Origin of the sequence: Citrobacter sp. Cb080 (assembly GCF_030334745.1) — a bacterium.
Classification (GTDB): Bacteria; Pseudomonadota; Gammaproteobacteria; order Enterobacterales; family Enterobacteriaceae; genus Citrobacter; species Citrobacter braakii.
Genome location: NZ_JAOWDG010000077.1, coordinates 229,489 through 287,159 on the forward strand (window position 1 = coordinate 229,489; position 57,671 = coordinate 287,159).

General features: G+C 51.4%; 55 protein-coding genes and 1 pseudogene (2 of these 56 only partly in view). 21 read left to right on the forward strand and 35 right to left on the reverse strand.

Annotated elements, in window-relative coordinates:
- The 5 genes from yqaB to OGV38_RS16850 form a co-directional block, all read left to right on the forward strand.
- Positions 1-150: the 3' end of a fructose-1-phosphate/6-phosphogluconate phosphatase gene (gene yqaB, locus OGV38_RS16830; protein ID WP_047358813.1), read on the forward strand. Its footprint begins 417 nt before the window's first position; 150 of the gene's 567 nt are visible here — the last part of the coding sequence; its start codon lies beyond the left edge, outside the window; its stop codon occupies positions 148-150.
- A complete protein-coding gene (locus OGV38_RS16835) occupies positions 147-575 on the forward strand; it encodes a YqaA family protein (RefSeq protein WP_047358814.1) in 429 nt (142 codons plus the stop codon). Before yqaB ends, OGV38_RS16835 begins: the two co-directional genes overlap by 4 nt.
- Before the next feature lie 77 nt (positions 576-652).
- The gene (gene gshA / locus OGV38_RS16840; RefSeq protein ID WP_217124863.1) at positions 653-2,209 is read left to right on the forward strand and encodes a glutamate--cysteine ligase; all 1,557 of its coding nucleotides are present in this window, start codon (positions 653-655) and stop codon (positions 2,207-2,209) included.
- A 149-nt stretch (positions 2,210-2,358) separates the two neighbouring features.
- Positions 2,359-2,874 (forward strand): S-ribosylhomocysteine lyase, encoded by a 516-nt coding sequence (luxS, locus tag OGV38_RS16845; protein ID WP_016154160.1) that lies wholly within the window; start codon positions 2,359-2,361, stop codon positions 2,872-2,874.
- Between the two features lie 188 nt (positions 2,875-3,062).
- Positions 3,063-3,362 carry a hypothetical protein gene (locus OGV38_RS16850; RefSeq protein ID WP_191212343.1) on the forward strand — a complete coding sequence of 100 codons (300 nt, stop codon included), beginning with the start codon at positions 3,063-3,065 and terminating at the stop codon, positions 3,360-3,362.
- 359 nt (positions 3,363-3,721) lie between these two features.
- Here the strand turns inward: OGV38_RS16850 and emrB are convergent, their stop codons facing one another.
- From emrB to OGV38_RS16920, 14 genes are all read right to left on the reverse strand, one after another.
- A complete protein-coding gene (gene emrB, locus OGV38_RS16855; RefSeq protein ID WP_269517905.1) occupies positions 3,722-5,260 on the reverse strand; it encodes a multidrug efflux MFS transporter permease subunit EmrB in 1,539 nt (512 codons plus the stop codon).
- A gap of 16 nt (positions 5,261-5,276) precedes the next feature.
- Positions 5,277-6,449, reverse strand: coding sequence for a multidrug efflux MFS transporter periplasmic adaptor subunit EmrA (emrA, locus tag OGV38_RS16860; RefSeq protein WP_016154158.1), 1,173 nt, complete (start codon positions 6,447-6,449; stop codon positions 5,277-5,279).
- A 131-nt stretch (positions 6,450-6,580) separates the two neighbouring features.
- The gene (gene emrR, locus OGV38_RS16865) at positions 6,581-7,111 is read right to left on the reverse strand and encodes a multidrug efflux transporter EmrAB transcriptional repressor EmrR (protein WP_003037300.1); all 531 of its coding nucleotides are present in this window, start codon (positions 7,109-7,111) and stop codon (positions 6,581-6,583) included.
- 90 nt (positions 7,112-7,201) lie between these two features.
- Positions 7,202-7,537 carry an L-valine transporter subunit YgaH gene (gene ygaH, locus OGV38_RS16870; protein ID WP_016154157.1) on the reverse strand — a complete coding sequence of 112 codons (336 nt, stop codon included), beginning with the start codon at positions 7,535-7,537 and terminating at the stop codon, positions 7,202-7,204.
- Positions 7,527-8,264 (reverse strand): AzlC family ABC transporter permease, encoded by a 738-nt coding sequence (locus tag OGV38_RS16875; protein ID WP_019077531.1) that lies wholly within the window; start codon positions 8,262-8,264, stop codon positions 7,527-7,529. The genes ygaH and OGV38_RS16875 overlap by 11 nt, the downstream gene beginning before the upstream one ends.
- Before the next feature lie 122 nt (positions 8,265-8,386).
- Positions 8,387-9,571 carry an MFS transporter gene (locus OGV38_RS16880; protein WP_016157303.1) on the reverse strand — a complete coding sequence of 395 codons (1,185 nt, stop codon included), beginning with the start codon at positions 9,569-9,571 and terminating at the stop codon, positions 8,387-8,389.
- A 179-nt stretch (positions 9,572-9,750) separates the two neighbouring features.
- Positions 9,751-10,746: a glycine betaine/L-proline ABC transporter substrate-binding protein ProX gene (proX, locus tag OGV38_RS16885; protein ID WP_016154154.1), complete on the reverse strand. Its 996-nt coding sequence runs from the start codon at positions 10,744-10,746 to the stop codon at positions 9,751-9,753.
- A gap of 68 nt (positions 10,747-10,814) precedes the next feature.
- The gene (gene proW / locus OGV38_RS16890; protein ID WP_016157302.1) at positions 10,815-11,879 is read right to left on the reverse strand and encodes a glycine betaine/L-proline ABC transporter permease ProW; all 1,065 of its coding nucleotides are present in this window, start codon (positions 11,877-11,879) and stop codon (positions 10,815-10,817) included.
- Entirely contained in the window at positions 11,872-13,074 is a 1,203-nt protein-coding gene (gene proV / locus OGV38_RS16895; RefSeq protein ID WP_016157301.1) for a glycine betaine/L-proline ABC transporter ATP-binding protein ProV, read from the reverse strand. Before proV ends, proW begins: the two co-directional genes overlap by 8 nt.
- A 354-nt stretch (positions 13,075-13,428) precedes the next feature.
- Complete coding sequence (gene nrdF / locus OGV38_RS16900; protein WP_016157300.1) at positions 13,429-14,388, reverse strand: class 1b ribonucleoside-diphosphate reductase subunit beta; 960 nt, start codon at positions 14,386-14,388, stop codon at positions 13,429-13,431.
- Between the two features lie 10 nt (positions 14,389-14,398).
- Complete coding sequence (nrdE, locus tag OGV38_RS16905) at positions 14,399-16,543, reverse strand: class 1b ribonucleoside-diphosphate reductase subunit alpha (protein ID WP_213239256.1); 2,145 nt, start codon at positions 16,541-16,543, stop codon at positions 14,399-14,401.
- Positions 16,516-16,926 (reverse strand): class Ib ribonucleoside-diphosphate reductase assembly flavoprotein NrdI, encoded by a 411-nt coding sequence (gene nrdI, locus OGV38_RS16910; protein ID WP_016157298.1) that lies wholly within the window; start codon positions 16,924-16,926, stop codon positions 16,516-16,518. Before nrdI ends, nrdE begins: the two co-directional genes overlap by 28 nt.
- Positions 16,923-17,168 carry a glutaredoxin-like protein NrdH gene (nrdH, locus tag OGV38_RS16915; RefSeq protein ID WP_016157297.1) on the reverse strand — a complete coding sequence of 82 codons (246 nt, stop codon included), beginning with the start codon at positions 17,166-17,168 and terminating at the stop codon, positions 16,923-16,925. Before nrdH ends, nrdI begins: the two co-directional genes overlap by 4 nt.
- 225 nt (positions 17,169-17,393) lie before the next feature.
- Positions 17,394-17,825 (reverse strand): carboxymuconolactone decarboxylase family protein, encoded by a 432-nt coding sequence (locus OGV38_RS16920; protein ID WP_016154147.1) that lies wholly within the window; start codon positions 17,823-17,825, stop codon positions 17,394-17,396.
- A 90-nt stretch (positions 17,826-17,915) separates the two neighbouring features.
- Between OGV38_RS16920 and pdxR the strand changes: the two genes are divergently transcribed.
- Together pdxR and OGV38_RS16930 are read left to right on the forward strand one after the other, a co-directional pair.
- Positions 17,916-19,250, forward strand: coding sequence for a MocR-like pyridoxine biosynthesis transcription factor PdxR (gene pdxR / locus OGV38_RS16925; RefSeq protein WP_019077524.1), 1,335 nt, complete (start codon positions 17,916-17,918; stop codon positions 19,248-19,250).
- 125 nt (positions 19,251-19,375) lie between these two features.
- Positions 19,376-19,726, forward strand: a complete 351-nt coding sequence (locus OGV38_RS16930) for a DUF2002 family protein (RefSeq protein WP_016154145.1) — start codon at positions 19,376-19,378, stop codon at positions 19,724-19,726.
- 36 nt (positions 19,727-19,762) lie between these two features.
- Here the strand turns inward: OGV38_RS16930 and alaE are convergent, their stop codons facing one another.
- Complete coding sequence (gene alaE / locus OGV38_RS16935; protein WP_016157294.1) at positions 19,763-20,212, reverse strand: L-alanine exporter AlaE; 450 nt, start codon at positions 20,210-20,212, stop codon at positions 19,763-19,765.
- Positions 20,213-20,769: 557 nt separating this feature from the next.
- On the opposite strand from alaE, the gene stpA reads away from it, so the two are divergent.
- Entirely contained in the window at positions 20,770-21,171 is a 402-nt protein-coding gene (stpA, locus tag OGV38_RS16940; protein ID WP_016154142.1) for a DNA-binding protein StpA, read from the forward strand.
- Positions 21,172-21,207: 36 nt separating this feature from the next.
- Here stpA and OGV38_RS16945 read toward each other — a convergent pair whose 3' ends face one another.
- From OGV38_RS16945 to OGV38_RS16955, 3 genes are all read right to left on the reverse strand, one after another.
- Positions 21,208-21,387, reverse strand: a complete 180-nt coding sequence (locus OGV38_RS16945) for a GDFGVC terminal motif YodC-like protein (protein WP_016154141.1) — start codon at positions 21,385-21,387, stop codon at positions 21,208-21,210.
- Positions 21,388-21,467: 80 nt separating this feature from the next.
- Positions 21,468-21,995 (reverse strand): rhodanese family protein, encoded by a 528-nt coding sequence (locus tag OGV38_RS16950; protein ID WP_016157293.1) that lies wholly within the window; start codon positions 21,993-21,995, stop codon positions 21,468-21,470.
- A gap of 9 nt (positions 21,996-22,004) precedes the next feature.
- Positions 22,005-22,304 (reverse strand): ArsR/SmtB family transcription factor, encoded by a 300-nt coding sequence (locus OGV38_RS16955; protein ID WP_016154139.1) that lies wholly within the window; start codon positions 22,302-22,304, stop codon positions 22,005-22,007.
- A 184-nt stretch (positions 22,305-22,488) separates the two neighbouring features.
- Here OGV38_RS16955 and OGV38_RS16960 point away from each other — a divergent pair, with 184 nt between their 5' ends.
- Positions 22,489-22,647: a YqaE/Pmp3 family membrane protein gene (locus OGV38_RS16960; RefSeq protein ID WP_003037242.1), complete on the forward strand. Its 159-nt coding sequence runs from the start codon at positions 22,489-22,491 to the stop codon at positions 22,645-22,647.
- Positions 22,648-22,743: 96 nt separating this feature from the next.
- Positions 22,744-23,193, forward strand: coding sequence for a peptidoglycan-binding protein LysM (gene lysM, locus OGV38_RS16965; protein WP_016154138.1), 450 nt, complete (start codon positions 22,744-22,746; stop codon positions 23,191-23,193).
- Between the two features lie 12 nt (positions 23,194-23,205).
- Here the strand turns inward: lysM and csiR are convergent, their stop codons facing one another.
- From csiR to OGV38_RS17010, 9 genes are all read right to left on the reverse strand, one after another.
- Positions 23,206-23,892: a DNA-binding transcriptional regulator CsiR gene (csiR, locus tag OGV38_RS16970; protein WP_016157292.1), complete on the reverse strand. Its 687-nt coding sequence runs from the start codon at positions 23,890-23,892 to the stop codon at positions 23,206-23,208.
- Between the two features lie 45 nt (positions 23,893-23,937).
- On the reverse strand, positions 23,938-25,338 hold the full coding sequence (gene gabP / locus OGV38_RS16975) for a GABA permease (protein ID WP_016154136.1): 1,401 nt from the start codon (positions 25,336-25,338) through the stop codon (positions 23,938-23,940).
- A 153-nt stretch (positions 25,339-25,491) separates the two neighbouring features.
- Positions 25,492-26,775, reverse strand: a complete 1,284-nt coding sequence (gabT, locus tag OGV38_RS16980) for a 4-aminobutyrate--2-oxoglutarate transaminase (protein WP_269517887.1) — start codon at positions 26,773-26,775, stop codon at positions 25,492-25,494.
- Between the two features lie 25 nt (positions 26,776-26,800).
- Positions 26,801-28,249, reverse strand: coding sequence for an NADP-dependent succinate-semialdehyde dehydrogenase (gabD, locus tag OGV38_RS16985; protein WP_016157290.1), 1,449 nt, complete (start codon positions 28,247-28,249; stop codon positions 26,801-26,803).
- Between the two features lie 23 nt (positions 28,250-28,272).
- Entirely contained in the window at positions 28,273-29,541 is a 1,269-nt protein-coding gene (lhgD, locus tag OGV38_RS16990; RefSeq protein WP_286474119.1) for an L-2-hydroxyglutarate dehydrogenase, read from the reverse strand.
- A 19-nt stretch (positions 29,542-29,560) separates the two neighbouring features.
- Positions 29,561-30,538, reverse strand: coding sequence for a glutarate dioxygenase GlaH (glaH, locus tag OGV38_RS16995; protein ID WP_016154132.1), 978 nt, complete (start codon positions 30,536-30,538; stop codon positions 29,561-29,563).
- A 240-nt stretch (positions 30,539-30,778) separates the two neighbouring features.
- Entirely contained in the window at positions 30,779-31,492 is a 714-nt protein-coding gene (locus tag OGV38_RS17000; RefSeq protein ID WP_016157288.1) for an MgtC/SapB family protein, read from the reverse strand.
- 31 nt (positions 31,493-31,523) lie between these two features.
- A complete protein-coding gene (locus OGV38_RS17005; RefSeq protein WP_016157287.1) occupies positions 31,524-32,759 on the reverse strand; it encodes an MFS transporter in 1,236 nt (411 codons plus the stop codon).
- Positions 32,760-32,770: 11 nt separating this feature from the next.
- Complete coding sequence (locus OGV38_RS17010) at positions 32,771-33,595, reverse strand: MBL fold metallo-hydrolase (RefSeq protein WP_016157286.1); 825 nt, start codon at positions 33,593-33,595, stop codon at positions 32,771-32,773.
- 336 nt (positions 33,596-33,931) lie between these two features.
- On the opposite strand from OGV38_RS17010, the gene OGV38_RS17015 reads away from it, so the two are divergent.
- On the forward strand, positions 33,932-36,106 hold the full coding sequence (locus tag OGV38_RS17015) for an extracellular solute-binding protein (protein ID WP_016157285.1): 2,175 nt from the start codon (positions 33,932-33,934) through the stop codon (positions 36,104-36,106).
- 56 nt (positions 36,107-36,162) lie between these two features.
- Here OGV38_RS17015 and OGV38_RS17020 read toward each other — a convergent pair whose 3' ends face one another.
- A complete protein-coding gene (locus tag OGV38_RS17020; RefSeq protein WP_269517879.1) occupies positions 36,163-36,765 on the reverse strand; it encodes a short chain dehydrogenase in 603 nt (200 codons plus the stop codon).
- A gap of 98 nt (positions 36,766-36,863) precedes the next feature.
- Here OGV38_RS17020 and OGV38_RS17025 point away from each other — a divergent pair, with 98 nt between their 5' ends.
- Positions 36,864-37,754: a LysR substrate-binding domain-containing protein gene (locus OGV38_RS17025; RefSeq protein WP_016157283.1), complete on the forward strand. Its 891-nt coding sequence runs from the start codon at positions 36,864-36,866 to the stop codon at positions 37,752-37,754.
- 43 nt (positions 37,755-37,797) lie between these two features.
- Here the strand turns inward: OGV38_RS17025 and OGV38_RS17030 are convergent, their stop codons facing one another.
- The 3 genes from OGV38_RS17030 to OGV38_RS17040 are packed head-to-tail and all read right to left on the reverse strand — an operon-like array spanning position 37,798 to position 40,749.
- Positions 37,798-39,312, reverse strand: a complete 1,515-nt coding sequence (locus tag OGV38_RS17030) for a tripartite tricarboxylate transporter permease (RefSeq protein WP_016154129.1) — start codon at positions 39,310-39,312, stop codon at positions 37,798-37,800.
- A gap of 10 nt (positions 39,313-39,322) precedes the next feature.
- Entirely contained in the window at positions 39,323-39,757 is a 435-nt protein-coding gene (locus OGV38_RS17035; RefSeq protein ID WP_016154128.1) for a tripartite tricarboxylate transporter TctB family protein, read from the reverse strand.
- A gap of 14 nt (positions 39,758-39,771) precedes the next feature.
- The gene (locus tag OGV38_RS17040; RefSeq protein WP_016154127.1) at positions 39,772-40,749 is read right to left on the reverse strand and encodes a Bug family tripartite tricarboxylate transporter substrate binding protein; all 978 of its coding nucleotides are present in this window, start codon (positions 40,747-40,749) and stop codon (positions 39,772-39,774) included.
- 153 nt (positions 40,750-40,902) lie between these two features.
- Here OGV38_RS17040 and tctD point away from each other — a divergent pair, with 153 nt between their 5' ends.
- Both tctD and OGV38_RS17050 read left to right on the forward strand, forming a co-directional pair.
- A complete protein-coding gene (tctD, locus tag OGV38_RS17045) occupies positions 40,903-41,577 on the forward strand; it encodes a transcriptional regulator TctD (RefSeq protein ID WP_049043323.1) in 675 nt (224 codons plus the stop codon).
- Positions 41,564-43,015 carry a sensor histidine kinase gene (locus tag OGV38_RS17050; RefSeq protein WP_286474126.1) on the forward strand — a complete coding sequence of 484 codons (1,452 nt, stop codon included), beginning with the start codon at positions 41,564-41,566 and terminating at the stop codon, positions 43,013-43,015. Before tctD ends, OGV38_RS17050 begins: the two co-directional genes overlap by 14 nt.
- On the opposite strand, the gene OGV38_RS17055 is transcribed toward OGV38_RS17050, so the two are convergent.
- From OGV38_RS17055 to OGV38_RS17070, 4 genes are read right to left on the reverse strand one after another with little or no spacing between them, the layout of a single operon-like run.
- On the reverse strand, positions 43,008-44,090 hold the full coding sequence (locus OGV38_RS17055) for a fimbrial protein (RefSeq protein WP_269517872.1): 1,083 nt from the start codon (positions 44,088-44,090) through the stop codon (positions 43,008-43,010). The two genes, OGV38_RS17050 and OGV38_RS17055, sit on opposite strands and share 8 nt — an antisense overlap.
- A gap of 10 nt (positions 44,091-44,100) precedes the next feature.
- Positions 44,101-46,653 (reverse strand): fimbria/pilus outer membrane usher protein, encoded by a 2,553-nt coding sequence (locus OGV38_RS17060; RefSeq protein ID WP_286474131.1) that lies wholly within the window; start codon positions 46,651-46,653, stop codon positions 44,101-44,103.
- Positions 46,654-46,666: 13 nt separating this feature from the next.
- Complete coding sequence (locus OGV38_RS17065; protein ID WP_047499484.1) at positions 46,667-47,338, reverse strand: fimbrial biogenesis chaperone; 672 nt, start codon at positions 47,336-47,338, stop codon at positions 46,667-46,669.
- 54 nt (positions 47,339-47,392) lie between these two features.
- Positions 47,393-47,965: a fimbrial protein gene (locus OGV38_RS17070; RefSeq protein WP_332113125.1), complete on the reverse strand. Its 573-nt coding sequence runs from the start codon at positions 47,963-47,965 to the stop codon at positions 47,393-47,395.
- Positions 47,966-49,015: 1,050 nt separating this feature from the next.
- Between OGV38_RS17070 and OGV38_RS17075 the strand changes: the two genes are divergently transcribed.
- From OGV38_RS17075 to OGV38_RS17105, 7 genes and pseudogenes are all read left to right on the forward strand, one after another.
- Positions 49,016-50,431: an undecaprenyl-phosphate glucose phosphotransferase gene (locus tag OGV38_RS17075; protein ID WP_047499487.1), complete on the forward strand. Its 1,416-nt coding sequence runs from the start codon at positions 49,016-49,018 to the stop codon at positions 50,429-50,431.
- Complete coding sequence (locus OGV38_RS17080) at positions 50,421-51,707, forward strand: outer membrane beta-barrel protein (protein WP_109017942.1); 1,287 nt, start codon at positions 50,421-50,423, stop codon at positions 51,705-51,707. The genes OGV38_RS17075 and OGV38_RS17080 overlap by 11 nt, the downstream gene beginning before the upstream one ends.
- Before the next feature lies 1 nt (position 51,708).
- A pseudogene (locus OGV38_RS17085) lies at positions 51,709-52,267 on the forward strand (polysaccharide biosynthesis/export family protein).
- 2 nt (positions 52,268-52,269) lie between these two features.
- On the forward strand, positions 52,270-54,399 hold the full coding sequence (locus OGV38_RS17090; protein ID WP_286474141.1) for a GumC family protein: 2,130 nt from the start codon (positions 52,270-52,272) through the stop codon (positions 54,397-54,399).
- Complete coding sequence (locus OGV38_RS17095) at positions 54,396-55,607, forward strand: lipopolysaccharide biosynthesis protein (protein WP_269517861.1); 1,212 nt, start codon at positions 54,396-54,398, stop codon at positions 55,605-55,607. Before OGV38_RS17090 ends, OGV38_RS17095 begins: the two co-directional genes overlap by 4 nt.
- A complete protein-coding gene (locus tag OGV38_RS17100) occupies positions 55,604-56,974 on the forward strand; it encodes a hypothetical protein (protein ID WP_016154115.1) in 1,371 nt (456 codons plus the stop codon). The genes OGV38_RS17095 and OGV38_RS17100 overlap by 4 nt, the downstream gene beginning before the upstream one ends.
- A gap of 4 nt (positions 56,975-56,978) precedes the next feature.
- Positions 56,979-57,671 carry the 5' portion of a glycosyltransferase family 2 protein gene (locus tag OGV38_RS17105; RefSeq protein ID WP_286474145.1) on the forward strand. 297 nt of this gene lie beyond the right edge of the window, so the window shows 693 of its 990 coding nt (coding positions 1-693); its start codon is at positions 56,979-56,981; its stop codon lies beyond the right edge, outside the window.

The window sequence follows — 57,671 nt, forward strand, 5'->3', positions numbered from 1 at the left end:
CACCATAAACCTGCTCCTGATACGTTTTTGCTCTGTGCCGAACGTATGGGTGTTTCTCCGGCGCGCTGTGTCGTATTTGAAGATGCCGATTTTGGGCTGCAGGCGGCGCGTGCCGCAGGAATGGATGCGGTGGATGTCCGGTTATTGTGAGTGATGGACTATCGCTCCTGTCACTGTTTGCCAGCAGTTTTCTCAGCGCTACGCTATTACCCGGCAATTCTGAAGTTGTTTTAGTTGCTTTGCTGGTCTCTGGGGTAAGTCATCCCTGGGTCTTAGTCTTAACAGCAACAATGGGTAATAGCCTTGGAGGGTTAACTAACGTTATCCTTGGGCGTTTCTTTCCATTGCGTAAAACATCGCGCTGGCAAGAAAAAGCCACTGGCTGGCTGCGGCGCTATGGCGCTGTCACACTATTATTAAGCTGGATGCCGGTTGTGGGTGATTTACTGTGCCTGTTAGCTGGATGGATGCGCATCTCGTGGGGTCCAGTACTTTTTTTCTTATGCCTTGGCAAGGCGCTGCGCTATATAGTTGTCGCAGCGGTTACGACGCAAGGCATTATGTGGTGGCACTAATTGTGTTGTGAGATAGCCTTCAGGGTAACCAATACCATTATGCTAATTAAAACGATTTTGACAGGCGGGAGGTCAATTTGATCCCGGACGTATCACAGGCGCTGGCCTGGCTGGAAAACCATCCTCAGGCGTTAAAGGGGATTCAACGTGGGCTGGAGCGCGAAACGCTGCGCGTTAATGCAGATGGGTCATTAGCAACGACAGGCCATCCTGAGGTGTTAGGCTCAGCGCTAACGCATAAATGGATAACCACTGACTTTGCCGAAGCGCTGCTGGAGTTTATTACGCCTCCAGGCGACGACATTGAGAAAATGCTCACGTTCATGCGCGACCTGCATCGGTATACCGCCAGGAACCTGGGCGACGAGCGTATGTGGCCGTTGAGCATGCCTTGCTATATTGCCGAAGGTCAGGATATCGAACTGGCGCAGTACGGTACGTCGAATACTGGTCGTCTGAAAACGCTGTACCGTGAAGGCCTCAAAAACCGTTACGGCGCGCTGATGCAGACTATCTCCGGCGTACACTACAATTTCTCATTGCCAATGGCTTTCTGGCAGGCGAAATGTGGCGTAACGGACGGCGAAGATGCTAAAGAGAAGATCTCCGCGGGTTACTTCCGTCTGATCCGCAACTACTACCGTTTTGGTTGGGTGATCCCGTATCTGTTTGGCGCCTCTCCGGCCATTTGTTCCTCTTTCCTGCAAGGAAAACCGACAACCCTGCCGTTTGAAAAAACCGACTGTGGGATGTATTACCTGCCGTATGCGACGTCGCTGCGCCTGAGTGATTTGGGCTATACCAATAAGTCGCAAAGCAATCTCGGAATTACGTTTAACGATTTGCATGAGTATGTGGCAGGATTAAAGCGCGCGATTAAAACCCCTTCCGAGGAGTACGCGGCGATCGGCCTGGAGAAGGACGGTAAGCGTCTGCAAATCAACAGCAACGTTCTGCAGATTGAAAATGAGCTGTATGCGCCTATTCGCCCGAAACGCGTCACTCATCGTGGCGAAACGCCTTCTGACGCGCTTCTGCGTGGCGGTATTGAGTACATCGAAGTTCGCTCACTGGATATCAACCCGTTCTCACCGATCGGCGTGGACGAGCAGCAGGTGCGCTTCCTCGATCTGTTTATGGTCTGGTGTGCGCTGGCCGATGCCCCGGAAATGAGCAGCGATGAATTGCTGTGTACGCGTAAAAACTGGAATCGGGTGATTCTCGAAGGTCGTAAGCCTGGACTGACGTTAGGTATTGGCTGTGAAACAGCCCAGTTCCCGTTGCCTAAGGTAGGGAAAGATCTGTTCCGTGATCTGAAACGCGTGGCACAAACGCTGGACAGCATCGATGGGGGAGAGGAGTATCAAAAGGTCTGTGATGAACTGGTTGCCTGTTTTGACAACCCAGAACTGACTTTCTCTGCCCGCATCCTACGGTCTATGATTGATGAAGGCATTGGCGGCACGGGTAAAGCGCTGGGTGAGGCTTACCGAAATCTGCTGCGTGAAGAGCCGTTAGAAATATTGCAGGAAGCGGAATTTATTGCTGAAACCGAGGCTTCAAAGCGTCGTCAGCAGGAGATCGAAGCGGCTGATACTGAGCCGTTTAGCGTGTGGCTGGAAAAGCACGCTTGATACAAAAGAAAAAGGCCACTCGGGAGTGGCCAAAATTTCATCTCTGAAAACAGGGATGATGATAACAAATGCGCGTCTTTCATATACTCAGACTCGCCCCGGAACAAAGAGTTCAGATTATTTTCAAAAAATTTATCGGAGGTGGCTAAATGCCGTTGTTAGATAGTTTTACTGTCGATCACACCCGGATGGAAGCTCCCGCGGTCCGGGTTGCAAAAACGATGAACACCCCGCATGGCGACGCAATCACCGTGTTTGATCTGCGTTTCTGCATTCCGAACAAAGAAGTGATGCCTGAGAAAGGTATCCACACGCTGGAACACCTGTTTGCAGGTTTTATGCGTAACCACCTCAACGGCAACGGCGTGGAGATTATCGATATCTCTCCGATGGGATGCCGCACTGGCTTTTACATGAGCCTGATTGGTACGCCAGACGAGCAGCGTGTTGCCGACGCGTGGAAAGCGGCGATGGCGGACGTGCTGAAAGTGCAGGATCAAAACCAGATCCCGGAGCTGAACGTTTACCAGTGTGGTACGTATCAGATGCACTCTCTTAGCGAAGCACAGGATATCGCACGTCATATTCTGGAGCATGATGTACGCGTTAACAGCAATGAAGAGCTGGCGCTGCCGAAAGAGAAACTGCAGGAACTGCATATTTAGTCATACTGATTAGTTGTTCCAGCATTTAAATTAACCCCGGCTTATAACCGGGGTTTTTTATTGCCCCTCCCCCTAAACCACCTCCCTGGTAGGTAATGCCAGTCAGTTAAGCATTATGGAGAACATGTGATTTCGGCTCAGGGTTCCGTTCACCTCAGTGGCATCACTTTTCTGAAGCGCAGATACCCGTGAACGTGCAAAGGAGGCTCACCGCCGCCTCCCTTGCAACCCAGGCTCCCGGCGGGAAAATCGTCGCTGCGCGATTCATTCGTCTTATGCCGTCTGCCTGTCGGGCCGGGGCCGGGCCTGCGTCCCTGCAGGCCGTCCCCTCTGCCCGCATCCCTGCGGGCAAACCCGGTCAGCCGTCAACGCCTCATCGATTTTCAGCCGGAACGGGGTCATCGCTGCAACGCACTGACTTCCAGTTAACTCTGTTTTGCTGTTCAGATAAAAAACGCAGGTGGTCAGGTGTGGGCTGGTCCGGCTGAAAATTGCCGACGTGTTTCCGTAAGGCCGGGAGAACCCGCAGGGATGCGGGTTCAGGGCGCGTTTTGCAGGGACGCTTCCTCGCGCCCGCCCCGGTAGCCTGAAGGAATAAGCGGAGGGTATTGCGTAGCAACAATTTTCCCGTCGGGAGCCGGGATTGTTAAGGGTACGGCGATAGTACCCTTAACACGTTCACAGGTTGTATTGCCTCAGAGAAGTGACAAACATAAGGTGAACGTAGCAATATACCGGAGGCAACAGATTCATTACCTCTGTATGTGCCACTCATCCTCGTTAACTAACAAGCATTACCCCTAGGGGACAATAAAAAAGGGATCCGCAGATCCCTTTTATCAGATATTTAGTGCGCGCCACCGCCGCTGCCGCCCGCACCGAAGGGTGGCTTGGCAAACCACACCAGGCCAAGCAAGACCAGAAAGATCCCAGCCGACATCCAGAAGATTTCGTTGGCGGAAATAATCAGCCCCTGATTGGTGATCTGCTGGGCTATCCAGCCTGACGCCTGCTGGTGCGTCATCCCTAAATCCTGCAGCTTATCGTACATTGCCTGCGCATTTGGATTGTAAGGATTAACGGATTCCGTTAACTGTGCATGGTGAAGTGACTCGCGGTTAGTCCACATCGTCGTCGTAATTGATGTGCCAATAGAGCCGGCCAGCGTTCGCGTAAAGTTCGACAAACTTGATGCCGCGGCCAGACGCTCAGGCGGTAAGCCGGACAGCGTGATAGTCGTCAGCGGCATAAAGAAGCAGGCTACCGCGAAACCCTGAATAAACTGTGGCCAGGCCGATGCGCCAAAGTCCATACCCGGTTCGAACGTCCACGCACGCCAGTAGAAACAGACAGCGTACATAATAAAACTGAACGTAACTAACCGACGCATATCAAGCTTGTGCGCGAAGCGGCCGATAATCGGCGATAAGATCACCGGAATCACCCCAACCGGCGCTGACGCCAGACCGGCCCAGGTTGCCGTATAGCCGTATACCTCCTGCAATAGCTGCGGCAGCAGGACGATTGCGCCGAAGTAGAGCATATAGGCCAGACTGATACACAGACAGCCGATGGTAAAGTTGCGCGACTTAAACAGTGAGAGGTCGACAATGGGGTGCTCGTCGGTAAGCTCCCAGACGATCAGGAAGCTGATGGCGACAACGGCGACCACCGTCAGGATGATAATCTCCTGAGAGGCGAACCAGTCCAGCTCTTTGCCGCGGTCGAGCATAATCTGCAAACTGCCGATACCAATGACCAGCAGGGCCAGACCAATGGCATCGATGCGCCGCTGCTCGGTTTTGGTTTCCCGACCGCGCAGGGTTTGCAGAGTCATCAATACCACCGCAGCACCGATTGGCACGTTGATGAAAAATATCCAGCCCCAGTGATAGTTGTCGCTGATATAGCCCCCAAGAATAGGGCCGCATATCGGGGCAACAATCACCGTCATCGACCATAGCGCCAGAGCGATGGAACGTTTGGCGGGAGGATAGTTATTCAGCAACAAGCTTTGTGACAGCGGAATTAATGGACCGGCGACAATCCCCTGGATTACGCGGAAGAAAATCAGCATGTTCAGGCTGGTGGACATCCCGCATGCCCATGACGCAATGACGAAGGCGATAGTTGACCACATGAATAGCCTTACTTCGCCAAAACGCTTTGCCAGCCAGCCGGTGATCGGAATCGAGATAGCGTTCGCCACCCCGAATGAGGTGATCACCCAGGTTCCCTGGCTCAGTGAAGAGCCGAGGTTCCCGGCGATAGTGGGGATCGCCACGTTAGCAATGGTGGAGTCCAGCACCTGCATGAATGTCGCCAGGGACAGCGCGATCGTCATAATGACGAGCTGCGCGCCTTCCAGCGGTTTTTGCTGTTGCATCACACGCACCTTTGAATTAGCCCGCGTTGGCCTGCACGATCTCTTCGATCATCTTATTGACCGGAGCAAGGTTGATTTCCCGTGCATTACTTTCTGATACCGGCGTGGTGCGAACCTGGCTTGCCAGAATTTGTCCGTCACGATTTGAGGTATCTACCGTAACCAGCGTAGATAAACCGATACGCAGCGGATGCTGCGCCAGCTGCTGTGCATCCAGTTCAATACGCACCGGCAGACGCTGGACGACTTTGATCCAGTTACCCGTCGCATTTTGTGCTGGCAGCAGGGAAAAGGCGCTGCCCGTACCCATATCCAGGCCGACAACCTTACCGGTATATTTCACGTCATCGCCGTAAATATCGCTGATCACGGTCGCTGGTTGACCGATACGCATGTGCGCGAGCTGTGTTTCTTTGAAGTTGGCATCCACCCACAGGTTAGTGGCTGGAACGACCGCCATCAGCGGCGTGGTCGGGCTAATTTGCGCTCCCGGCTGCACGGAACGACGGGAAACATAGCCAGTCATTGGGCTGACGATTCGGGTTCGTTCCAGCGCCAGCCAGGCATTGCGCACTTCAGTGGCAGCCTGTTGCACGGCGGGCTGGTCTTCCAGCTTACTGCCGAGAATCATCGCCTGGTTGGCATTATATTGTTGGATAGCCACATCAAGCTGAGCCTGAGCGCTGGCGACGGCATCACGCGCATGTTGCAGCTCTTCGCGGCCAATCAGGTTGGCGTTGCCCAGCGGGACTCGGCGATTAAAGTCGCTTTGTGCCTGCGCCAGCGCGGTTCTCTGCACTTCAATGCTTGCCTGTAACTGCTTGCTATTGATCATCAACTGGTGCGTCTGACGCACGCTGGAAGCCAGCGCAGTTTTGGCTTTTTCAAATGCCTGCTTTGCGTCCGTCTGGTCGAGGGTGACCAGCACATCGCCTTGTTTTACAAAGTCAGTGTTATCAGCCCAGACTTTCGTCACGCTGCCTGATACCTGCGCCATGATTTGAACCTGGTTCCCTGCCACGTACGCATCGTCTGTCTCTTCGACATGACGCAGTACTAAAAACCAATAAATCCCATATGCCACGGCAATAATAATAAAGAGCAAGGTCAGAAGGAGCAGCATACTTTTACGTTTGCCATTCTTCTTGACCGGTTGCTGCGGGGTTTGAGTCTCCGCATTTACGCTCATGTTGTTCTCCACGATCTTCTTTTTTTTTCACATCGGCTGAGCCGACCTGTTTATCAGACAGGCCAGCAGTATGCGTGCTGGCCTGTCGGTTTTTTCATTTATAAATCTGGATTTCTGAGCGAGTCGGCGCGTTAGCGCAACGCTTCTAATACCGCGCCATCCTGTTCCATCTGGTCAAGACGGGTCAGAAGTTTACGGGTAATTTGCTCAAGCTGATCTTTTTCGGTGGTGCTGAGAGATGACCAAAGCTGATGCAGGCAGTTATGCTGAGGCGGTAACACCTCTTGCAAAAATGCGTGGCCTTTCTCGGTCAATTGCAGATGCAGACAGCGGCGATCGTTATCGCTTTCGCGACGTTCGATCCAGCCACGTTTTTCTAACTCATCCGCAATACGGGTTGCGTTAGTGCGTGACGAGCCAAGCGCGCAACTCAGTTCAGAAGGCTGAATACTGTGGTTTTCCTGAGACTCCAGCGTAATCAACGCCATAAACAATGTCTCGTTAATCCCTTGAGCTTTCAGCATCTTATTGCGGTTTTCCAGCAGCTTGCCCTGCATGTGCATGCATAGACGAGTCAGAAGCACTTCCTGATAAGGGAACTCTTCGTAGCGGCTGGCGCGAAATTTTAGCATTTGTTCAATGGGCGTAAACGAACTATCCATTTGGGTATAACCTCATTAATTTCAGCCGATATAGTAACGACAGTGACAAATAAAGTAAATGTATTATTTATTTAAAATGATTGTTTTTATCTATAAGACAATCAGCATTTTCCAGGCTAATCCATAGCCCAGAGCACTCAGTAAGGTTGGAATGATGATGCTGCGGGTCTTATAGAAGCTTGCGCCCAGTATGACAAACCCCACCAGCGTAGGCACGAACCGACGAGAGTCGTGCATCACTTCTGGCGCGGTAGACACCACCAACAGGGCGCAAATTGATGCAATGCCAATGGTGTCGAGTAATATGCCCGTCGCGCCGCGCTTCGTCGGGCGAACATTCCCCACTCCAAGACGGAGCGGCAAATAACGAAAACAGTAGTTAACGCAGCCGACCAGCAGGCCAAGCAACAAGACCTCATAGCTCATCGGGACCTCCCTGCCAAAATGACTGGATAAGAGCCGTCAGACATCCGCAGACAATGCCTGCAAGGATGGCGGCAGGAATGGAAAACAGCATGACGCCAGCCAGCGCGCCGGCCAGTGCTGCAGTCACGCAGAGTGCTTGTTGACGCTGGAAAGAGGCGAGCAGGAAGCTCATGAACAGCGCCGGGAGCATGAAGCCCAACGCCGCTTCAACTGCCGGGTAATCCTTGAGTAAACCACTACCGGAAAACGCGCCGATCACCGTGCCAAACACCCAGGAGGCCCAGGAGCATAGCGCAATGCCGATCATCCAGTTTTCACTCCAGCGCCGGTTATCCCGTACCAGCTTCGCCGTGGCGGCGGCAAAGACTTCATCGGTGAGGCCAAAGGCCCACAGCGCGCTTTTGGGTTTACTCAGTCGCTGGGCGATTCGGCTACGCAGGGAAGGTCCGTACAAAACATGGCGTACATCCATGGCCATGACGGTCAGTGCGGCGACCCACAAAGAACTGCCTGCGGCGAGCATTGTGGTGATGACAAACTGGCTGGCTCCCGCATAGATAATGCAGGAGAAAAACACGCTTTCAACCGGAGTAAAGCCAAGGCGAGTGGCATTGAGACCAAATGCAAAAGCGACCGGAATATAGCTGATGACTATTGGCAGGCTGTCTTTGAATCCTTCAGTTAGCGTCGCAGAACTGGGTTCAGACTGGGATATCGGGCTTTCCATAGGGTTATAGGTTTCATTACCGAAATTAATATAACTTGGTTCAATGAGTTATAACCTTAGCAGACTGATGGGCTCCTTAACACCCTGCGGAGCCCAATCAGCGGTAAACATACGCTATATGCTTAATTTACGGCTTCCTGACGGTGATATCCTCGCCACCAGACCAACAGGTTGAGTAGGGCAACGGTCGTACCGGCCAGACAAACGCCAGCCCAACCGGCATGCTGCCAGGCGGAGGCCGAAATCAGCGAACCTGCCGCCCCGCCAATAAAATAGCTGGTCATGTATCCGGCGGTCAGGCGATTACGCGCGTTCGGATGAATGCGATAGATAACCGTCTGGTTGGTGATATGCACACCCTGAACGGTGAGGTCCAGGACCAGGATACCGATAATCAGCATTGGTACGGAACTATGCCCTAACCAGATAGCCCACCAGGAGAGCAGCAGTAATAACAGACCTGTGGTCGTGGTGAGATGTGATTTTCCCTTATCGGCAAAACCACCTGCCGGACGCGCGCCTAACGCCCCTGCGGCCCCTGCCAGGCCAAACAGCCCGATCGTTCCTTCGGAGTAGTTAAACGGCGGCGCGGCGAGCAAAAACGCCATAGAGGTCCAGAGAATACTGAAATTGGCAAAGGTCAGGCAGCCCAGCATCGCGCGGGTACGCAGCAATTTATCATGGATAAACAGGCTGAATACGGAGCCTAACAGTTGCGGATAGTTGAGATGAGTATCTGATTTCATCTTCGGCAGACCGCGCCACAGCGCAATCGCCATCAGCGCCATTAATATCGATGCGACCCAAAATACGGTGCGCCAGCCGCCAAGATTGGCCAGTAATCCCGCCACGGTGCGCGCCAGCAGGATACCCAGCAGCAGGCCGCTCATAATGGTGCCGACAACTTTACCGCGCTTATCCGGCGTGGCAAGCGTCGCCGCCAGCGGAACCAGAATCTGTGCCACTACCGAGAACAACCCGGTCAGGGCGGTGCCGAGGATCAGCATGCCCAGCGACTGGCTGCTGGCGGTAATAAGCATGCCGCCTGCTGCTAACAGCGTCATGGAGACGATCAGCATCCGACGTTCAAACATATCGCCAAGCGGTACTAAAAACAGCAGGCCGGCGGCATAGCCTAGCTGGGCCGCGGTGACGATAAAGCCAGCGGTGCTGGCCGATAGCGAAAAGTTACGTGCGATGGTGTCGAGCAGCGGCTGCGCGTAATAGTTACTGGCGACGGCGAGGCCGGTGGCGATAGACATTAACAGGATCAGCGAAGGGCTAAGTCCCTGAGTGGTTTTCGTCATGGTTTTCAACTGAAAAATGGGTTGCAGAAAACAATCATAACGTAAGTGATTAAATGTTGCTGATTTGTTGGGTGATGGATTGTGCGGTTGGGAGGAGGGCGTGTAGGCCGGATAAGGCGCATCGCGCCACCATCAGGCATTGGTGTGATGGCGCTACGCTTATCAGACCTACGAGGGGGTTATTTCTGCGCAGCCAGCGCTTCTTTCACCCAGCCATCAAACTGTTGCTGGTGGGCTTTGATCCAGCCGTCAACGTGACCCTGTACGTCGGCTTCAGATGCTTTCCCGTCGTGCATCATCGCGTTCTGCGCGTTGATGTCCGCCAGCGGCAGCTTCATGACGGCAAACAGTTTCGCCGCAGCCGGGTTTTTCTCCGCCCAGGCTTTGTTGGCGACGATATGCATAGTGTTCACCGGGAAGCCGTAGTTGGCGCCGTTTGGCAGCTTGGTATCAATGTCTTTCTGCTCGCCTGGCAGGGAAGAGAACGGTACCTGCAGCCAGACCACATCTTTACCCGGTTTCATTACGTCGCTCACCCAGTACGGTGTCCAGGTGTAGTAAAGAATGGGTTTGCCTTCTTTAAAGCGGGTAATAGTGTCAGCCATCATCGCCGCATAGTTACCGTGGCTGACCTCGACGGTTTTTTCCAGATCGAAGGCTTTGTTCTGGTGGTTGATCACCGCTTCGCAGCCCCAGCCCGGCGAGCAGCCCATCATGTCTGCTTTTCCGTCGCCGTTGGTGTCAAAGATTTTGGCGATCTTCGGATCTTTTAACTGGGCAATGTTGGTGATTTTATACTGCTCAGCGGTTTTTTTATCGATCAGATAACCTTGCGCGGCACCCGTAACGAATACTCCCTCGCGATAGAACTTTTTGTCTCCGCCCGCTGCGGCATACATATCATCATGCAGCGGCTGCCAGTTCACAGCGGTAAAAGTTGCATCGCCAGAGGCAATGGAGGTATAGCCGACGTTGTAGTCAACTTCGCTTGTTTTGTTAACGGTATAACCCAGTTTCTCCAGCGCACGGGCGACCAGTTGCGTCTGGAAGGATTCTTCAGAGATAGTGCTCTGGATTGGCTGTACAGTGATGCCTTTGCCTGGCAGATCGGCAGCGAAAGTGCTGGTGGAGACAAGGGTGGCAAACGCTGTGGCAATAATGACGTTCTGTCGCATCGTTGTTCCTTAATTATTGGAGGGACGTATAGGCCCGGTAAGCAATACGCCACCGGGCAACGGGTGAATTACTTCGTGAATGGGCGAGTGATAAGCCCAACGGGACCGGTGGTGTACCAGCGACGGTTGCCACGGCTACGGGCGTCGCGACCGACAGCCTGCGTCAGGCGGTCGAGAATGATGGCGAGGATCACGATCCCAACTCCGCCGACGGTGGCAAGCCCCATATCCAGACGACCGATTCCGCGCAGAACCATCTGACCCAGTCCGCCGACGGCGATCATCGACGCGATGACGACCATTGAGAGCGCCAGCATCAGCGTCTGGTTGACCCCGGCCATAATGGTAGGCATCGCCAGCGGGAGCTGGACTTTAAACAGCATCTGACGCGGGCTGGCGCCAAATGAGCGCGAGGCTTCAATCAAGTCGGCTGGCACCTGGTTAATCCCCAGAATGGTCAGACGCACGATTGGCGGCAGGGCGAAGATAATCGTCACCACCACGCCCGGGACGTTACCAATACCAAACAGCATGACGATCGGCACCAGATAGACGAACGCCGGTGTGGTTTGCATGGCGTCCAGCAGCGGACGAACAATTTTTGCCGCCCGTGGACTGCGCGCCAACCAGATCCCCATCGGTAGACCGATCACCACGCAGAACAGCAGCGCGGTTAGTACCAGCGCCAGGGTGATCATGGCCTGCGACCACGCGCCGATGGCCCCGATTGCAATCAATGAAATCAGCGTAGCAACGCCCATTCCAACGCCGGAAATCTGCCAGGCAATCAGAGCGAACAGGATAATCGCCACCGGGGCTGGCATACCCAACAGAAGCTGCTGGAAGCCGTTGAGAATATAATCCACCGGGACTCGAATGCCCTGGAAGACCGGACGGAAATGGGTAACGACCCAGTCGATCCCTTCTGTGACCCAGCTATCCAGCGGGATCAGCGTTTTATGGAACGGATCCATAATATTGAAATGCTCTGGCGCCGGCGCGGGTGCGCTGGTCAGCCAGTCTGCGCCACCGCCGTCAGCTGGCGCGCCTGATGGCGTACTCCAGGCATCGGCGGTTTGTGCGGCACTGTCGGCCGCTGGTGTGGTATCCCACGGATTGGTTTGATCAGCCATTGTTTGCCCCCTCACGATCTAAAGCCTGTAACAGCATGCGTTTTGAAATGATGCCCACATACTGTTGTTCCTCATCAACAACCGGCACCGCGCACGGGGCCTGGCCGACATGAGAAAGCAACTCGCTGAGAGGAGTTTGTGCATCCACGGCTAGCGGCTCATCGATCAATGCCGCTTCAATACCTTGCGCCTGACTTAATGCTGTTTTTAAAGAGTCGATAGAGACAACGCCGACGAATTTATTGCCGCGCTCGATCACGTAACCATATTCGCGATCTTTGTCCTGCAATAATTGCAGCGCTGAACGTGGACCGACCCCGGGCGTTTTACGAATTAAACCTTCAGGGCTACGACGTGAAATATCCTTGGCACTAAAGACCTGGCTAATGTCAACGCCGCGGAAGAAGGTGCGTACATAATCATTGGCCGGATTATTCAGGATTTCATCTGGCGTGCCGACCTGGACCACTTCACCGTTTTGCATAATGGCAATTCTGTCGCCAATACGCATAGCTTCGTCGAGATCGTGGGAAATAAAGACCACGGTACGTTGATGTTTCGCCTGTAGTTTTACCAGTTCATCCTGCATCTCGGTACGAATTAACGGATCGAGGGCAGAAAAGGCCTCATCCATTAATAAGATGTCAGGGTTTATGGCTAATGCACGGGCGAGGCCCACACGCTGGCGCATCCCTCCGGAAAGTTCATCCGGGTATCCGTGAGCATAATTCTCCAGACCAACCTGACGCAGCGCATCTAACGCTTTTTCACGACGTTCATCCGCGCCAACACCGGCTAATTCCATGCCGAATGCCGTATTGTCCAGGACCGTCATGTGCGGCATCAGGGCAAAGGACTGGAAAACCATCGCAATCTTTTTTCTGCGCACCTCGCGAAGCTCTGCATCGGATATCCGGGCGATGTCTACGCCGTCAATCAATACTTGCCCGCGGGTGGGTTCAATCAGGCGATTGAGAAGGCGTACCATTGTGGATTTACCCGAACCGGATAATCCCATGATGACAAATATCTCGCCTTCTTCAATGGCCAGACTGGCGTTCTTAACGCCAAGCGATAGCCCTGTTTTATCCAGAATCTGCTCTTTTGAAAGTCCTTTTTCAATATATTTGAAGGCTCTCTGCGGATGCTCTCCAAATATCTTATAGAGATTTTTAACTTCTAATTTAATTGCCATGCAATAGAATGATTCCTGTTATTTGTTTATATCGATATATTACCTGATGGAAATAGTGACCTTTTTCTACCCTAACATACTGAGAATCTGAGACAACCCTGAATTTGTTTGTGGCACGAATATTGCTGAAGGCCATGTGGCGGGACTTCCCGTGATATAAGGGCTGAGCGCGAATGTGAATGGGGTAATATTTTTTGTAAATGGCAATGAAAAGTCGCCTGAATTGCTGAAATGCAGGCGAATAATGCGGCTGATATTGAGTGTAGATCACACAATTATATTTGCACGACAAAAGTGTGATCCTGTTAAAATATTTCCGCGAAAAATGTACGGTATTTCCCGCGGAAATGAGTGCTAGAAATTCCAGTCGTCGTCTTCGGTTTCGACAGCTTTTCCCATCACGTATGATGAGCCGGAACCTGAGAAGAAATCGTGGTTTTCGTCAGCGTTGGGCGACAGCGCAGCAAGGATTGCCGGGTTAACCTCCGCCATTTCTGGCGGGAATAATGCCTCATACCCCAAATTCATTAATGCCTTATTGGCGTTGTAGCAAAGGAAGGCTTTGACGTCATCCACCCAGCCGGTTTCTGCATACAATTCTTCCGTATAACGCGCTTCGTTATCATACAATTCCATCAGCAGGTCGAGGGCAAAATTCTTTAACTCCTCGCGTGCGGATTCAGAAATGTGCTCCAGACCTTTTTGATATTTATAACCAATGTAATACCCGTGAACGGCTTCATCACGAATGATCAGACGAATGAGATCGGCGGTATTGGTCAGTTTTCCGCGGCTGGAGAAATACATTGGCAACCAGAAGCCGGAATAGAACAGGAAGGATTCCAGAAACACGCTGGCAATTTTTTTCTTCAACGGTTCGTCGCTGGCGTAATGTGTCAAAATGATCTGTGCCTTGCGCTGGAGTGGGGTATTTTCTTCACTCCACGCGTAAGCCGCATCCACGTCTTTGGTCTGGCAAAGAGTGGAGAAAATTGAGCTGTACGAACGGGCGTGCACCGCTTCCATAAAGCTGATATTCGATAGCACCGCCTCTTCATGCGGCGTTAACGAATCGGCCATCAATGCTGGCGCACCGGCTATGTTCTGAATAGTGTCGAGCAGCGTCAGCCCGGTAAAAACGCGGATAGTTAGCTGCTGTTCGGCGGCGTTCAACGTTTGCCAGGCCGGGATATCGTTGGAGAGCGGGACCTTTTCCGGTAGCCAGAAGTTACTGGTCAGGCGATTCCAAACCTCGAGATCTTTATCATCCTCAATCTTGTTCCAGTTGATGGCACTTACGCGCGATAATGTCATGTTGTCCTCCTTACAGCGCGCATGACACGCAACCTTCGATTTCGGTTCCTTCCAGCGCCAACTGGCGTAGTCGGATGTAGTACAGCGATTTGATGCCCTTACGCCAGGCGTAAATCTGCGCTTTGTTGATATCGCGAGTAGTGGCGGTATCGGGGAAAAAGAGCGTCAGTGAAAGCCCCTGATCGACATGCCGCGTTGCTTCAGCGTAGGTATCAATGATTTTTTGTGGACCAATCTCGTAGGCATCCTGATACAAGGCCAGATTCTCATTGGTCATAAACGGGGCAGGGTAGTAAACGCGCCCGGTTTTGCCCTCTTTGCGAATCTCCACTTTTGACACGATCGGGTGAATGCTTGATGTCGCATGGTTGATGTAGGAGATAGAACCCGTTGGCGGAACCGCTTGTAAATTCTGGTTATAAATGCCGTAGCGCATGACATCTTCACGCAGCTGCGACCACATTTCGCGCGTTGGCAGCGTAATGCCGCTGGTGGCAAACAGTGTGCGAACCTTGGCGGTTTTTGGCTGCCAGTCGCCCTGCAGATACTGGTTAAAATACTCACCGCTGGCGTAGCGGGACTGCCTGAATCCGGCAAAGGTTTTGCCGCGTTCCCGGGCGAGCTTCATCGACGTATTCAGCGCATGCCAGGTGATGGTGTAGAAATAGAGATTGGTGAAATCCAGCCCTTCAGGTGAGCCGTAGGCGATACCTTCCCGTGCCAGATACCCGTGCAGGTTCATCTGCCCAAGACCGATAGCGTGCGATGCGCTGTTCCCGGCCTCAATTGAGGGTACGCTGCGGATATGGCTCATGTCCGAAACGGCCGTTAAACCGCGAACCGCCGTTTCCACAGTGCGCCCAAAGTCTGGCGAATCCATGGTATGAGCGATATTCAACGAGCCGAGGTTGCAGGAGATATCGTGCCCTGTTTGTGCGTAATTGAGGTTTTCATCGTAGGTGGAAGCGCTGTTAACCTGCAAAATCTCCGAGCACAGGTTGCTCATATTGATACGACCGGCAATCGGATTGGCGCGATTCACCGTGTCTTCAAACATGATGTAAGGGTAGCCGGACTCGAACTGGATCTCGGCCAGCCGCTGGAAGAAATCGCGGGCGTTAATGTATTTTTTGCGCACTCGTTTGTCGGCAACCAGTTCGTCATACCGTTCAGTTACGGCGATATCACCGAATGGTTTGCCGTAAATTCGTTCCACGTCATACGGTGAAAACAGCGCCATTTGGGCATTTTCTTTGGCTAACTGGAAGGTGACATCCGGGATCACCACACCAAGCGAGAGCGTTTTGATACGGATTTTCTCGTCGGCGTTTTCACGTTTGGTATCGAGAAAACGCAAAATATCCGGATGATGCGCGTGCAGATACACCGCGCCTGCACCCTGACGCGCCCCTAATTGATTCGCATAAGAAAACGCATCCTCCAGCATTTTCATTACCGGGATCACCCCTGAGGACTGGTTCTCAATGCGCTTAATGGGCGCACCCGCCTCACGCAGGTTAGAGAGCAAAAATGCCACACCGCCGCCGCGTTTGGAGAGTTGCAGCGCCGAGTTGACCGCCCGTCCAATTGACTCCATGTTGTCTTCAATGCGTAACAGGAAGCAGGAAACCAGCTCGCCGCGTTGCTGTTTACCGCAGTTTAAAAAGGTTGGCGTGGCGGGTTGAAAACGCCCGGAGAGCATTTCATCGGTCAGTTGCAGAGCGAGCGCTTCATCGCCCTGCGCCAGCGTGAGCGCCACCATCGTTACGCGATCCTCAAAGTCTTCGAGATAGCGCTTCCCGTCGAACGTTTTCAGCGTATAGCTGGTGTAGAACTTCCATGCGCCGAGGAACGTCTGGAAACGGAATCCGCTGGCGTGGGCGTGGGCGAATAGCTTCAGCACAAACGCGCGATCGTAGCGGGCTAACACGCTGGCATCGTAATAGCCTTCATCCACCAACGTGTCCAGACGCGCCTGCTGGCTGGCAAACGCCACCGAGTTGGGGCGGACGTGGGCGGTAAAGAATGCCTCCACCGCCTGATGGTCTTTGTCGAACTGAATGCGCCCGGCCTTATCGTACAGATTCAGCATGGCGTTCAGGGCGTGATAATCCAGCGTCTGCTGTATTACACGTTCTGCGGTTGTCGTTGCCAAAATTCGCTCACTCCTTTTTGCACGTTGTCGATATCGCTTTGGGTGCCCATCAGCTCAAAGCGATAGAGCCACGGCACGCCGCATTTTTGTGAGATGACATCACCCGCGCGACCGTAGGCGTCCCCGAAATTGCGATTGCCGGAGGCGATCACTCCACGGATTAACGCCCGGTTGTGCGTATCGTTTAAAAAGCGGATCACCTGTCTCGGGACCGCGCCAGCTGTACCGCCGCCACCGTAGGAGGGCACGATTAAAATGTAAGGTTCGTCTACCCGGATCCGCTCGCGTTCGTTAAGCGGAATGCGGATGGCAGGCAGCCCCAGACGCTGCATGAAGCGGTGCGTATTTTCGGAACTGCTGGAAAAGTAGACGAGCTGACTCATGCGCTGGCCACTTGAGGAGCCGGGCGCAGACGGTTGATCATGTCCGGGCGAAATCCTGACCAACTGGTTTCCCCTGCGACCACGACCGGTAACTGACGAAAGCCTTGATCGCGCAGGCGATCCGCCATATCGGGGTGTAAATCGACGTTTACCATCTCAAAGTCAAACCCGCGGCTTTCCATCGCCCGCTTAGTGGCGTGGCACTGAACACAGTTGTTACGAGTGTAAATAACAATGCGCATGATTTGTATTTCCATCTAAAAGTAAAAGAATGACGCGATAGAGGGCGTCAGGTTGTGTGTGTCTTGATAGAGGAGATACTAGATGTAGTTTTAAAAAGATTCAACCATACAAGATATGGTAATTTTAGATTGATGATGGCCTGGGTGATGAGCGTGACGGAGGAAGTGATAGAAACTATGGCAGGTTGCCGGATGGCGTTTATGTCGCCATCCGGCAGCGCAGAATCACATGCGCATCCCTACCGCCAGACGGTTAAAGCAGTTCATCAGGCTAATAGCAAACGTCAGATCGCTAATCTCTTTCGCGCTAAAATGGTCGAGCAGCGGCAGATAAACGTCATCTTCGGCATGGGTGCTGGCTATATGGGTGACGGATTCGGCCCACGCCAGCGCTGCACGCTCCTGCTCGCTGAAGTGATGACTCACCCGCCAGCCTGCCAGCGCGTCCAGTTTGGCCTGCGCAACACCGGATTTGCGCAGCGCCTTACTGTGCATTTCCAGGCAAAAGGCGCAGCCGTTGATTTGCGAGACTCGCAGGTAAATCAGTTCCGTCAGCGTAGGTTCCAGCGCGCAGTTTTCCAGCGCTTTGCTGGCCTGAACCAAAGCGTTATAGATTTCAGGACTGAGTTCATAATAGGGCTGGCGTAACATTGTCATGGTATTTCTCCTCGTTTGGATGACCCGCAATGTAGCACTATAATGGACTGCTACAGAGAGCCATATTGTTGCCAAAAAAGCAGACCATAAATGCCACGCTATCAGCAAATCGCCCGTCAGTTAAAAAACGCCATTGAGAAAGGTGAACTAAAACCAGGCACAAGATTGCCCTCCAGTCGGACCTGGGCCCAGGAGCTGGGGGTATCACGTTCGACGGTGGAAAATGCCTATGCAGATCTGGTGGCGCAGGGCTGGCTCGCGCGACGCGGGCAGGCAGGAACATTTGTCAGTGAGCAACTGCGACCGGAAAACGCACCTGTGTCTCCCGCTATCTTCGCCGGAGAAAATCCCAGGCCGCAGCCTTTTCAGATGGGATTACCCGCACTCGATCTCTTCCCGCGGGACGTCTGGGCGCGGGTGATGGGGCGGCGTTTACGCACCCAAACGCGTTTTGACCTGGCCGTGGGCGATGTTTGCGGCGAACGGGTTTTACGTCAGGCGATTGTCGATTACCTGCGCGTCTCACGCAGTATTGAGTGCCAGCCGGAGCAGATTTTTATTACTTCAGGTTACGCGGCATCAATGACGTTAATCCTGCGCGCTCTGTCTCAACCCGGTGAGGGGATGTGGGTCGAAGATCCTGGCTTTCCGTTGATTCACCCCGTGGTGGCTCAGGAGCGCATTGAGCTGATGCCGGTGTCGGTTGATGCCGATGGTCTGGATGTCTGTGCTGGGATCCGTGACTACCCGCAGGCGCGTTTTGTGCTGCTCACACCCGCACACCAAAGTCCGCTGGGCGTCGCCCTGTCATTAGACCGTCGCCACCAACTGCTTGAATGGGCGACTCGGGCGCAGGCGTGGATCATTGAAGATGATTACGACAGTGAATTTCGCTACCACGGTAAACCGTTGCCGCCGCTAAAAAGTCTGGATGCGCCCCAGCGGGTGATTTATGCCGGAACGTTCAGCAAATCGATGTTTCCGGCTTTGCGCACGGCATGGCTGGTGGTACCCCTGACTCAGGTCGAACATTTTCGTCAGCAGGCGGCGCTAACGGCCTGTAGCGTTCCGGTTTTATGGCAGCAAACGCTGGCGGATTTTATGCAAGATGGCCACTTCTGGCGGCACTTAAAACGTATGCGCCAGAATTATGCCCTGCGACGTCAATGGATGGAAAACGCGCTGAGCGAACAAGGATTTAACGTCATTCCTCAGGAAGGAGGGATTCAGCTGGTGATAACTGTCGACGGAGATGATGTTGCGCTAGTGCGCAAAGCGAATCAGGCCGGGCTGGCGGTTCAGGCGTTAAGCCGCTGGCGAATAACTTCAGCAGGAAAGGGGGGAATATTGTTGTCGTTTACCAACATCAGCTCGGTGGAAATGGCGCAGCAGGCGGCGTATCAACTGCGGATGTCGCTGACATAATTCTGCGCGGTTCTTAAGATATTCGTCCCACCATCGCCACTCGTTTATGGACTTTTCTGAAAGCGTTGCTAATGCTGAATCAGGTAAGGTAAGCCCGCAGTAAAAAAGATAACGAGGAAAAATATATGTATTTACGACCTGATGAGGTGGCGCGCGTACTTGAAAAAGTGGGCTTTACCGTCGATGTAGTGACGCAAAAAACGTACGGCTATCGTCGTGGCGAAAATTATGTGTACGTTAACCGTGAAGCACGTATGGGACGTACCGCATTAGTTATCCATCCCACGCTAAAAGAGCGCAGCTCTTCGCTGGCGGAACCTGCGACGGATATTAAAACCTGCGATCACTACCAGCAATTCCCGCTATATTTAGCCGGAGAGACTCACGAACATTATGGTATTCCGCACGGCTTCAGTTCGCGAATTGCGCTTGAGCGTTATCTGAGTGGGTTGTTTGGCGACGTTAGTTCAAACTAATAATGCGACTGGCAGGGCCAGTCGCGAAGAGATCTGTCAGGCTTTAGCCTGGTGATAGCTGCTGACCTTAAACAGGCGGCGGCAATAATCAAGAAAGTAGCCATAGACCGCGCCCATCAGCATTGATACAACGATGTTCGAACTTACTGCAGCCGTAATCTGGTGCCAGTCGGCGCCAACCGTCAAAAGAATAATCATATACACTGGTGACTGGAAGGTGACATAAGCCAGCACGTCCGCCAGATTTTTCCCCCATCCTGCCTGCGTGGCTTTACGCGCCGCGCGCATAAACAAATCGCGATACATGCCGTATGGCCACGCGATCAGGATGTTGACGGGGATAGCCACCAGTCTGGAGTACAGAGACTGTTCGAAGCTCATTCCTGAAAGGAATATTTCGATCAACATGTTCACGACAGAACAATAAACAACCATCGCGAACGTGTCTGCTACTGCATGACGCAAGCGTGACTGCGGAGAGAACATGTTAATGCTCCTTGTAAAAAGGGAAAAAAAGGTTTTGAATACCTTCTTGCTAGTGATTTGTCTTGCTGCTTTCGCGTTTGAATAGGATATCTGCCTGGATAATAACTAGCAACTAGCTTAAAATTTTTATTTATTACCTTTTTGTCGATAAAATGCTCTGCAATGGTTTGTTTTTTGTTCGTTTTGGTATTTTCGTTGCTGATTTAATTAAAGGCATTTTAGATCAATGGGTTATGGAAACTTGTTTTTCTGAATTTTTTGCGCTCCTTTTCTCAATGTTGACTAATGTGCAATATGTATACGCACCGGCTCCGCGCGATGTTGTGGCCTGTTTCTCGACTGATACCCTGAGACTCCTTGCAGGTATATTTATAGCGACTAGCAGAGGAATAGAATATATCGCATAGGCGATATCAAAATGGATGCAATAAATACACGAATTAGCTTTTTTGATTAGTAATATGCGAATAAATTAGACTGGAAATATAATAAGCAGTTGCATACAATATTTAGGGTAATACCGTTTTTATGTTTTACGTTAAAGAGGTTTTGTTAATATGAGTTCAATGTTAAAAAACTTAAATAATATCCGCTCGCTGCGTGCAATGGCTCGTGAATTTTCCGTTGATGTGCTGGAAGATATGCTTGAAAAATTCAGGGTAGTGACCAAAGAACGCCGCGATGAAGAAGAACAACTACAGCGCCAACGTGCAGAACAGCAGGAAAAAATTAATACTTTGCTGGCGCTGATGCAGGCAGACGGGATCAATCCGGAAGAGCTACTGAGCATGACGCCTGCGACGGCAGGTTCAGTTAAAAAACGTCAGCCGCGCCCGGCGAAATATCGTTTTACCGATCTCAATGGTGAAACAAAAACATGGACCGGACAAGGTCGCACACCGAAGCCAATTGCCCAGGCACTGGCTGCCGGTAAATCTCTTGATGACTTTTTGATCTGATTATTAATGCGGTGAGGGCGACCTCACCGCTTATTTTCAGCAAACGCCAAAATCACCCTCTTCGGTATATCGCGTCACGTCAGCTGCTTTCAGCGTGAATTTTTCGCCGCTTTCATTACTGGCGTGTACCGCCACAATGTGATCGCCATTGACTTCGACAACTTTCAGTTTAGGTCCACCCATGCGTGGTTGAACCAGATCGCCAGGTTTAAACATATTGCTCTCCTTTATTTATCGCAGAACTCACCATAGATCACGTCAATCAGCGGGTACAGTGCAGTTTCAATGATTACCGCTTAATGAGTACGTCGGTTCCAGGGCATGATATCCAGCAATCGCGCCATGCCGCAAAAGCCGGTCACGCCAGCGAGTATTAGCCCGGCGCCCACAAAACCGCTCAGCAGGAAGAAGGCGCTGCTAACGGTGTAGCCCAGAATGACGCCGAGTAAGGCAAGGCTGCCGGCGGCTATCTGCACCTGGCGCATCAGTGGTAACGGTTGTGAACGATCTTTTGCCACCGGAAAACCTGCGGCTTTCCAGCCGTCAATGCCACCTTCCAACAACCAGACCTGCGCAGGCGCGGCAATAGCGTTCAGTTTTGTCGCCGCGTTTTGTGTACGTTTGCCTGACTGGCAGTGAAAAATCACCTGCCCGGCGCGTAAATTCGCAGGCAGCGATCCCTGCTCTAGCGTAGATAATGGTACCAGATGCGCCTCCGGAATATGCTCGTACAGATACTCGTCAGCATCGCGGATATCAATCAGTTTTGCGCCTTGTGCGACCAGCGTCTGCGCCTCGCGCGGGGAAATCGTCCCAATGGTCATGATGGCTCCTTATGGGCAATACAGTGTTTTTAATGTGGCGATCAGTGAATTCACGGCCGCATTTTTGATGGAGTACAGGATGCGCTGGGCATCGCGTTGGCTGTCTATCAGGCCCTCTTCACGCATACGCGCCAGATGCTGCGAAGTGGCGGAAGGACTCAGGCCGGTAACACGGGCTAATTCGCCCGCGCTGGTACCGGGTGAGCCGCAGAGCATGCACAAAATCAGCAACCTTTTCGGGTTACTCATCGCTTTTAGCAGGGCGGCAGCCTGCTCAGCGCTGGCCTGGAGTTGTTCAAGTTCAGTCATATGTATTTAAGTATATTCTAAATTAAGCTTATTCTAAAATAAACGGTCAACGTACGCCAGCGTAAAGAGCGTAAAGGAGGGTAAAACAGCAGGGGAAGGCTGGCAGAGTTAGGTACACTGACTATGCTTAGAGATAAAATCTCTTTTTAAACAATGAGTAACTTTTTGCTTGTATGGAGTGTGTATGGGTTTCTGGAGAATCGTTTTTACTATTATTCTGCCCCCGCTTGGCGTGCTGCTGGGGAAGGGGTTCGGCTGGGCATTTATCCTCAATATTGTTCTGACGCTGCTGGGCTACATCCCGGGTCTGATCCACGCCTTCTGGATACAAACGCGTAACTAATTACTTTTCTACTACGGCGCTCTGGCGCCGTTTTCTTTGCGCTCCTTTCTCCTCTGCTACACTTCCTGGTGTTGATTGTTAACTACCGAGGTGGATATGGGACTCTTTAATTTTGTAAAAGATGCGGGTGAAAAACTGTGGGATGCGGTTACTGGCAACCATGACACTGCCGATCTGGCAAAAAAGGTACAGGAACACCTGAACAAAACGGGCATCCCGGATGCGGATAAAGTGAACGTCCAAATTAACGAAGGTAAAGCCACCGTTTCTGGCGATGGATTAAGTCAGGAAGCGAAAGAAAAAATCTTGATTGCGATTGGTAATATCTCTGGTATTGCCAGCGTCGACGATCAGGTAAAAACTTCTGCGCCGGCGAGTGAAAGCCAGTTTTATACCGTAAAATCAGGAGATACCCTGAGCGCTATTGCCAAACAGGTATACGGTAACGCCAACCTGTATAACCAGATATTTGAAGCGAATAAACCGATGCTGAAAAGCCCGGATAAAATTTATCCAGGGCAGGTTTTGCGTATTCCAGAACAATAAGAAAGTTCAGGCTTATTGCGCCAGCAATTTGCCGGACATCGCTTGTTGAATAATCGGAATGGGCGTCAGCAGGTGCTGGCGCATTAATTCGCTGGCACGTGCAGCATCGCGTGCCAGAATTGCTTCGGTCAGCGTTTGGTGCTGATCGTGTTTATCTTCCAACATCTCCACCGACAGCACCGTCTTTCGCAGCCAGATAAACCGGTAGCGCGCCGCCAAATCGAATAGCCGTTCGCGCATTTGCAGCAGATACTGTGAACCGCAGCCAGCGACAATTGCCGAGTGAAAAGCCTGATGGCGCTGATCCCACTCGTCGAGCATCTGTTCACTGGCGTCAACGGCTTCAAGCTTGCCGAGCATATGCGCCCGCGCCAGGATTTCAGCTTCCCAGGCGTCGCCGCCGCGTTCAATGGCCAGCGCGACCAGCATGGCTTCCATATTTGCGCGGGCATCGAAAATATCGAGCAACTCCTGTTCGGACATTGGGGCGACACGATACCCTTTCTGATTGACCACCGTGACCAGCCGCTCGGCAACCAACTGCGAAAGCGCTTCGCGTAACGGTCCCACGCCAAGCTCATAGCGTGAGGTCAGCAGGCTCATACGCAGTTTTTCATCAGGCTGATACACACCGCGGATGATGTCGTTTTTCAGCCAGCGGTATCCATCAATGGCCGTCGGTTGGGGAATGGCGGTCATGGTCTTACTCCTGAACGGTTTTCCCGGCCTGCGCCGGGAAAAGGTTTAATGCGTATTTTGCAACGGTGCTTTTTGCCACGATAGCAGTTTTTTCCAGCGTGACATAATAGGCACGGTGCAAATAATTCCTATGGCTAACAACCCGGTAGAGATAACTTCCAGTTGTTGAGCCGGGCGAAAGAGCATCACCACCAGCACAAAGATAATAAAGGCGATTACCAGCCAGGTAAGCCACGGATAGAGCCACATTTTCAGTTTAATTTCACCGCCTCGCGCCAGCAGGATTTTGCGCATCCGCAGTTGGGAAATTGCAATCACCAGATAAACCAGCAGGGCGATGGCGCCGGAGCTGTCGATCAGGAATTTGAACACCTTGGCCGGGGCGTAATAGTTGACCACCACGGTGAGGAACGCGGCACCCGTAGACAGCAACACCGCCACATAAGGCGTTTTACTCCGGTTCGTTTTACCCATAAAGGCGGGAGCATCGCCACGACGGCTCAGGGAGTAAAGCATACGCGAGGACGTATACAGCGCGGAGTTCAGACAACTGGTTACCGACAGCAATATGACACAGTCCATGATCAGCTTCGCGTGTGGGATATGCAGTAACTCCAGCACCGAGCGATAAGAGCCCACCTCTTTCAGTCCCGGCATGTTCCACGGAATCAGCGCGACGACCACGAAAATAGAGCACAGATAGAAGATGGAGATACGCCAGATAACCGAGTTGGTGGCGCGGACGATGTGCTTATCCGGGGTATCGGACTCGGCGGCGGCGATGGTAACAATCTCTGCGCCCATAAAGGAGAACATGGTGATTAGCATCGCGCTGATCACCGCGCCAAAGCCATTGGGCATGAAGCCGCCCTGATCCCACAGGCGCGAAACTCCGCTGACCTCGGCATAGGGGTAGAAACCGCTAATCGCCACCGCGCCGAGAGTGATAAACGCCAGAATGGCAATCACTTTGCACAGCGCCAGCCAGAACTCGAACTCACCGTAATTTTTGACGCTCAGCAAATTACTGCCGGTTAATGCCAACGTGATAACCAGAGAAAACAGCCAGATAGGAATGCCTGGAACCCAGGAGTGCAGAATGATGGCGGCAATATTCGCTTCCAGCGGGATAACCAACACCCAGAACCACCAGTACAGCCAGCCGATGGTATAACCCGCCCACGGGCCAATGGCCTTATCGGCGTAGGTGGAAAAGGAACCGGTATCCGGGGTGGCAACGGCCATTTCGGCCAGCATGCGCATAATCATCACCACCAGCAATCCGGCGAACAGATAGGCCAGTAATACTGCGGGACCGGCTTCTGCAATCGCCACGCTTGAACCCACAAACAAACTTGCGCCGATAACCCCGGCAATAGACAGCATGGTGACGTGGCGTGATTTCAGCCCGCCCCCTAAATCATGTGATTGTGACACTTGCCCCATCTGTTAAACCTCTCGAAAGTATTTCACTTGGGAGAGCACCCCGGCATTCCCGCGCCGGGGCACGCGTATTTATTGTTATTGACCCTGTCAGCCGGATGGCGGCTCCGCCTTATCCGGCCTGAGGATTGCGTTTTTTATTGGTCGAATGCGGTGTTAACCCTGCTTCGCTTCGGCAAAACACTGAGCGATAATGTCCAGCCCCTGGCGGATTTGGGCATCTTCAATGGTCAGTGGGACAAGAATGCGCAGTACGTTGTAGTAAGGTCCGCAGGAGAGCAGGATCAGCCCTTTATCGCGCGCACGCGCGACGATTTCCGCGGTCAGTTTGGCGTCTGGTTTCATGTGATCGCCGTCTTCAAATAGTTCGATTGCGATCATCGCTCCCAGCCCGCGTACATCGCCAATCTCGCGGTGGGTTTCCGCGATAGCCAGCAGGCCTTCGCGCAGGGTTTGCCCCAGGTCGTTGGCTTTTTGCAGCAGATTTTCCTGTTCGAAAATATTCAGTACCGCCAGGGCGGCGGCACAGGCAATCGGGTTACCGGCATAGGTACCGCCCAGACCGCCCGGTGGGATAGCGTCCATGACTTCGGCGCGCCCGGTCACTCCCGCCAGCGGGAAGCCACCAGCAATAGATTTGGCAAAGGTGGTGAGATCGGGCGCAACGCCCATCTGCTCCATAGCGAACAGCGTACCGGTACGGCCTGCGCCGCTCTGTACTTCATCGGCAATCAGCATGATGCCGTGCTCGTCACAAATGGCGCGCAGACGTTGCATAAAAGCAGGAGAGGCGGCGTAAAAACCACCTTCGCCCTGGACGGGCTCAATCACGATGGCGGCAACGTCTTCCGGAGCGGCATCATTTTTGAAGATACGGTGAATGCTGGCGATAGCATCGTCTTCACTGATGCCGTGCAGCGGGCAAGGATAAAGCGCACGGTACACGTGGCCCGGCATCAACCCCATTCCTGCAGAGTACGGGTTTACTTTCCCGGTCAGCGACAGGGTGTAGTGGGTTCGACCGTGGTAAGCACCGCTGAAGGCGATAGTGCCGGTTCGTTTGGTGGCAGCGCGGGCGATTTTCACCGCGTTTTCCACCGCTTCCGAGCCGGTTGTCACCAGCAGGGTTTTTTTGGCGAAATCGCCCGGCACTTTCTTATTCATGATTTCGCACAGCTCCAGGTACGGCTCATAGGCCAGCACCTGGAAACAGGTATGGGACAGCTTTTTCAACTGTGCTTCTACCGCAGAGACGATCTGCGGGTGCAGGTGGCCGGTGTTCAGCACCGCAATACCGCCAGCAAAATCGAGGAATTCACGGCCTTCAACGTCCCAGACTCGACAGTTTTCTGCACGCTCGGCAAAAATAGGGTGGATTTGTCCTACGCCACGGGGAACGGCGTTGCTGCGACGTTGCATAAGTTCTTTGTTGGTGCTCATCAGGTGTTCTCCAGTATTTATTTTATTAAAGGCCGATGCACATATATTTGATTTCTAAGTAGTCTTCGATGCCGTATTTCGATCCTTCACGGCCAAGACCGGAGGCTTTGATTCCCCCAAACGGGGCGACTTCGTTGGAGATAATGCCGGTGTTAATCCCGACAATGCCGTATTCCAGCGCTTCGCCAACGCGAAAGACGCGGCTCAAATCACGGGCGTAGAAATAGGCGGCCAGACCAAACTCAGTGTCATTAGCCTGAGCGATGACGTCAGCCTCGTCCTTAAACCGGAACAGCGGAGCCAGCGGGCCGAACGTCTCTTCTTTGGCGACCTTCGCGTTGTCAGGCACATCCACCAAAATGGTGGGCTGGAAGAAGTTGCCGCCGAGTGCGTGAGGTTTGCCACCCGCGATAATGCGCGCGCCTTTATCCAGAGCATCGGCGATGTGTTCCTGCACTTTGGCTACCGCTTTCTCGTCGATCAGCGGCCCGGTGGTGACGTCAGGCTGCAGACCATCACCGAGGTGCAGTTTGCTCACTGCCTGCTGGAGTTTTTCGGCAAAACGCTCATACACGCCGTCCTGCACGTACAGGCGGTTGGCGCAGACACAGGTTTGGCCAGCGTTACGGAACTTTGATGCCAGTGCGCCTTCCACGGCTTTATCAAGATCGGCATCGTCAAAGACGATAAACGGCGCATTGCCGCCCAGCTCCAGCGACACTTTTTTGATGTCTTTGGCGCACTGCTGCATTAACTGACGGCCAATTTCGGTTGAGCCGGTAAATGACAGCTTGCGTACCAGCGGGTTGCCAGTCAGCTCGTTGCCGACCGCGCTCGCTGAACCGGTCACCACACTGAAAACGCCTGCCGGGATCCCGGCGCGATTGGCAAGCTCTGCCAGCGCCAGTGCGGAGTAGGGGGTCTGGCTGGCCGGTTTAAGCACCATTGTGCAACCAGCCGCCAGCGCCGGACCGGCTTTGCGGGTAATCATCGCCGCGGGGAAGTTCCACGGCGTAATCGCGGCGGTAACGCCGATCGGCTGTTTGATGACGATTAGGCGTTTGTCGGCCTGGTGGCCGGGGATTGTATCGCCATAGATACGTTTGCCCTCTTCGGCAAACCACTCAATAAAGGAAGCGGCATAGGTGATTTCACCTTTGGCTTCTGCCAGCGGTTTACCCTGTTCCAGGGTCATCAGACGGGCGAGATCGTCCTGATGCTCAATCATCAGGTTGAACCAGCGGCGCAGGATGTTGGCCCGCTCTTTGGCGGTCAGCGCACGCCAGGCGGGCAGAGCGCGGTTAGCGGCGTTAATCGCTTCGCGGGTTTCATCCGCCCCCATTTTCGGTACGCTACCTAATTGCTGACCGTTGGCGGGGTTGGTCACCGCGATGGTCTCGCCGCTGTTGGCGTCACGCCAGTTGCCGTCGATCAGTGCCTGCTGGCGAAATAAGGTTGGATCGTTAAGTTGCATAATTGCGTCCTGTCTAAATCGTTTTAACGGGTGAATGCGGCGTGTAATGTTTCCACGCTACGTGCCGCACACAGCGTGCGTCCGGGATTACTCTGGTTCTCCAGCAGCGCATGAACTTTGCTGACAATATGCGCGCCGATAGGGATCGCCGACGTTGCTGCCGGAGAAGGCGCGTTACAGGTGTGAATTGAGCGTGGCGTGGTGACAAACAGGAAATCGTCGATTAGCTTGCCGTCCGGTGATACAGCCTGTGCCCGCACGCCTGCAGGCCAGGGCTGCAGATCCTTGAGCGTCAGACTCGGGCAGTACTTTTGTACCAGCCGCAGATAACCGCTTTTGCACAGCGAATTCTTCATTTCGCCAAGTCCTGAGCGCAGGTTGTTTTGCAGCACGCGACGAATGCCGGAAGAGCTGAGGATCTCCAGCGTATCGCTGAGCGAGAAGTCGCGTTTACGGTAGCCTTCACGTTTAAATGCCAGTACCGCGTTGGGGCCCACGGTGACGCTGCCGTCAATCATCCGGGTCAGATGAACGCCGAGAAACGGCATCGCCGGGTCGGGGATGGGGTAGATCAGATGGTTGACTATCTGGTTATGTTCTGACGCCAGACGGAAATATTCGCCACGGAACGGACAGATGATAAAGCCGGGTTCAACGCCGAGCATTTTCACTAGTCGGTCCGCCATCAGGCCAGAGCAGCTAATCAGCGTCGCTCCCTCAAATTCCTGACCCTGACGGGTATGTACGACAACGCCCGCAGCGTGCTCTTTTAGCGCGCTGACCTCAGCGTTGTAGATAATCTCACCGCCTTTGGCCTGAAATATCTTCGCCATCGCGGCGGTGACTTCGCGGTAGCTGACGATCCCGCTCGACGGAACAAAAATACCGCCCAGCCCGGTGATGTTGGGTTCACGCTCGCGAAGCTCCTGCGCATTCAGCCATTCGCGCTCAAGGCCGTTAGCGGCGGTGCGATCCCACAGCGCGCGCATGCGCTCCATTTCCAGATCGGAGGTGGCAACCAGCATTTTTCCGCAGACGTCGTAGCGGATGCCGTTTTGGTCGCAAAAGGCTTTTGTGGCGCGATTTCCGGCCAGGCAAAACTGCGCCTTCAGGCTGCCGGGGGTGTAATAGACCCCGGCATGAATTACGCCGCTGTTGTGGCCCGTCTGGTGACAGGCCGGGCCGGACTCTTTTTCCAGCAGCGCGATTCTGGCGTCCGGATAGACATCAATCAGCTGCATGGCGGTCGACATGCCGATAATGCCGCCGCCAATAATCACAAAATCATACATCCGCTTTATTCCTTCGCGCTTACTGATGGGTCTGGTAGTGGTTTGTCGCATAAGCGAAATAACCACGCTGGCGCATCAGTTCGCGGCGCAGGTCAGGATGCGAGGTGAAGCGATCGCGACCGTGCAACCAGAACAGGTTGTTGATTAGCAGGAATTTACCGACTGAAACCGGAACGGAAATAATGGCCTTGCTGGTTTCCAACGCATCGGACAAATCGCTCAGCCAGACGCCTTCTTCATAATCTTTAGGCTGGACGAACTGGTCGATGTAGCGCATCACCGGGCGGCCCTGCTGGTCAACGTCAAACACCGGATGGAACACTTCCTGGCTGACGTTTTTGCTTGGCGGTGCGGCAAAGCGCATGGCGCGACGCGCCAGCGGGTGGGTAAAGTACTGATCCAGATGTTCCCAGTCGTCGAGGTGCAGCAGCAGCGAGTTACCGCCGGTCATGTTCTGCTCGTCAATCTTCATCATCAGCACATAGTCGGTGATTTCTTCGAGGTAGGTTCCGTCGTTATGCAGCTCCATAACACGGTGCGGCTGGCGCAGATAGCTGTCTGAGTTATCAACGTTTTTCACCACAAAACGGGCATAGTATTGACCGCTCATCGCATCAAAATTGGAGCGCCCGATAAGATGCGCTACCGCCGTCGCCAGCTTGACCATCTCTTCAGCCTGTGCCACATCATCTACGCCAACAGCGTTGATCAGCAGTGCGCCTTCGGCACGATCGAGCAACGTTTTCAGCAGCAAAGGCTGCAACTGATTGCCGCACAGGTCGTCGAGGATCTTGCCCACTTTGAAGCGCAGGAAGGATTTATATTCCAGTGCCTGCACTGGCCACTGCGCTACGGCTTTCAGAAATTGCTCAGTGGTCTCAGCGGAAAAAGTCAGCTCCAGCAGGCGTGGGGACTGGGCTGATGGTTTCAACGTGAAACCGCTGTAGTGCTGGGCTGGATCATCAGCGTTCGGTTTTACGGCAGTCAGTGCGTTCATCAAATCGTTCCTCTCAGTAGATTGTCAGGGAGATATGGCGCAGCTCGTTTCGTAGCCATAAATTAAAAATATCTACATTTTTGAAAAACGCGCACAGAATTGGCTTGTTTGTTTATTATTTGTGATCAAAAACAACAATTATTTAACATTATAAAAAGTAAGTATTTAGAGGCTGGATGGATACTGAGTGGCTATTTCAGGGGCGAACCCCCCTGATTTTAAAGAAGAATATAAGGTGTATTAATGTTCAAGTGCGATGGCGCAGACGTGTTCAACATGAGTCAGATCGTGGTATAAGTCGGGCAAGGTCATCTTTTTACGTATTACGATTTTGAGATTAACCTCAATTTTGCCCTTCTTGATATCCCTGATCGTGATGTTTTCAATAATGTTTTTCTGTTGATGAATGCGGGTTATCAGATTTTCGAGAGCGTCGCGTTGATCAAGAATAACCCGCACTTTTACTTTTCCGGGAAACTGGTTTCTGGTCTGTAAGAAAATAATGAATGGGCTTAGTTTGATGGCGAGTAAAAATAAAGCCGTGGCAAAAAAAGCATGAAAATAAAAACCGGCTCCACAGGTGATTCCCACCCCTGCAGATGCCCAGACAATTGCTGCAGTAGTAAGACCAGAGATAGCATCGTCATGTCGGTGCAGAATGACTCCCGCACCGAGAAAACCAACGCCGCTGATAATCTGGGCCGCCAGGCGCATAGGATCGCTACGGATATTCATCGAAATTTCAGCATAGTATTCAGCAGATTGTATTGATACGACAGTTAACACGCAGCTGGCTACGGATAAAATAACGCAGGTTTTGAAGCCGACCGGTTTCCCTTTCGATTCCCTTTCCAGGCCAATAATGCCACCCAGAATAAATGCAATGCTGATTTTGATGATCGTAGTTAAAGGCAACAATCCTTGCTCATTGATGATGGCGGCCAGATTATTCATGCAATTACCTTAATGAGAGAGTCTTTAACGATCAGGAGTTTGCTTTTTTCAATGTGAGGTCCGTTTTGCGTTTGGAAATATCGTCCCGGAAGAAAATCAGGAAGAATACGCTGACCACTGCGGCAACGCCTGCTGAAACTAGCCAGAATGTTTCCCATTGTGGTAACGACTCTGGACCTTGTTCCGTCACGGTGTTATTAAAGATTTGCCCGCATACGGTAGAAGCAAATAGCAGACCAACGCCGTTGGAGACGATAAATCGCAAGCTTTGGGCTTGTGCTTTGATCTCTGGCGCGGCTTTACGGTCAACATAAATGTCGCCCACGGTAAAGAAAAAGTCCCAGCAGAATCCTTGTAACATCAGGCCGATCAGCACAAACATCATGTTGGCATCCAGCGAAGCATTAGCAAATAATAGTGTGCGGATAATCCAGCAAACGGCGCCTAACATTAGAGTTATTTTGAAGCCAGCTTTCAGTAAGAAGAATGACAGCAGGAACATGAAAATGACTTCACAGGCGATGCCAACCTGCATCATTGAAGCGGCGTTATCGAATCCAAGCGCTTTTAAAAAGACCGGGATATAGGCGGAATAAGCCGTTTTGGGGATCATCAGGACAAAAATACTGAGCATCAAAACTGAGAAACTACGGTCTTTGAAGAGCGCCAGAGCGTCCAGACATAACAGATCGCGAAGCGTAAACACGCTTCCTTTTGCTTTCGGTGGGGTGTTTGGCAACGTAAAACAGTACAGGCCGAGAACGACACCTGAGGCCGACGCAATATACCAGGTGATGGTATTTCCAGAATAACCCATTTCACCAATGATAAAGCCGATGACCATAAAGCCAAATGTGCCGAATACACGAATAAATGGGAAGTATTTTACCCCGTTAATGTGGCTGAAACTGATACTGTTAGCCAGCGCAGTTGTAGGATAAAACAGCAGACCAACCAGGAAAATCATGGTCAACGTCATACCTGTGTTGTGTGCCTCAATAAATTGTGGAACAAACAACAGTACACCAGCATTAATTAAATGCAGGATCGCCATGACTTTTTGTGACGAAAAGAAGCGGTCGGCGACCATGCCAATAAATAGCGGGGAAAGAATAGTCGCCAGGCCAAGCAAGGCATAGGATGAGCCAATAATTGTTGCCATACCATAGGTGCTCAATACCAGCCCCATGGTCATATTCCAGGCACCCTGCATGAAATATTGTATGAACATCATAATCAACAGGCGTGGTGTTTTATTAAGGTCCATATTGCATATCCTTATTGATTGATGCTCAGGTTAAGCCCGTCCCAGGCGACAAGAATGTTTTCTTTGTCGCATGCCGCAATGAGATCGTCGTGCAGCAGACCTCCGCTGTGTGAAATATGCGAGACGATAAGTTGGCTATTTTTCTCAAGGCAACCCAGTTCCGCAAGCCTGTCTCTGGCGGCGAAGACTGTTTCCAGACTCATGTGGTTATTAGTACGATTATCACCATTAAAACCGTAGGTGCATTCCAGGACAGCCAGATCGATTTTTTTCCCTTTCAACCACTGCCATGTGAGCTCAGGAAACCAGCCTGAATCATGTCCGTAGAAAATGGACTGACCTTCCTTTTCGATAAACCAGGTATAACAAAGCTCCCACTTGGCATGGTTAGCCAGTAGTGGAGTGATGCGGTATCCGCGAGTTTCAACGGTCACGAAGGGAACCAGACAATGAAAAGCAAATCTTTCAGCGCTGTAGCCCGGTAACACTTGGGCGGCACCGTTAATTGCACGGTCATTACCAAAAATGTGCAACGGATGAGTAATCTCAAATCCGTACCCTTCCATCCGGCTAAAAAGATCGCCGACGTTGAAATGATCGGGGTGAGTATGTGTGAACAATAGCGATCTGATCTCTGTTGCATCCAGGCCATCTCGCAGCAGTTGCTGGCTGAATTCAGGCGCGACGTCAATGAGCAGTTCATCGTCGATAATGGCTGAAGAGTGTGTGCGTAAGTCTTTGCCTTTACGAATGCGGGCTTGCTGGCAGTGCTCACAACGGCAAAAAGGATTGGGGATCCCTTCAGATGCAGCGGTTCCCAGAAAATGAATCTTCATGTTTCCCTCTTAATGACAAATGTGATTGTTGTTTTTTTAAGCACTAATGTAATGAAACGTAATTGGAACGTGTCAATTATGATTCCGGCGTTTTATATGAACAATGATCTTTTGCTTTAGAAGTGATCCTCTTCAAATATTATAAAATTTATATATGTATTTCATCGTGTTAAGAATTTAATGTCATGAGTTTTGTCTATGAATAGCGTCAGGCTTTTATTTTGACATGCTTATAAAATGCACTTTTTAGTTTTGTAACGTTCAAATTCATGTGCTGGAGATAGTTTCCTGATGAGTGCCGTGCTAGCATCAAAGCATCAGGGGAAGGATGTAAAAATGCCAACTATCAAAGACATAGCAAGAATTGCCGGTGTGTCGCATGGGACTGTTTCGAATGTGCTCAATGGCAGAGGGAATGTAAGCGTCGAGAAAATTGAAGCGGTTCAACGTGCAGCCCGAGAAGTTGGCTATCAGTTGAATGCGCAGGCGCAATCGTTGAGAGCCAGCAAAAGTCAGGGAGTGGCATTGATTCTGCCCGACATCAATGCCGAGCAGTATTTTCAACTCTATCGGGGATTGCATCAGGTCTGGCAGCCTTCATTAAGCGAACCGATTGACCTTTACCTGACCAATGATCTGCCCAATCTTGAGCTGGAGATCCTGCAAACGCTGGCGGCAAAGTCTTACCAGGCCATTGTCTCAGTCAGTTGCCTGAATGACAGTCAGCCCTATTACGACTTGCTCAGACTCTCTCCGGAGAATGTTCTGTTTGCCTATCGCCAGCCTGTCGGCGCAGTTTGTTATTTTAGCCTTGATTATGTGACTGCAGGCGAAGAAATAGCGAGAAGGGCGCTGGCACAGCAGCCGGGCCATATTGGCGTTTTCTGTGAACGTCTGGAATTTTCCCACAGCGCGCGCTTCACTCAAGCGATACAGGAAACCTGCCGGGAATTAAGTCCGCTTACAAAGCTGACGATTTTACCTGCACATGCCAGTGAAGCTAACACCGTCGCTTTTGACTTTTTTCGTGGGGCAATTCCCGATCTGTTTATTGTCCAGGACTCTGAGAGAACGCGAGCACTAACGCAAGCAGCCTGGTTTGGTAGCTCCCAGTCCTGCCCGCCGATATTGCAACTGAGTGATAATCTTCCTGCATCTTTCGACGGGATCACAAGCTACCAGATGGATTATGGTCGTTTGGGGACAACTATTGCCTCCAGTATTCGCCAGCCCAAAAGTAAAGAAAAGCATCGTATTCTGACGAATTGCGGTTTTTCCTGGAATGGTCAGTACGTGCCGCCGCCTGAGAAAGAGGCGACGCTGAATATGTTAATTTTACCGAGTCCTTCGACTGATGCGTTGAAGAAACTATTACCCCATTTTTATCGCCAGACCGGTATTAAGGTAAATCTTGCGGTTTATCCCTATGATGAAGTTTTTGAAATTCTCTCCCATCTTCATCTACATCCTTATTACGATTTACTGCGAATCGATATGGCGTGTTTTCCCTGGTTTGCAGAGAAAGCACTATTACCGCTGGAGTCCGTCTCTTCTGAGCTTCCGTTACTGCTGGAACACTTCTCTGAGCAAATTCAACAGCACTTCAGCATAGTAAATGGGACGGCATGGGCAATACCTTTTGATGCCAGTATGCAGCTTCTGTTTTATCGACGAGATCTGTTTGAAGATGCGACGATTAAACGGATGTTTTATGAAGCAACGGGAAAAGAGTTAACGCTTCCAGAGAGCTTTGCGCAATTTGATGAGATAGCGGCTTTCTTTAGTCAATTACATCAGCCAGAAAATAAACAGCGCCCGATGGGAACGGCGGTGACGCTAGGAAGCTCAGGGCTTATCGCTACTGAGTATCTGCTGCGTTACTACGCGCTCGGTGGGCGTTTGGTGCGTGAAGGCGAGCCGGTACAACTCGAGCCTTCACTTGCCACTGCTGCACTCGAACAATATCTACAACAACTTTCTATCGCCGTGAACCTGCCCGGAGAGTGGTGGAGTGACGCGGTAAAACAGTTTGAGCGTGGAAATCTTGCCATGCTGATCATGTATCTCAATTTGTTTAACGATGTGGCGCACACCGCCATAGCTCCCACAATTGGCTATGCGCCCGTTCCGGGGCAACTTCCACAATTGGGTGGCGGCTCCATCGGAATGTCCCGCTACAGTAAAAAGAAAAAACAGGTTGAGCAGTTCTTTCATTGGCTCTATTCCGATGAAATTGCCCGGCATCTGGTTCTGCTGGGAGGGAATAGCGCCTGGTCTGGAATATGTCACGACCAAAACGTTCTCAATCTCTACCCGTGGTTTAATTTATTGAATGAAAAAGGTATGACGGGAATAAGGGAGTCTGAGGGAAGTAAAGGTGAACCTTTCAACCTGCGCCAGGCAGAGATTATTATCGGGCAAGGTGTGACGAATGCGATTAACGGCATTATGGATGTCATCCAGGCCGTGGAATATATCAATGCGCGAATAAGAAACGAAACGGGTGCCTGAAAATAGGCAGCGCCTCGCCTCTTACTGATGACGTAAGAGGCGAGGTAATGCTTTGATCAGTAACCGACTTTATAAATGCGCCCGGTTTGGATGCCTTCCACGCTGCGGCGATAGGCATTGGCAACGGTAGCGGCGGGGACGCTTTCAAAGCCTGGGAAGAAACCATCGTATGCTTCGGCGGATTCACTGAGTACGGTTGGGCTTATCAGGTTTATGCGCTGACCACGACCTAGCTCACAGGCAGCAGCGCGCACAAATCCTTCCAGTCCGGCATTGATCGTTGCCGCATTCGCCCCTTGTGCGATGGGTTCATGGGCGATAATGCCGCTAATTAGCGTAATCGAGCCGCCATCATTGAGGAAATGTTGCCCGGTTAATGCCAGACGTATCTGGCCTAACAGCTTATCCTGTAATCCCTGATTAAAGTCCTCGTCGGTCATTGTCGACAGTGGGCCAAAGAACAGGTTGCCGGTGGCGGAAACGACCGCATCTACCCGACCGACTTTTTCAAACAATGCCCCGACACTCTCCTGCGAGGTGATATCGACCTGGTAATCTCCCCGCGTGCGACCTACGCGGATCACCTCATGTTTACGGCTTAACGTTTCTGTGACTGCGCGCCCCACTGTACCGCTGGCACCAATAATGACGATTTTCATAACCACCTCCAGAATAGTGTGAGCCACTATTCTTTAATGAAAATGAAATCGGATAAACTGGCTATAAGTTAGATGATTGCTAACCAGAGGTTTGTAATATGGATAAGCTGCGCGGCATGGAAACGTTTATCGCCGTGGTGGAGAGCGGAAGCTTTACCTCCGCGGCAACAAGACTCGAGATGTCTGCGGTGATGGTGGGAAAATATATCACCCAACTGGAAGCACAGCTCGGCACGCGTCTGCTGGAGCGCAATACTCGCCGCCAGAGCCTGACCGATGCCGGGCGTGTCTATTTTGAAGAAGCCCGCCGCGTGCTGGAGCAGGTGTCGATAGCCGAGCGTTCGGTAGAGCGTCTGCGGCTGGCCCCTGCGGGGACGCTGCGCATTAGCGCGCCTACTTCTTTTGGCGCTTGCGTTATCTCGCCGCTGGCCGCTGCGTTTTTACAGGCCTGGCCAGAGGTGCGCATTGAGCTGGATCTGACCAACCGGATGGTTGATCTGGTGAATGAAGGCGTCGACCTGGCGATCCGTATTGGCGATATCCATCAGACTGATGTGGTGGCGAAATACCTGTGCCCTTACCGTATGGCGATCTGTGCATCAAAGGATTATCTTGCCCGTCATGGCACGCCCCTTACGCCTGCGGATCTGGTGGATCATCTGTGCCTGTCCCATACCGTGTGGACGGCTCGCAACGAATGGATACTGCCTGGCGTGACGGGCGAAGTCAGATGGAAGCGTGATGCGATCCTGCGCTGTAACGATGGTCATGGCCTGCGTATGGCGGCGGTAGCGGGGGCCGGACTGTTATTGCAACCGGAGGTGCTGCTGGCGCAAGAGCTGGCTACCGGGAAACTGATTCGGATACTGGAAAAGTTTACGCCGCAGCCGCGGCCGATTCATCTACTGTGGCGACAAGATTTGCGTCCGCTGCCCAAGCTGACGCGGTTTGTTGAGCACGTACTCAGTGCCGTTCAGGAATTAAGATGAAAATGCCGGATAAGGCGCGTCAGCGCCGCTATCCGGCGTATTATTAGCTGATATCCACCTGCGGTTTGCTATTACGTTTACGAATCAGGCGTAGCACCGGCGGGACGACGATAACCAGTACCGCCATCACCAGCAGCACTTTCGCCACGCCGCTGGCCCACAGAATATCCATATTACCGTTACTGATAGACAGCGCCCGACGCAGGTTCTGCTCCAGCATTTCCCCCAGAACGAAGCCTAAAATCAACGGCGACATCGGGAAGTGCATTTTGCGCAATATGTAGCCCAGCACGCCGAGGGCAACCATCAGCACCAGATCGAAAGTGGTGCTGTGGACGGCATACACGCCCACCGCGGAGACTGCCGCGATAGCCGGTACCAAAAACCACAAGGGGATGGTTAGCATACGGGTAAACAGGCCGATCAACGGGATGTTCATCACCAGCAGCATCACGTTAGCAATCAGCAGCGCCGCAATCAGCCCCCAAACGATATCCGGCTGTTCGGTGAACATGGCCGGACCCGGGGTGATATTGTACAGCGTCAGCGCGCCCATCATCACCGCCGTGGTGCCGGAGCCCGGTACGCCGAGCGTCAGCATCGGGATAAAGGAGCCACAGGCCGAGGCGTTGTTGGCGGCTTCGGGGGCCGCCACGCCGCGTATATCCCCTTTGCCGAAGCTGTCGCTATTGCCGCTGAGCTTTTTCTCGGTCATATAGGTGATAGCGCTGGCAATGGTTGCGCCCGCGCCGGGCAGGACGCCGACGAAAAAGCCAATCACCGATGAACGCAGGGTTGCGCCAACGCACTGCGCACCTTCTTTGGCGTTAAATAACATGCGGCCCGTTTTACGCACCAGCGTCTGGCCACTGCTGGTATGTTCCAGCATTAACAGTATTTCAGAGACTGAGAACAGTCCAATCACTACCACGATAAACTGCACACCGTCGGAGAGATGAACGCTGTCAAAGGTAAAGCGATAAACCCCGGTATTGGCGTCTACGCCGACGGTCGCAAGGCCGAGACCGATAAGCGCTGCCAGAAATGATTTCAGCGGGTTTTGCGCCATCATGCTGCCAAGGCAGGCAATGGCGAAAACCATTAAGGCAAAGTATTCCGCCGGACCGAAGGCCAGCGACCATTGGGCTAACGCCGGGGCAAACAGAATGATGCCGCCGATAGCGATAAGCGAACCAATGAAAGAGCTGACCGCCGAGATAGAGAGCGCAACGCCGCCGCGGCCTTGCTGCGCCATCGGGTAGCCATCCAGCGCGGTCATAATCGCCGCCGCATCGCCGGGAACATTCAGCAAGATGGAGGAGATACGTCCGCCGTATTCGCAACCTATGTAGACCGTAGCCAGCAGGATCAGCGCAGATTCTGCAGGCAGATGCAAAGCGAAGGCCAGAGGCAGCAGGATCGCCACGCCGTTAATGGGTCCAAGACCAGGCAACAGCCCGACAATGGTACCGACAAAACAGCCAATCAGGGCGATGACCAGGTTTTCCGGCGTCATGGCCACCGCGAAACCCTGAGAAAGATAAATCCAGGTATCCATCGTTTCTCCGTTAACCCAGCCAGGCGCCGAGTGGTAAGGTGACGTCAAGCAGTCGGTCAAAGGCATACCACAGCAGAATGCCGAGTACCGCGCCGGAAATACCCGCAGCCGGAATGGTTGCGCCGAACAGCATGCCAATCACCACGGTGAGAATGGCGGTGGAGATGGGAAAACCGAGCCATTCGAAACCCCAGGCGTACATCAACAGAACAATCACCATCGTCAGCAGCTTTTGCAGCACGTGACGGCGGGGCCAACTGATGGTGTCGGGATGGCGCAACAGCAGCGCCACGGCGCATACCAGCATCAGGCTGATAATGCCAAGCGGAAAGGGACGCGGCCCAACCGGCTCATAGCTGTATTCGCTGGTGATTTGCCAGGCCACGAACAGCCCGGCTATGCAGAGCAACAGCCAGATACCTGCAAAAATACGATCGCTCATCATCTTTGCCTCTGCGCTTATTTCGCCAGACCGAAGGCTTTCGCCTGCTCACGGTAATCCGTGACCTGCTTTTTCACGTATTCGTCGAGCTGCTTACCGCTCATGTTGAATTCAAACAGGCCGCGCAGATCGCGCTGCTTTTTAAACTCATCGGTCTGCTGGAGTTTGTTAAAGGCATCAACCCACCACTGATACTCGGCGTCGCTGACTTTTGGTCCAACGTAGAAACCACGAATGATGGGCCACACGAGGTCATAACCCTGCTCTTTGGCGGTTGGCACGTTAGCTAACTGGCCTGGCAGACGTTGATCAGAGAACACGGCGAGCACGCGGATTTTGTCGCCGCTAAGATAAGGCACCATCTCGCTGAGATCGCCGGAAACCACCTGGACGTGATTCCCCATCAGCGCGGTGACCGGTTCGCCGCCGCCCTCAAAGGCCACATAGCGCATCTTGTGTGGATCGACGTTGGCTTTTTGCGCCAGCAGCGCCGACTTCATCCAGTCCTGACTACCGATAGAGGCGCCTGCGCCAATGACCACGCTGTTAGGATCTTTCTCCATTGCCGTCAGCAGATCTTTCAGCGTTTTCCATGGTGAGTCCTGGCGTACGGCAATCATGCCGTAGTCAGTGCCGACGCTTGCCAGCCAGCGGACATCATCAACGCCGTAGCGACCAAACTTCCCTTGTGACAGGTTCAGCAGCGAGCCGCCGGAGAATGCCACTACGGTACCCGCTTCAGCCGGACGTTGCGCGACGATCGCGTTATAGGCCACGGCGCCAACGCCACCGGGCATGTAGGTAACGCGCATCGGTTTTTCGATAGCACCGGTTTCCATCATGCTCACTTGAATCAACTTACAGGTGAGATCGAAACCACCGCCAGGTTTAGCAGGGGCGATACATTCTGTGCGCGATGGCGCTTGTTCCGCCAGAACAGAGGTACTCATCAGTAAAATGCTTGCAGTAAGGGTACGCAGTAACTGTTTTTTCATTGTTTATCCTCACGCCGGAAAACCGGATTTTCGGGTACGGAAGAAGATTTTTGTGATTATGTGAGCCGATGTGTAGCAGTTCGGTTGCATGATTGTTAAAACATTAACCTTTCAATTCCCTTTCAATGCGGCAGAAACTTTACAGGATGTGATATGCGTCTCTTATTAGCGGAAGATAACCGTGAGTTAGCTCACTGGCTGGAGAAAGCGCTGGTGCAAAACGGTTTTGCCGTCGACTGCGTTTTTGATGGGCTGGCGGCCGACCATCTTTTACAGAGCGAAACGTATGCGCTGGCGGTGCTGGATATCAATATGCCGGGACTGGATGGTCTTGACGTCGTTCAGCGCCTGCGCAAACGCGGGCAGACGCTTCCTGTTCTGCTGCTGACGGCGCGCAGCGCGGTGGCCGATCGGGTGAAAGGATTGAACGTCGGGGCCGATGATTATCTGGCAAAACCGTTTGAAATCGAGGAGCTGGATGCCCGGCTGAGGGCTTTGCTACGCCGCAGCGCGGGGCAGGTGCAGGGCATACAGCAACTGGGCGAACTGGCGTTTCACGATGAGGGCTATTTTCTGTTGCAGGGGCAGCCGCTGGCGCTCACGCCGCGCGAACAGGCATTGCTGACGGTGCTGATGTACCGTCGATTGCGACCGGTTTCGCGTCAGCAGTTGTTTGAACAGGTCTTCAGTCTAAACGATGAGGTCAGCCCCGAAAGCATTGAATTGTACATCCATCGTCTGCGTAAAAAGCTACAGGGAAGCGATGTGCGCATCGCCACGCTACGCGGGCTGGGCTATGTGCTGGAGCGTAGCGATGAAGTGGGTTAAACCCCAATCGTTGTACCTGCAACTGCTGATGTTTCTGGGTTTGCCGCTCATGTTGTTGTGGGGGTTGTCGGCATTTAACAGCTATGTCAGCGCGCTACAGGCGGCGACGCAGGCGTATGACCGGATGCTGCTCTCGTCTGCCAGAACCGTCTCCGAGCGACTGGTGGTGCACAACAAACAGCTGGAAGTGAATGTGCCGTGGGTGGTGCTGGACAGCTTTGAGCTGAATATGAACGACAGGTTGTATTACAAGGTGGTCGACCCGGCGGGGAAGGTTATCTCAGGTTATGACGATTTACCTGCGATGCCGCCTGCGACATCGCGTACGCGGCTTTATCCGGCGCTGGCGTGGTTTTATCACACTGAATATCGCGGGGAGGCAATTCGCGTGGCGCGTCTGCTGCAGCCCGTCAACGAGGGCGGCATTATCGGCATGGCCGAGATTTATGTCGCCGAAACGCTGCAATCGCGACGTTACCTGGCGCGACAGCTGCTGTTTTCCTCGTGGGTTTCGCAAGGGCTGCTGGTGCTGCTCACGCTGGTGCTGGTCGGCTGGCTGCTGCGTCGGGTGTTACGCCCGATGCGCCAGCTGTCATCGCTGATGGTGCGTCGCGAGCCTGGGCTGCTGACGCCGCTGCCGGAGTTGCTGCCGTGGTCGGAAACCCGTCTGTTGATTGTGGCATTCAACCGTTATCTGGACCGACTTCGCGGCCTGATCTCTCGCCAGGAACGCTTCAGCGCGGATGCTTCCCATCAGCTTAAAACGCCGCTGGCGGTGCTAAAAACTCAGGCGGCGGTGGCCCTCGCCAGCCAGCAGCCGCAGCAATGGTATGAGAGTCTGCAAGCCATGAGCTCCACGCTGGACAACACCATTCAACTGACGGAAAGGCTGTTACAGCTGTCGGCTGTGAAGCGCAAAGAGCAAGGAGAAAGGCACTTCTCGCCGGTTAATTTGTATGAGGTGGTGCAAAGCAGTTGTTTCACGCGACTGGCGCAGGCGCGCAGTAAAGGGATCGATCTGGGCTATGAAGGGGAACAGGATGCGGTGTGGATTGAGGGCGATGAAGTCCTGCTTGGCGAACTGTGCGGGAATCTGCTGGATAACGCACTAAAATACACGCCGCCGCATGGTGTGGTAACCGCCCGTCTGCTGCGAAAAGGAGAGGCGGTGGTGCTGGTGGTTGAAGATAGCGGGCCGGGTATCGATGAGCAGATGGTGCACCAGGCGCTGCTACCGTTTCATCGCCTTGATAACGTCGGTAATCTCCCTGGCGCCGGGATAGGCCTGGCGCTGGTCAACGACATTGCTCGTCTGCACCGCACGCACCCTCAGCTATCACGGAGTGAAACATTAGGCGGGTTAAGCGTACGACTGCGGTTTTTATGCCTGGTGCGAGACGCTCAGGACGATCAGCATCGTCCTGCGCCTGTTATTTAAAGGTCACCGTCGCATTGACAGGGATACTAAATGTGCCGGGTTGGGGAGGATTCTTCAGCCAGAACAGGGTTGCCATGAACTCTTTGCGTCGGCTGTCGCTCTGGTTGGTAAACGCGCTGCTGGCAAAATCGATACGGTTGCCGCTGATAATGTCCCCGGAGCCGGGGTGTGCAGCATCCTGGAGCGTAACGCCGATATCTGGTGTACCCTGACCGGTAAAAACTGCGCCGCTGTTGCTCGTGGTGCCGGTAAACGTTACCGCGTAGTTGATGCCGCGACATTCATGCTTCCCGGCGGCTTCTGCGGCAATAACGGCAAACTGTTTACTGTGGCTGTTATCTTTTCCCACTTTTGCTTCGGTAATGCTGATCCTGCCAAACTCGACGGTATCCGTTCCTTTGTCAGAGCTGATAGAGACGATCGGTTCGCAGTTGATATAACTGATGTTATTCAGGCCATTAAGCGCGGGGCCAAAGTTTTTTGCCGGATTGCTGGTGGAGCAATGCGAACCGCAGGCGTTAATGCTGCCAATACCGTCGACAACGAAAACTTTGTTGATGGTGCGACCGGCCAGCGCAGGCAAAGGATCCGGGAGTTTTCCGGTAGCGACCAGACTGAGGTTAAAGGTGAAAGAAAATGTTTGTGGGCGCGCCTGGCAGTCACTGGTATGGCTGTGGTTATTACTCCTGCAGTAGTTGTCTGAACCTGTTCGGGGCAACGTTGCCTGATATTGGGTGGTGACGGCCTGGGCACTTTGATCGTAGGGGCGACCATCAATGCTCACCACCAGTTTCATATTGGTTCCCTGCAGAAAATGCGCAAACTCATGATCAGGGTCGATGTAGATTCTGGCGGCTTCGCCGTGGGGCATATAGTCTGTGTCGCGGCAAGTGACGCTAACGGTTTGTGGATTGGACACCCAAACGGTGTCCCCAGCGGTGGTACTGTGGCTGATTTTAATGGGATCAACGTGTACGGAGACGCTGTTTGCTGTACAGGTAACCGCATAGCTTGCACAACTGAATATCGGCAAACAAAGCAGCACCACGAGTTTAACTATTTTTAACGGATTCATTGATTGCACCTTACGAGCCGACGCACTGGGCGGTAATTTGTGTATATCCGATTTTCTTCACCGGCTGGTTATGGTTATCCGGCATTTGAATAAAGCAGTGTTCATTTGCGTGGGAGCCCCAGCGCACTTCCAGGCGAGAATTGTCCTCCACGCCGCTGGCATACAGTGCGCCATGCATACCGACCAGACCGTGGCTACGACCTTTCGTATCTCGTACGTTCGCGCCGACCGGGGGGGCAATATTGCCGGGCATGACGGCATTGACCAGATAGTTGCGGCCGCTGAAGGTTTCAAACACCACTTTGCCGATGGCTTTCTCTGTTGGAACAATTTTTTTCTGTGCCTGCGGAATATCCAGCCCGGCACCAATATCAGCGGTATTCAGACTCACCACGTTGTAATGCCATGCGTCTGCGGCGGTAAGGACCGCATAGCCGTTACCGTCAATTGCCACGCCATTTTGTTGCTGGATATGGACACCGTCGGCATTTTTGGCCTCGACCAACACCATGGTATCGCCAGGAGAGTGCATGAGCGTCACGCCGCCTGCGTGCAGCATTGCCCCGCCGCTGATGCCCATATTCATATTCTGGTAGTTGCGTCCTGCGCTGTAGCCCCCCTGAACATTCATCTTGTCGCCTTGCCAGGCGGCGTTAACCCCGGCAGAGGAATCCTGTCGATCGGTGGTACTGCCCTGAACGCCCCAGCTCAGACGATCGTCAAATGCTGTATTGCTGTAGCTGGTGGAGTAGCTGTCGCCATTCTGCTGGCTATGCATGATGTTGGTGGAGACAAAGCCGCGGCTATCCATGAAATCGAATGGAATGGAAAGCGTCAGGTTGATACTGCGGTCCTGGTAGTCGTACTGGTTACGGGTATCCTGTACATAAACGCTCCAGTTGATTTTCCCCAGTGTATCGTTGTAACCCAGCTGTATCGTGCGGTCGTGACTCCCGTTGTGCCAGTAGTTTTGCTGGCTGGCGCTGACATAAATAGAGGCGTTATCCCACAAACGCTGGTTAACAGAGACCTCAAAACGTTGGCGGCGATTATTGTAGTTAGTGGTGTAGTAATGCTTTTTGTTGTGCTCTTCGCCAGGAAAACGCAACTGTTGATTCGGGTCGTCATAGGCGATGTCGTAATAGCCCGAGGACCAGCTGTTATGCTCGTTAATGGTGTCGCTAAAGCTGTAATAACCGGAGGTATTATAGCGGTAGCCTACCAGACGGAAATCCGTACCGTACTGGTTCAGCGATTTGGAGTATAAGAAACGGTAACTTTGTCCTGTGGACGTATCTCCACTGGCAAGCTGCGCTCTGGCGGTAGTGATATCGAAAGAGATCGCGCCGAACTGGTGCAGATCCTGAGCGATCCCGGTGGCAATCGCATTATAGCTTTCTGCGGTCAGGAAACCACCGTACAACGTGGAGCCAAAGCTGAGACCATAACTCAATGTGCCTTGAACAAAGCGTGGCCGCCAGCCGCCGCTGTAACCGTCGCGGTATTCCCCTGCCGTAAACTGAAAGCGGTTATTACCTGCACGCAGCATGTTCGGGACCGCCGAATAAGGCACACTGAAATTACGCCGACTGCCATCGGCTTCAATAACGCTGACGTTCAGGTCGCCGCTTTGGTTGCTGGGGTTAATATCGTCGATGTCAAACGCGCCCGGCGCGACGTTTTTGCTGTAAATCAGATAGCCATTTTGACGGATTTCGATTGTGGCATTGCTATTGGCGACGCCGCGAACGACTGGCGCAAAATCGCGTTGGCTATCAGGCAACATGTTTTCATCGCTGGTGAGCTGTGCCCCGGTAAACTGGATGCTGTCAAACACATCGTCGTCCGTATAGGTTTGCCCGAAGCGCAAGCGGCTACGCAGCGCAATAATATTACGTTCCACCCACGTGGAAACCGCCTGCCATTGACGGCCTGAACCGCTGGCATAGTTGAAAGTAGACTGGTTGCGAAAATGCCATCCCGCCAGGTTTATACCGTTGGCAAAACTGGCAAAAACAGAGTCATGATCCTGGCCCTGTTCAATCAGGTGCGTCGTATTGGCGTTGTAGCCGACAAAAGCGGCATTAATCCCATCGTCATAGGCCGATTCAGGCACGGCGTCATGCGCAGTCGAAAGCAGAAACGCTTCCGGCACTGAAATATCAATGCGCTGGTAGTTTGCATCTGCCGTCAGGCGGCTGTTTGCGATCAGAGCCGTGAGCTCCACGCAGGTATCGGCGTTACCTTCAGGGATTTTAATCCCGTATTTGCGCAGATCGTCCGCGCTCAGGCAAGGTTGCGGCTTGCCTTGTGGTTGACGTCTTTTAAAGTCAACATTGCGCGTTTCGACGAAGCTATGGTCTAGATATATATCGTATTCAAACGTGCCTTCGCTAAGTCCGTCATTACGGGCTATTTGCACTACGGAGGTAATATTTTGCGTACCATGTACAAAACGGGTATTAAACTGCGGCGTGCTGCTGGCGTATGCAGGTATGCACACGGCCAGCGTTGACAGCGTAAAGAGGGTGTACCGTTGCGGGTGCTTATTTTTTTTCATCATGTGCAACCCCAGCTTAATTGCAAGATACCGGGACGTTATTAACCGCGTTAGTGCCGCCGTAATCATCTACCCAGCTAAAACCGATATGGCTGACTTTTTGCTGTGACAACGCAAACGTGCGTTCGCCATGCGGATTAATCATGTCGGCATCAATGTTTTGGCCGTTAATATGTAATTGCGTCAGGGAGATATGTAACGGCGTCGCATTGACCGCCCGCAGAGTATGACCGTGGCACTGCCACTGTAATTTCTCAACGGCTTCAGGTAGCGTCATATTCAGACCAACAGGGCGATAAAATAGTTTGATGCGAATACGTTGCGCCAGCTGTAAGGTATTTTCTTCATTCTCGATGGTGGGGATTTCCTGCACATTAATCCACACTACAGATTCAACATCCTCAGGAAAGCCGTTGCCCTGATAAATAGCTCGCAACACGGCTGATTTATGGCCGTCAAGTTTCAGGATCGGGGGCGTAATTAACATTGGCAGATTGGCAGGCGTCTCATCCGGATTACCATTATCCAGCCACGTCTGTACCATATATGGCTTGTCTGTATTATTGTTGACGTCAAACATCGCCGCTTTATCGTTCTCATTATAAATAACGCGCGTTTGACCCAAATTAATTGCGCTGTGAGCGGTGCTAACCACACACAGCAACAGGTAAAAGAATATTTTATTCATCAGGTGCACTTTCCAGGTTCAGGGAAGAGTGCCATCCATAGCAATCAACGTCCGTTATTTATAAATGACGGTGTAATTCATATCCGCAGTGATCGTGCCAGCCGCAGGCAGCGTTGCGCCAATTTGCTGATATTTGGCGACCAGATCGATTTGTGCATCGCCATTATGATCTGGTGTTAATATCACCTCATTACTACCTGAAGCGAAATTAAGGGCATGACCCGCTTGATCCACTTCGATGCCAACATCGGTGGCAGAAGCCGAGCCACGTTTCGCTTCCAGAAGTGCTGTGTTACTGCCAGGGGTTTTACCAGTAAAGACCACCACATAGCCGCTTCCTCCAGTTACCCCACTACAGCCGCTAAATTGCAACGTAAACGGAGTATCACCGGTGCTAGAGCCCGCGCCGCTAAATAGCTGGTTGGTAACTTGTGGCAATGCCACTGTTTTACCTGGCTGGTTTGCTGTGCTCACCACGCAGGTACTGGCAACAATTTCACCGGTAAAATGGACCGTCGCGGTGGCTTTAGAACCTGTTGCGGCAGTGGTAACGTAATTCGCTGCTGCGCCAGCATTAGCGGCAAACAAAGCGACCAGTACACTGCTGGTAAGTGCAGTTTTCATCATCATAACTCCGTTAAATTTATTATTTACCCAGAAAAGTACTTGTCAGAGGCACAGATTCAGCTGGAGTTCATCAACGTCAAAAAATGATGTAGGACTTCATTTGAAAGAAATGATTAACGTGCGTAAATTGCTCAACAAGTAATCCGGCGCGGATATTATTTATTTGCGAAAAATAAGTAAACAAAATTTTTTTGGCATGATTGAATGGCTTTGGAAGGTGTTTTTATATATATCTTAACAAAAGTGTATACATTGTTATCAATAATTCGTTGGGGCGATTTACGCTGCTTTTAACAAAATTTTAATGCTGTCATTTATTCTCTTCTCTTTATTTTAAATTGATGTGTTGGTAAGCGCTGTAAACTCTGATGTTAAAGGTGTGTTCATGCAGAATGTTGACATTAGTAATATGTAACACGCATTTTCTCAATGATTGGCTATCGTTTTAATTTAAGCCATGCTTGCCGCTTCTACTCATCGGAGTTGCTACAATTATTTAAACTAAATTTTTTTACTATTCGTTTTTTTTTTGAAATTTGAGCGTGAAAATGAAAGCAATCGCAGACTCTTCGTAAAATACCTTATTTATAATAAGGTTGCTAATCATTGCTTTGTAAATGTGTTACTAAGTTATTTTTATGGTGGGAATTATAAATACACTTATTGATTTCTTCTTGTCGCTCTCCAGGACTCTCATCACTGAGCGTAGCGCAACGAGGTTTGGACAAAGTATTGCTTTTTGTAAGGTTAACCCGTTGTCAGGCGCTCATCATGTGATTCTACCCGCTGGTAGCTTATGAATTGTGATCTGTCAATGACGTTTATGTTGCAATTAATCATGTTTTTTAAGGATGAAATTAAAAAATATTACCAATAAATAATCATCTAAATCATTGGGTTGCATTTGTATGGTGCGAAACCCATCACATTGTATTACATTGTTTTTTACATTTACTGACAGTGTGCCATTGCGTTTTTAAGACTTGTGATATAATTAGCAACATAAATGAGAAAAAAACAATTAAAGATCAATAAATAATGGGCTGAGATATGCTTAAAAAATCGCTAAAGATTAGCAGCCAGGGATATCCAGTCTTTTTAAAGCTGGTCGATTTCATTGTAATCAATGCGACGTTAATTTTTAGCGCCCATCTGTTAGGTCTGGCGCCATTTAACACCATTGCCATTCTGAGTATTCTCTTCTCAGTCTTTTTCTTACTGTTTGCTGAATACATTAAAATGTATCAACAAAAGATTAAGACGATCGGTTTACGTAATCAAAAACGGTTGGTTTTTTGTACGCTACTGGCGATTTTTTTGAACGAACTGGTCAGCATGACGGTGGCTGAACCCGAGTCTCTCGGCTACTTAGACAAACTGCCTTCCCCCTTTTATTCAGCGATTATTTACTGGTACTTCATCCCATTACCTTTTCTTTATTACATTCGCTTTTTCATTTTTAAATATTCAACGAAAAAGAGTATGCGCGTGGCGATTATTGGTCTGACCGACAATGGCCTGGCGGCAGAAAACGCGTTAATGGATGAATACGCTAATATCACATTAGATCTGGCTTTTTATGATGAGCGCGCCTTATCCCGCTGTGGCGATATCGTCGATAAGGTTAAAAGCCCCTTTCGTGGGCCGGTGATCAATCTGGTTGAGGAAGCCCGGCAGGGAAATATAGACGAAATCTACATCGCTTTACCGATGGTAGCTTTACAACGCATTCGTCATTTTTTGGCGATGATGTCAGACACCACCGTAGATACGTATATTGTTCCTGACTTCTACACCTACAGTAACAACATGTCCAAGCTGCGCTCCATTCACAACCTGCAAACTATTGGCATTTTTAGTTCGCCGTTTGAAGGGGCGGGTTCGTTTATCAAGCGGGCGGAAGATTTGGTGCTTGGTAGCATCATTATGGTGATGATTTCTTCGCTGATGTTGGCCATTGCCATTGGAATCAAACTCACTTCCCGCGGGCCAGTCTTTTTCAAACAAGACCGGTATGGTCTTAGCGGGCAAAAAATTAAGGTCTGGAAGTTTCGCTCGATGCGCGTTATGGAGAACGCCGATACGGTTATTCAGGCTACTAAAAACGATCCGCGAGTAACCAAGTTTGGTAGTTTCTTACGCCGCACCTCACTGGATGAACTGCCGCAATTTATCAATGTATTGCAGGGAAGTATGTCGATTGTCGGTCCCAGACCTCATGCGGTTACGCATAATGAGCAGTACCGTAAACAGGTCGAAAATTACATGATCCGCCATAAAGTTAAGCCTGGGATCACCGGGCTTGCGCAGATCAACGGTTTCCGCGGGGAAATCGATGCGCTTTATAAGATGGAAAAAAGGGTTCAGTACGATATTGAGTACATTCAAAACTGGTCTTTATGGTTGGATATAAAAATTATTATTAAAACTATTTTTAAAGGATTTATCGGTAAGAATGCATACTAAATTACTCGTGATTACCGGAATCGTGATATCGCAGCCCGTATGGGCTGATTTAACACCGAAATCACACATTGGCTTTGCGGGGATCGACTTCCAGGGCAAGGTCGCTGTGGACTATGGTTATAATGATAACGTGTCTTATCAGCCACATAGCAGAGATGCTATCGGTTCCTCGTTTCAGAGCGCAGCGCCCGTTTTGAGTATGATCGGAGAGCGCGGTCAGGATAAGTATTTACTGATGTACTCCGGTGATTATCGTAACTACTCAAGCGATTCCGCTGATAACTATAACGATCATTTTTTCCGTTTTAACGGTGCCTGGCGCTATGGGCTCAAGCACGGCTTAACACTCAATCTGGAGGATACGCTTGGGCACGAATCCCGCGGTCGAGGGATCACTGAGGGGTTTCTACCGGGTCAATTCGAGCAGTATGGGATTAAATCTCCGCTGACGACGAATTTTATTAACAGTGAATTGCGCTACAGCTTTGGCGCGCCGGATGGGCGCGGGAAAGCGGAACTGGCGTTGTTATACAAAAAACTGACGTTCGGCAATACGTCTGACGCCCAGGAGAGTAGTGAAGATTTCTACAATTACATTCAGGAACAGGAATGGCACGAAAATAGCCTGGTGGCAGAAATTTTTGACCAATACACATCCAGAACGCGTTTTCGCTATAGCTTTATTACTAACCAGCGTCACTATGATAACAACTCAGAAAAAGACACTAATGAGTATTATTTACTGTATGGCCTGAAGTCACAGTTGACGGGAAAAACCAATGTCGACATGAATATTTCATGGTTGTACAAGACATTTGAAAACAACGCAAACTCGCATGATTTTAATGGTCTAAACTGGGATGTAAAAGGGGAGTGGAAGCCGTTACAACAGTCTGTTTTCACGGTGCACTCAGCGCAAAGCATTAAAGACCCATCGGAAGTTGGGGGATATATTTTAGTCACCCAGTATGGTCTTTCTTACCAGCACTTCTGGTTAGGCAACCGTTTCTCTACCTTGCTGGATTACTCATACACTTCAGAAGACTATAAAAAACAGAATAAAGATCGGCATGATAAAGATGGGGTATTTAGCGTAACCATGAGCTATGACTACACACCGTCGGTCAATTTTGAGATTAAATATCAAATAGATACGTTGAATTCGAATAAGGATACTGATTCGTTTTATATCGGTCCCAACGACAATCAGGAAGTCATCAGAACGTTGGGTTATGATAATTCTATGATTATGCTTAAAGCTAAGGTTCAGATCTAAAATGAAAATAATAGAACTGTGCGCGGTTTTGCTATTCAGTATCCTGATGGTCGGATGCACAACGTCCAGCCCGAGATTAATGGACGATCCTGCTACTGTTCAGCAGGATTACCGACTTGGGGCAGGGGATACTGTCAATATCGCTGTTCATGGTCAACCCGATATGACGATGCGGTTTATTTTGGATAAGAGTGGGGAGATTAATTTCCCGTTTGTTGGTGCTCTTATATTAAAAGATAAAACTGTTGAGCAGGTGACTAACGAATTAACTCAACGCCTGACTGGAGATTATTTTACAACACCGATGGTGACGGTGAGTATTGCCGAGTTCCGTAAATACTATGTTTCTGGCGAGGTGAAAAGTCCGAATGGATTCGCTTATGAGCCAGGACTTACCGTCGAGAAATCTATTGCGCAGGCGGGGGGGATTTACAGATCGTGCTGATCGTCAAGATATCAACATTCGCCTGTCAGGTAGCAATCAGCTGCTTGAGAATGTTGATTTAACGCACTCTGTTCATCCTGGGGATGTCGTGATTATTGGCATGGGGTTCTTCTGACGATGAAACTATCAATAGTGGAAAACGGCAAAAAACGAGAAAGCACTGTTGAATTCTCCCGCTTTGCCAAAGCGCTGAAAAAGAACGCCTGGAAAATCGCGCTGGCCGGTATCGTTGCCGGGGTCGTGGCTTATCCGTTAATCAGCATGATGTCCTCAAAGTATGTATCAACGGCGACGGTGCTGATTAAGGCGCAGGCCGATAACGTTTCTCCGTTCCCACAGGTTGATGGTTTCGATTCAACGCGCAGTGGTTACTACGAAACGCAATATGCGTTGATGCATTCACGAATTGTGCTCGAGCAAGCCGTTCGCGATATGAAGCTGGATGAAAACCCGGCATTTACCGGGGAAAAAGCCGATGCTCAGGGCGCTGATAGCAATGAAAGTCGGCAACTGAGAATGGAGCTGGCGCTGAAAACGTTGTCGAAAAACCTGAATGTCATCGGTATTCGGACAACGAACCTCGCCTCTATTACCTATGAATCGACTTCGCCCCAGGTTGCGGCTGATATCGCCAACGGCGTCGCGCAGGCTTTCATCAACTATACGCTGGAGCAAAAGCGTCAGAAAGTAGAGAAAGCCCGCGAACTGAATTATGAAAAAATGGAAGAGATTCAGAAGTCGATAGCGAAGCAAAAAGAAGAGATGGAAAGCTATCTGAAAAATGCCGGGCTGTTGACCTTTCGCGGTATCGATGGTTTTGAAACCGAGCAGTTAAGTATCGTGACCAATCGTCTGGCCGATGCGACCCAACGTCGTGTTGCCGCTGAATCCGTTTATAACGAAGTGAATGGCGCAGGGAAGTCCGCCGAAAGCGTTATCTCGCTGCCTTCGGTCTCTAACCACGCTCAGATTCAGGATCTGCGCATTGCGCTGATTCAGGCGCAGCGTACGTTGTCTGAACTGCGCAAAGTTTATGGGCCAAAAAACCCCGCCATTTTAAAAGCAGAGGCCGATGTTCAGTCGATCCAAAGCCAAACCGGACGGGTGTTGGGTGAGCTGAAAGTCGGCTTACGTCAGCAATATCTGGCGGCGCTGGCGGATGAAAAGAACTATCAGCAACAGGTGGAACAGCAGAAAGAGATCTTCCAGAAAATGGCGTCAAAACGGGATGCCTGGAACGGCCAAAAACTGTCGTTAGATAAAATGGAAGACCTGTATAAATCGCTCTATCAGCGTACTCAGGAGCTGTCGCTGTCCGGCGTGAATGCCGATGCGGTGTTATACGATCCCGCTGTTCCCGCACTAAAACCGGCGAAGCCGAATAAATCACTGCTGTTGGTGATGGTGGTCATGCTGGTGGTCGTGTTCAGCATCATGTATTTCATTGTCAAAGCGGCGATGGATAACTCAATCGCCAGCCTGAGTCGCATGAAAAAGCGCCTCAACGTTACCCCGTTGGGCGAAATCCGTCGTTTTAGTGGAACCTCAGGGCGTGCGCAAGTGCGGGACATGATCCTGAAGAACCCGCTGAATGCCGATATTGTGCACGGTATCCGTACCCGGATTATGCTGGATAATCGTCCATTACAGACGCTCGCCGTGGCATCGACGGAACACGGTGATGGGCGTTCTTTGTTGGCGAATCTGTTAGCGAACTCCTTTAGTTTTGACCAGAAAACGCTGCTTATTGATGCAGATTTCTTTAATACGGGCGGGCTTTCTTCTGAACTGGCATCAGCCACATCCGCAGGCCTGGCTGAGCTGCTGCGCGGAGAGACTCAGCTGGAACATGCGCGGATCACGCTCAGTGATAATCTCGACTTTATTGCGCACGGCAAGAGCACCATCTCTTCTTTACTGATGTTGTCGTCGGAGCACGTTGAACCCTTAATGCGCGAACTGAAATCGCATTATCAGCGCATCATTATTGATGTGGCTGCTGTGAATCAGAGCCAGGATGTTCAACTGATCAAACGTGCCGTCGATGGGGTTGTTTTCATAGTGAAAGCCGGGGTGGAGTCGGCGGGACACATCGCCAGCGCGCTGGATAAGATTGAGGAAAATAACGGCGTGGTGATTGGCGCGGTGCTCAATACGGTTGAAGAAAAAGATCTTGAAACCCAGGAGGGTCTGCGTTCACTTAACTTCAGTACCGATCAACTGATGACGACGCCAGGCCGGGTATGAGTCTACTGAAGAGCGCTTCCACGATAGCCGGTTCATCAGTCATCTCGCAGTTGATTGGTGCGGTGTCTATCTGGTTGATTTCACACAAGTACGATATGGCTGAGGTGGGGCTTTACGCGCTCAATTACAGCATCGCCGTGGTGGGCGCGCAGGTGTGTACCTTTGCATCGCAGCTTTTAATTCCAAAACAGCACGACGACGAACTGGTACAGAACGTCGTATTTTGCCTGATCCAAAGCACGATCATTGCCTTACCGTACGCCGTACTGACAGCGTGGCTGTTTCACCAGAACATCCTGTTCCTCTATTTGCTGACGCTGGCGACGGCGTGGGTTTTAATCTCGGAAAACCTGTCGCTGCGCACGGCCAATTTTCGTTTTCTGATTTTCCAGCGCATCTCTGTCTCTGTGGTGGTATTACTTTCGGTTCTGGTTACGCATCAGGTGCAACTGTTTTATTGGTCATGGGCCTGCGCGACGATGGTGCTGACCATAAGCTGTATTTTGCATTCGTTTGATATTCGTTCCGTGGCGGCCAGACATTTGCGACCTGCCAGTAACTGGCATTTTTTCAAACAAAATATCCATCACATTACCAAAGTCGGTAGTGCGGAAGTGCTGGCGATGGCCAGCAGCAATTTGCCGATTATGTTGATTAACTTTTGGTTCTCGGCGCTGACGGCAGGTTATTTTTCCGTGGTTAGCCGCTTTTGCCTGGCGCCGGTGGTGATCATCGGCAACGCAGTGCGCAATACTATTTTTTCCAAGTGGTCTATCGACTTCAGAAATAATACCTTTAATTTTCATGAATATACCAGGGTACGGATGCTACTGTTGGTTCTGGGGGTTATCTGTACTCTCGGGGTGTTTATTTTCTATCCAATAGTGATGCGTCTGGGCTTTAGCGAAGACTGGATTAACTCCATTGAGACGTCGCGCTACATGTTGCCCTATTTATTCCCGGCGCTGGCGATAAGCCCTCTGACGGTGATTGAGCTTATTTTTGGTTCCCACCGCTATTTTCTGCGTATCCAACTGGAACAGCTGGCGATTGTGTTATTCGCATTTGTCGTCATTCCCTATTTTCATAAAGATTATGCTACGTCGGTTATCCTGTTTTCTTCACTGACATTTATTCGCTACGCCTTCATTTATCTGAAAATGAATAAGCGAGCCAATCTTCTGAAAGACAAGCCGGTGATACTATGACGCTGAATACCGGATACTATTTACAGGTTTTTAGCTTTGTCACGCTGATCCTGTGTGGCCTGGTGCAATACTTTACCGGCATGCAGTCGGTGCTGTGGATCCCCTTTTTCCTGACCCTGTTGATGGTGGGATTATTGGTGATGCAGACGCGTGATGGCTCGCTGCAGCTGGATGCGCAGGAGACGATTGTCCTGGCGTTGTATTTTTCGTTCCTGATACTGGCCGGAACATCGACGCTGATTCAGGGCGGGATCACCGTCGCGATTGTGGCATTTAAAAATGAAATCGCATTGTCACTGGTGATGATCTGTTTGCTGCTGGGATTTTGCCGGGAGTCGCAGATTTACCGTGCAACGCGCTATCTGTACTGGGTGTTTTACGCGCAAATCCCGGTAATGATTTATCAGGTTTTACTGGTCGTTCCCCAACGCGTTGCGGTGCGTGGCGAAGATGAGAAATGGGACTCTGTGGTTGGCACGTTTGGCGGTGACCCCATGGGGGGCGGTAACACTGCTGCGATGGGCCTGTTTTGCCTGTTGATTATGTTGTTAAAAGTCTCTGAGTATAAGCACGGGTTGACCACGTTCAAGTCCATGGCGTTGCACATTGTTCTTGGGATCGGGCTATGTATTATTGGTGAAGTGAAGTTCGTTATTCTGCTGTCACCTCTGTTCCTCGCGTGGGTGTGGATCTCACCGAGCTACGTCAAAGACGTCAGTAAGGTTAATCTGAAAACGCTGTTGGTTATTGTGGCGGGCATGCTGCTGCTTATTAGCCTGTCGATAGTGATCCTCGCGTACTATTATTCTTCCGCGTTTGGCGGCGATCCGTCGAAAAGCTCGTTAAGCATTTTCATCGACTCCTTAAGCTATATCTTTGACCCGAACTACATCATGTCTACCGGGGAGTTAGGGCGCTTTACGACGTTCCTGTTCTGGTTGAAAAATAACGATCTGTGGGGGCTTTCAGGAACGTTATTTGGTTACGGGCTCAACGCCACAAACAGCGGGAGTACGGTGTCGCCGGGCTTTTTGAATATCATTTATAACTTAATTCTCGACTCGACTTCCCTGAGTATGCTGCTGTGGGAAGTCGGGGTGATCGGCACGTTACTTTTTATTAGCTTATTCATTTATATCCTGAAAGTTTGTCAGCCAAAGCCATTACTGACGCTTGAACAACTGGACCAGCAGGATCTTCAGTTGCTGAGCTTTGCACCGGCGTTTAACGCTTTTGCTATCAGTTGCTTAATTAGCTTACCTTACAGCCAGATACTGATGATTACACCGATGTTACAATTCCTGTTCTATTTATCACTAGGATCAAGTTTAGTGATTCGTCGAACCGTCCTTCGCTGTGTAGGGTAATTGTATGGACCAAAAACCGTTTATTTCAGTGAGTATTAAAACACTCAATGAATCTGAATGTATTGAGAAAACGATAGACAGTATCCGCAGGCAGCTTGTTGATTATCCACATAAAATTATAGTGGCAGATAGCCTGTCAACGGATAACACCCAACAGCTTGCGATCGATAAAGGGGTGACCGTGGTCTCTTTAACTGACCCTGGCGATCGCTGCTGCGGCGTCGGGCATCAGTTAGGTTATCTGTATAGTGAAGGGGAATATCTGTTGCTGATGGACGGCGACATGGAGCTGGAAGAGGGCTTTGTGGATCAGGCTGTCGCTTTTTTGCAGGCTGAGCCGGAATATGCAGGTGTCGCGGGAACCGTTGAAATGGACGATGCCGTTAACTATGAATTTAAATCGCGTAAGCAGCGTATTAGTAAAATCTATCCGCTTGGAGATAGTGACCATTTAGGCGGTGGTGGGTTATATCGCCGCTCTGCGATTGAGAAAATTGGTTATCTCACCAACCGTAATTTGCACGCTTATGAAGAAGCCGAACTGGGCCTGCGTTTGCTCGATGCGGGTTATAAACTACGCCGCCTGAATATTCCGTATTTTATTCATACTTCGCATGCCATGCCGACCTTTCAGATGCTGAAGCACCGCTGGAAAAGTGGATACTATCAGGCACCGGGCGAGCTTTTACGTTGTGCG

Excerpts from the sequence above, each read along its gene's own strand:
- luxS (WP_016154160.1), top strand. The coding sequence starts at position 2,359 with ATGCCGTTGTTAGATAGTTTTACTGTCGATCACACCCGGATGGAAGCT.
- emrB (WP_269517905.1), bottom strand. The coding sequence starts at position 5,260 with ATGCAACAGCAAAAACCGCTGGAAGGCGCGCAGCTCGTCATTATGACG.
- emrA (WP_016154158.1), bottom strand. The coding sequence starts at position 6,449 with ATGAGCGTAAATGCGGAGACTCAAACCCCGCAGCAACCGGTCAAGAAG.
- emrR (WP_003037300.1), bottom strand. The coding sequence starts at position 7,111 with ATGGATAGTTCGTTTACGCCCATTGAACAAATGCTAAAATTTCGCGCC.
- ygaH (WP_016154157.1), bottom strand. The coding sequence starts at position 7,537 with ATGAGCTATGAGGTCTTGTTGCTTGGCCTGCTGGTCGGCTGCGTTAAC.
- OGV38_RS16875 (WP_019077531.1), bottom strand. The coding sequence starts at position 8,264 with ATGGAAAGCCCGATATCCCAGTCTGAACCCAGTTCTGCGACGCTAACT.
- OGV38_RS16880 (WP_016157303.1), bottom strand. The coding sequence starts at position 9,571 with ATGACGAAAACCACTCAGGGACTTAGCCCTTCGCTGATCCTGTTAATG.
- proX (WP_016154154.1), bottom strand. The coding sequence starts at position 10,746 with ATGCGACAGAACGTCATTATTGCCACAGCGTTTGCCACCCTTGTCTCC.
- proW (WP_016157302.1), bottom strand. The coding sequence starts at position 11,879 with ATGGCTGATCAAACCAATCCGTGGGATACCACACCAGCGGCCGACAGT.
- proV (WP_016157301.1), bottom strand. The coding sequence starts at position 13,074 with ATGGCAATTAAATTAGAAGTTAAAAATCTCTATAAGATATTTGGAGAG.
- nrdF (WP_016157300.1), bottom strand. The coding sequence starts at position 14,388 with ATGACATTATCGCGCGTAAGTGCCATCAACTGGAACAAGATTGAGGAT.
- nrdI (WP_016157298.1), bottom strand. The coding sequence starts at position 16,926 with ATGAGTCAGCTCGTCTACTTTTCCAGCAGTTCCGAAAATACGCACCGC.
- nrdH (WP_016157297.1), bottom strand. The coding sequence starts at position 17,168 with ATGCGCATTGTTATTTACACTCGTAACAACTGTGTTCAGTGCCACGCC.
- OGV38_RS16920 (WP_016154147.1), bottom strand. The coding sequence starts at position 17,825 with ATGACAATGTTACGCCAGCCCTATTATGAACTCAGTCCTGAAATCTAT.
- pdxR (WP_019077524.1), top strand. The coding sequence starts at position 17,916 with ATGCCACGCTATCAGCAAATCGCCCGTCAGTTAAAAAACGCCATTGAG.
- OGV38_RS16930 (WP_016154145.1), top strand. The coding sequence starts at position 19,376 with ATGTATTTACGACCTGATGAGGTGGCGCGCGTACTTGAAAAAGTGGGC.
- alaE (WP_016157294.1), bottom strand. The coding sequence starts at position 20,212 with ATGTTCTCTCCGCAGTCACGCTTGCGTCATGCAGTAGCAGACACGTTC.
- stpA (WP_016154142.1), top strand. The coding sequence starts at position 20,770 with ATGAGTTCAATGTTAAAAAACTTAAATAATATCCGCTCGCTGCGTGCA.
- OGV38_RS16945 (WP_016154141.1), bottom strand. The coding sequence starts at position 21,387 with ATGTTTAAACCTGGCGATCTGGTTCAACCACGCATGGGTGGACCTAAA.
- OGV38_RS16950 (WP_016157293.1), bottom strand. The coding sequence starts at position 21,995 with ATGACCATTGGGACGATTTCCCCGCGCGAGGCGCAGACGCTGGTCGCA.
- OGV38_RS16955 (WP_016154139.1), bottom strand. The coding sequence starts at position 22,304 with ATGACTGAACTTGAACAACTCCAGGCCAGCGCTGAGCAGGCTGCCGCC.
- OGV38_RS16960 (WP_003037242.1), top strand. The coding sequence starts at position 22,489 with ATGGGTTTCTGGAGAATCGTTTTTACTATTATTCTGCCCCCGCTTGGC.
- lysM (WP_016154138.1), top strand. The coding sequence starts at position 22,744 with ATGGGACTCTTTAATTTTGTAAAAGATGCGGGTGAAAAACTGTGGGAT.
- csiR (WP_016157292.1), bottom strand. The coding sequence starts at position 23,892 with ATGACCGCCATTCCCCAACCGACGGCCATTGATGGATACCGCTGGCTG.
- gabP (WP_016154136.1), bottom strand. The coding sequence starts at position 25,338 with ATGGGGCAAGTGTCACAATCACATGATTTAGGGGGCGGGCTGAAATCA.
- gabT (WP_269517887.1), bottom strand. The coding sequence starts at position 26,775 with ATGAGCACCAACAAAGAACTTATGCAACGTCGCAGCAACGCCGTTCCC.
- gabD (WP_016157290.1), bottom strand. The coding sequence starts at position 28,249 with ATGCAACTTAACGATCCAACCTTATTTCGCCAGCAGGCACTGATCGAC.
- lhgD (WP_286474119.1), bottom strand. The coding sequence starts at position 29,541 with ATGTATGATTTTGTGATTATTGGCGGCGGCATTATCGGCATGTCGACC.
- glaH (WP_016154132.1), bottom strand. The coding sequence starts at position 30,538 with ATGAACGCACTGACTGCCGTAAAACCGAACGCTGATGATCCAGCCCAG.
- OGV38_RS17000 (WP_016157288.1), bottom strand. The coding sequence starts at position 31,492 with ATGAATAATCTGGCCGCCATCATCAATGAGCAAGGATTGTTGCCTTTA.
- OGV38_RS17005 (WP_016157287.1), bottom strand. The coding sequence starts at position 32,759 with ATGGACCTTAATAAAACACCACGCCTGTTGATTATGATGTTCATACAA.
- OGV38_RS17010 (WP_016157286.1), bottom strand. The coding sequence starts at position 33,595 with ATGAAGATTCATTTTCTGGGAACCGCTGCATCTGAAGGGATCCCCAAT.
- OGV38_RS17015 (WP_016157285.1), top strand. The coding sequence starts at position 33,932 with ATGCCAACTATCAAAGACATAGCAAGAATTGCCGGTGTGTCGCATGGG.
- OGV38_RS17020 (WP_269517879.1), bottom strand. The coding sequence starts at position 36,765 with ATGAAAATCGTCATTATTGGTGCCAGCGGTACAGTGGGGCGCGCAGTC.
- OGV38_RS17025 (WP_016157283.1), top strand. The coding sequence starts at position 36,864 with ATGGATAAGCTGCGCGGCATGGAAACGTTTATCGCCGTGGTGGAGAGC.
- OGV38_RS17030 (WP_016154129.1), bottom strand. The coding sequence starts at position 39,312 with ATGGATACCTGGATTTATCTTTCTCAGGGTTTCGCGGTGGCCATGACG.
- OGV38_RS17035 (WP_016154128.1), bottom strand. The coding sequence starts at position 39,757 with ATGATGAGCGATCGTATTTTTGCAGGTATCTGGCTGTTGCTCTGCATA.
- OGV38_RS17040 (WP_016154127.1), bottom strand. The coding sequence starts at position 40,749 with ATGAAAAAACAGTTACTGCGTACCCTTACTGCAAGCATTTTACTGATG.
- tctD (WP_049043323.1), top strand. The coding sequence starts at position 40,903 with ATGCGTCTCTTATTAGCGGAAGATAACCGTGAGTTAGCTCACTGGCTG.
- OGV38_RS17050 (WP_286474126.1), top strand. The coding sequence starts at position 41,564 with ATGAAGTGGGTTAAACCCCAATCGTTGTACCTGCAACTGCTGATGTTT.
- OGV38_RS17055 (WP_269517872.1), bottom strand. The coding sequence starts at position 44,090 with ATGAATCCGTTAAAAATAGTTAAACTCGTGGTGCTGCTTTGTTTGCCG.
- OGV38_RS17060 (WP_286474131.1), bottom strand. The coding sequence starts at position 46,653 with ATGATGAAAAAAAATAAGCACCCGCAACGGTACACCCTCTTTACGCTG.
- OGV38_RS17065 (WP_047499484.1), bottom strand. The coding sequence starts at position 47,338 with ATGAATAAAATATTCTTTTACCTGTTGCTGTGTGTGGTTAGCACCGCT.
- OGV38_RS17070 (WP_332113125.1), bottom strand. The coding sequence starts at position 47,965 with ATGATGAAAACTGCACTTACCAGCAGTGTACTGGTCGCTTTGTTTGCC.
- OGV38_RS17075 (WP_047499487.1), top strand. The coding sequence starts at position 49,016 with ATGCTTAAAAAATCGCTAAAGATTAGCAGCCAGGGATATCCAGTCTTT.
- OGV38_RS17080 (WP_109017942.1), top strand. The coding sequence starts at position 50,421 with ATGCATACTAAATTACTCGTGATTACCGGAATCGTGATATCGCAGCCC.
- OGV38_RS17090 (WP_286474141.1), top strand. The coding sequence starts at position 52,270 with ATGAAACTATCAATAGTGGAAAACGGCAAAAAACGAGAAAGCACTGTT.
- OGV38_RS17095 (WP_269517861.1), top strand. The coding sequence starts at position 54,396 with ATGAGTCTACTGAAGAGCGCTTCCACGATAGCCGGTTCATCAGTCATC.
- OGV38_RS17100 (WP_016154115.1), top strand. The coding sequence starts at position 55,604 with ATGACGCTGAATACCGGATACTATTTACAGGTTTTTAGCTTTGTCACG.